Genomic DNA, 44,776 nt, shown 5'->3' on the forward strand with positions numbered 1-44,776 from the left:
GTTCGTCAAAACTCAAATGCGAAAAGGTACGGCTCAAACCATGGCTCCCGAAAAGCAGGCAGCTTAGCGCCTTTGTTGCAGTTCGAGATAGAATGTACCCCGGCTACACACAAAAAGTTCATAAGGTGTATTATGGAACGACCAGGCGGTTTCGCAGGTGTTGCTTTCTGTACCCAAACCGCCGCTTACGTTGTTGTGGATTTCCTCGATAAACGGCGGTTTGCCATGTTGCTTTTCTGGGGCTGCACTGTGACATTTGCCCGCGTCCTGGAGCGCGGGTCAATATGCCAGTCAGCTTCAATTCGTCATCGTTGCCACCTACGCTACGCGGCATGGCTAGCGTCGATCAGTACGGAATTCCTCGGTTCTGGGCGACCATCTGGATCGACGTGCTGAAATCGATGATGGAGCCGTCAACCAAGCGCAAGCACCTAATAGCCTGGATCGGCTTTATGAAGCGTGCGATCGTCAGCGTGGCCTCGACTGCCTTGACCGCTTGATCGCCGAGGCTGACGCGGATGTCCTTGAGAACGTCCTGCTGAGATTCCTCGCCCGACTGCGCAACGAGGCGGTCATAAATCGCCCGGTCCTAGCCTGGGCTTCCACCCAATCCTTCATTGAGTCTGGAAGAGATACGTTCATCGTGGCCATTGGTAACCTCCATTTGAAGGTACCATAATGGATTTTGGCAAATTTGGTCAAAGGCGCGAACGCCTGGAAGGGTTAATAACCAACACCTTTTGATACAAAGTACTATCCGTTAGAAATTGCCCAGTCGCGGATATTAGTGAGCTGATGAAAACACACCAATCATCCTATCGGCTCCACAAAGGCCCGGACAGTCGCTCTCGCTGGTGCGAACTTAATCTGCCCCATTCCGCGGTATTGGCTTATCGTGCAATCCCCCCGTCCACCGGTCCGAAACGTCATATGGAGCAATCCTTTGGATTGCGGCATCGGTACCTATGCATAACTCGGCCCTCGCTCAACTTCGCTGAGGTGGCTTGTGTTGCTGTAGTGTCGCACCTAGAGGTGGTACCGCTACCGCGAACCAAGACGAGAGATGGCAGACCCTTGAAAATATCTCAATTGAGATACGTAATCGCGCGAGCCGTGACATCAGGAGAAGCGATAATGGCCGCGCAGACATCTATGCTGCACATTCGAGTAGACGACAAACTTAAGGCTGACGCAACGGAAACCCTCGCCAATATCGGCTTGTCCGTGTCGGACGCCGTGCGGATCTTCTTAACCCGCGTCGCTAAGGAGGGGGGGCTACCTGCCGGATTGACGACCGATGCCGAAGCCCATGACGAATGGTTCCGTGCCAAGGTCCGTGAGGCTCTGGCCGACCCACGACCGGGCGTGCCGCATCGTAAGGTCATGGATGAGGCACAGGCGCTGATCGACAGGAAACGTCGTGCCTGAGCTTGAATGGCTGGAAACCGCTCGAGCCGACCTACTGGCAATCGTCGACTACATCTCTGATGACAATCCCGAAGCCGCACAAACGCTGAAGGACGATATTGAGGCAAAAACAGCAAAGCTTCGAGAACATCCCCGACTTTACCGGCCCGGCCTATCGAAGGTACGCGAGAGGTGATCGTGCGCGCAAACTACATTGTTATTTATATGGAAGATCCGTTTGCAGTACGCATCCTACGTGTCCTGCATGCCGCCCAACAATGGCCTCCACAGAAGTGAGGATCACCAACATCCCCCTGCCGACCATCGGCCGCAGCACCTGGGGAAGATTCAAACGGCACTATTGGGGAGTTGCTCCGGTACTGACACCGTATTGGGGTAGTCTCGCCGCGCTCGACGTGAGAACATCCGTCGCCTCATACTGCCGAGCATACCTGATGTGTTGGAGACAACAAGGATTCAACGTCAAACGGAGGAGCACTGCCTGCCAAGCTGAAGCCAGCTTTAGTATCGCGTTTTACAGCATACATGAGCTGATCAGCGTGGCGCATCAACTCGTGCAGCGAAGCGCTGTCACCAGGAACGGCGACCACCGCGCCCATGCTGCATGTGACGCTGTGGCCAGTGCTCTCCAACGCTGCCGTGAATCCCACATGCAGCCGCTCGGCCACTTCCGGGGCGCACTCAGTCTTGGACAGCTTTATCAACATGGCGAACTCGTCACCGCCCATCCGTCCGAAACAGTCCTCCAAGCCGATCAGTGACTTCCCCTCTTCTGCAAAGCATTGCAGGAGCCGATCCCCTGCTTGATGTCCGAACCGATCATTAACAGCCTTGAAGCCATCAAGATCGAAATAGGCAAGTAGCAAAGGCTGATTGCGCGTTTTTGCCGGCGCAAGCATCGCCTCAGCTTGGCGCTGGAACTCCTGCCGATTCAAAATTCCTGTCATCCAATCCCGCCGCGCGAGGAGGCGCTCTCGGTCGAAGCTTTGCCGGAAGCGCGACACGATACCAGCCGCACATCCAAATTTGATAAGTTGCACTACCAGCCCGATCATCGCACTTCCGTCCAGATGACCGGAAACCCCAAGCAAGATTACAGCCGACAATGTAATTTCCGCGACCGCGACGCTCATCCCAGTTTTGAAATCGAAACGCCAGCACGCGATACAAATTGGCAGCATATAGAGCGGGCCGCCATTGTGGATGCTGCTGGCTTGGAAAAGCCAATCCAAGCCTGCAATACAGATTGAGCTAAAGACCACCAGTCGCCAAGCAGCGACTGGCGTCAGGGAATCGAGCCACTGTTCCGGGGAAAACGATGTGGGTTTGAAAACGCCACTTCGCTGGCTTCGATAGTCTTCCCGCAATGTTGTCATCCCTCCGTACACCGTTGCTCCGCCTGTGCGCCGATGAAAAACCGGACTAGCTGCATCAGAGGATCTAAAGATGCGCGAGGCCAATACCGAGCGTCGGAAACCGGAGGTTAGTCTGACACAGACGCCTTTGGCTCAACTTGAGCGCCCGTCACACAATGCTTATTCCTAACCTCGTGGGATTTCCATGCCCGCTCTGCGCCTCCACAAGCTACCGAAGGAAATAACTGAAAATCCTTAATATTTAGGGAGCGCAACCTCTCTGCGAGCGGGGCGGTCGCGTAATCGGCGAGAGCGGCCGCCCGTACGTCGAGCTGCAGGGCGATGAAGGAAACCAGTTCTTTGGGAAGCCCGGCGGAGCGCTGAAGAATCTGAGCGAGGGTCATGCCAGGGTGGCGAAACAGCGCAAGCTGAAGGGCAACGCCGAGCCGATTGCGGTCTTCTCGCCGCAGCCGGAGTTGGTCGATGTCGCGCGGCTCAAGAGTGTAGAGCCGGGCCAGGTCATCACGCTCGATCGGGATCCCCAGCAACTGTTCCCGCTCGGCTTCGCTTAGCAGTTCGCGCTTGCGCATTGGCGGCCCTCCGGGCGTCCATAAAAGGCTTCACAAGTTCATGGACGGACTGGAGACATATTCCGTGGACGGAATCGAAGCCGTTCAATGTACTCAAGCGTGGTTGTCCATAGAACGGCCGTTTCGGAGACAGACAAGATGGGGGCAGTTCTCGGTTATGCGCGCGTCTCGACCGGCGATCAGGACGTCGCCGGCCAGACCATGCGGCTGGAGCAGGCCGGCGCCATCAAGATCTTTACCGACGTCAAATCCGGAAAGAGCATAGACCGGCCAGACTTCGGCGAACTGCTAGCCTAGCCCGCGCCGGCGACATCTTCGCCGTCGTCCGGCTCGACCGCCTCGGCCGATCGCTGGTAGAATTGCTTGAAACGGTGAGGATGCTTCGCGAGCAAAAAATCGAGCTTTCTAGCCTCGAGGAAAAAATCGACACCTCCGCCGCCGCCGGCGAACTTGTCTTTCACATATTCGGGGCCATTGCACACTTCGAGCGCCGACCGATCTCGGAGCGGACGAGGGATGGGATTGCGGCCGCCAGGGCGCAAGGCAAACGGCCCGACCGTTAACCTCTAGACGTAAAAATGGTTGAGGCAGCCATGAAGCTCGTTAGTGCTGGAACGTCACCAACCGAAGTCGCAAGGCAGCTCGGCCTCGGCCGCTCCACCATTTACCGTGAAATGCGCCGACTGGGCGTCAGTCGAGCCTATTAGCGCCGACTTCACCGACTTGAAAGAAGTTCAATATTGGAAATTCCCTGCGTGCCAAGTCCCCGCTGTCAGACCTCCTATGTTGTGAAGCGGGCGGAAAATTCCATTCTTCTTCATGTCCGTGTGAGCGCCCGCACCCCGCGCAGCAACTCGGCCCGCGCCCCCGCTTTTGCCAGCGCTTTCGACAATTGCCAAGGTGTTCACCAAGACCGAATTGCTTGCGCGTCGATGAGTTGTTCCAGGCGCTATGCAGGAGCCGCATGCTTCACACCGGGGCGCGCTTCACCATTTCGCGCAAAGCATCTTCATCTCTCACGCCGGCCTGAAAGAGTTCTATGAGAGTTCGCGCAAGCATGTCCGCTTCGTCGCTGTCGTTTGAGATGTGTCTAGCTTCCAATTCTCCATCGAGTAGTCGTTGAAGCACATCGAGGTCATCGGGTGAGAGTGGAAGGGAATGGAAGTCTCTCTTGGGGTACATAATGCTACCTCCCCTTGGTTGGGCGAATATTATGCGCTGCGTGACGGCAATGCGGCTTCGGACTCATGTTGTATGGCGGGGAAACCACGCCATGTCCTCTAGCAACCCGGCGCGGCGTGCCGCCTTTACGAAAGCGCGCCTTGCTTCGTCCGGTTGTCTCCAGCCGTCCAGCGCGTCGCGGCAGACCCGACAAGCTGCGCGATAGGTTCGCCCTCTCGCGCCTTCGGGCCACCGGTCGCGAAGGCACTCCAGCGCTTCCCAGGAATTGGCGACAACGCGCTCTTCGGCGGAGGCAAGGCGCAACCTCACCGGGACGGGAAATCGAATATCGCTCATCAGCTATTCCTCCTAGGGACCGGTCCGATTTACTGCCTCCGGCTTGCCAAACGGAGTCAAGCGCACGACTCTGCCAGCGGCGACGACTGCCTCGCTGTCCGGTGCGAGGAGGTTGGCGCGTCGCGCGAAGGCGACAAACGTCCCGCGAGCGGTCTCGACATCAATCTCGCCCGCAAGTGCTGCCCTGCAGGCATTGAGCGCGATTGCGTGCGTGGGGTTGCGCTTCGATGGCGGCCACTCATTCAGCCAGGCATAGGCCTCTCTGACGCCCTGGATTTCAGCTGGAAATCCGAGACCCATAAGGATTGTGACTGGATGTCGAAAGCAATCGCGTTCCATCGTTTTCCTCCATTCATGCGACAGCAAAGTTGCACCTACCGGATCACCAGCAAGAGTTTCGACCCACCGCGAAACAGATCGACCGCGATCGTTCCGCTGGCGTCCTTTAAGGCGGCCATAAAGTCCGCCACGGTCGTGACACGCCGGCGATTGACGGCAACGATCACGTCGCCCATGCGCAAACGCGATCGAGCCGCGGCCGCTTCCATCTGCAATAGTGGAGAGAGTTACCGCAATCTCGCCCGCGTCCGCGACGACGTGGTGATTGGTGAGGATGTAGCCCTTGCCGGCGTCAACGATGACACCAGAACCGGCGCTCAGCCGCTGCTGCTGCTCAGGCAGGTTGAAATAGCGGCGGAAAAAGGGATCATTGTAGAGAGGGTTGGTTTCGGCAGGAGCGCGAGACCGCACTGCGATGTTGACGACCGCCGGCGTGATCTCCTCCAGGACGTCGGGGAGCGATCGTTGCGCGCTTACCGAAATGGCGGGCTGCGGCTGCGCCGCCAGTAGCGGCGCAGGAACCAGGATGAGGACGAGTGCGGCGAATACGCCTACATATTTCGACGAACGCGTGGTCATTTCTGGCCCCGAACTTTTAGATCCTCCTTCGGAGCGGGCTGGCGCGCCTCGGAACCCAGCCCCATCACTTTTTTTGGCTCCTGCCAACCTGCTCCAGTTCGACGTCCGAACGCTGCACGTATTGAAGCGCAACGCATCGGTTCACAGATCGAACGACCCTCCGCGCCCCGTCGGGGCGCGGACTTGTCGCTTCCGTCAGAAGTCCATGCCTCCAGGCGGCATCGGCGGGACCGGTACATCCTTCTTCGGCTTCTCGGCAACCATTGCCTCGGTGGTAATCAGCAGGCCGGCGACCGAGGCAGCGTCCTGCAGCGCAGTTCGAACGACCTTGACCGGGTCGATCACACCCTGAGCGTAAAGGTCACCGAACTCGTTGGTCTGGGCGTTCCAGCCATAGCCAAATTCTGATTTCTCACGCAGCTTACCGACGATGATCGAGCCTTCGGCACCCGCGTTCTCGGCGATCTGGCGCACCGGCGCTTCGATTGCACGGCGGACAAGCTCGATGCCGTGCCTCTGATCGGGATTCTCGGTCTGAATGCTGTCGAGTGCTTTGACGGCCCTAAGCAACGCAACGCCCCCGCCGGGCAGTACGCCCTCCTCGACCGCCGCCCGCGTGGCATGCATCGCGTCGTCGACGCGGTCCTTGCGTTCCTTCACCTCAACCTCGGTCGAGCCGCCAACGCGGATCACGGCAACGCCGCCAGCAAGCTTGGCCAGCCGTTCCTGCAGCTTCTCGCGATCGTAGTCCGAGGTGGTTTCCTCGATCTGCGCCTTGATCTGGGCGACGCGGCCCTGAATCTCCGTCTTCGAGCCTGCGCCGTCGACGATCGTCGTGTTTTCCTTCTCGACGACGACCTTCTTGGCACGCCCAAGCATTGTGAGTGTGACGTTTTCGAGCTTGATGCCGAGATCCTCGGAGATCGCCGTCCCGCCAGTCAGGATGGCGATGTCCTCGAGCATGGCCTTGCGGCGATCGCCGAAGCCCGGCGCCTTGACAGCAGCGATCTTCAGACCGCCGCGCAGCTTGTTGACGACGAGGGTCGCCAGCGCCTCGCCCTCTACATCCTCGGCGATAATCAGCAACGGCTTTCCGGATTGAACGACCGCTTCGAGCACCGGAAGCAGCGCCTGTAGGTTCGAGAGCTTCTTTTCGTGGATGAGCACGTAGGGCTCCTCCAGTTCGACGCGCATCTTATCGGGATTTGTGATGAAATACGGCGAGAGATAACCGCGGTCGAACTGCATGCCTTCAACGACCTCGAGCTCCGTTACGGCGGTCTTGGCTTCCTCGACGGTAATCACACCTTCATTGCCGACCTTTTCCATCGCCTCTGCCAGGAAACGGCCAATCTCCGCGTCGCCATTGGCCGAGATCGTGCCGACCTGGGCGATCTCGTCATTCCTGGTGACTTTGCGGGCGTTCCCGCGCAGTTCCGCGACCACGGCTTCGACTGCCTTGTCGATGCCACGCTTGAGGTCCATCGGGTTCATACCGGAGGTGACGGCTTTCGCTCCCTCCTTGACGATCGCCTGGGCGAGAACCGTTGCAGTGGTGGTGCCGTCGCCGGCGATGTCACTGGTTTTCGAGGCCACTTCGCGCACCATCTGGGCGCCCATGTTCTCGAACTTGTCTTCAAGCTCAATCTCTTTGGCGACGGTTACACCGTCCTTGGTGATGCGGGGCGCACCGTACGACTTGTCGATAACGACGTTGCGTCCCTTGGGGCCCAACGTGACCTTGACGGCATTGGCGAGAATATCGACGCCACGCAGCATTTTCTCGCGGGCTTCAGTGTGGAATCTCACTTCCTTGGCAGCCATTTTTCTACTCCTTCAATCGGTCTGGCTCGCTCAGGCGACCTTCTTCGCCGATGCTTCGCTCTCGATCACGCCCATGATGTCGGATTCCTTCATGATCAGCAGATCCTCACCATTGAGCTTGATCTCTGTGCCGGACCATTTGCCGAACAGGATGCGGTCACCCACTTTGACATCGAGTTCGACCAGCTTGCCGCTATCATCGCGTGCGCCCGGACCAACGGCGATGACCTCACCTTCCTGCGGCTTTTCCTTCGCCGTGTCGGGGATGATGATGCCGCCGGCCGTCTTTTCCTCGGCTTCAATGCGGCGGACCAGGATTCGGTCATGCAAAGGACGGAACGTCATGTCGCTCTCCTCATAGACAATCAGGTTTTTAGAGGTGCCTCCGCGCCGCATCCGAAGAATCCGACGCGGGACGTGCGATCCTTTCGGCATCGCGCACCATTCGATCTGGTTTCTGGTTTTTCGAGTTTCAAGAGGGTGGTTAGAATTTTTTAGCACTCGACCATATCGAGTGCTAACGCTATGAAATCATATAGTTATTGCGCGCCGATCCCGCTCCAATAGTCTTGAACCCCTCTTGACGCCGTAAAATGGAATCCCCATTTCATGGTCATCGACGCCCATATGGGGTCGCCATGGTCAGGGAGCGCCGAGCTTCTTGGCGCTTCCTCGTACCTATGTTGCTCTACGGAGGATGTAGCTATGAGAACAAACCTCGACTTTACCCCCTTCTACAGGTCAAGCATCGGCTTCGACCGCATGTTCGACTTGCTCGAAAACGCCAGCCTCAACGCTGACAAATGGCCGCCTTACAACATTGTCAAACTCGGCGAAGATGCGTACCGCATCGTCATCGCGGTGGCAGGTTTTGCCGAGGACGAGCTGACGATCACCCACGAGGCAAACATGCTCGTGGTCAACGGCGCGAAATCAGAGGATGAGGAGGTACAGTATCTTCATCAAGGCCTCGCCGTGAGGCCGTTTGCGCGCAGATTTGAACTCGCCGATCATGTCATCGTCGAGGGCGCAAAGCTCGAAAACGGGCTACTCGTCGTCAATCTCAAAAAGGAAATCCCCGAGGAGATGAAGCCGCGTCGAATCGCCATCCAGGCCGAGCCGACGAAGCCCGATTCGAAACAGATCGAAGGCGACAAGGCGGCTTGATAGGCAAGCGCTGCTTGATTCCTCTCCTGTTGTCGAACAGTTGAAGGAAAACGGCGGCGCCAAGAAAAAGAAACCGAAGAAAGGATGAAGCTATGAGTGTACGTGATCTGATCCCTTGGAGCCGTGGCAGCAGCCAGGTTCCGAGCGTATATCGCGGTGATGACATGGATCCATTCCTGTCGCTGCACCGCAATGTCAACCGTTTGTTCGACGAAGTCTTCCGCGGTTTCGGCTCGCCATCGTTGTTCGGTGATACGCCCTTCAACGGCACGTGGCCGCACGTGGAGATCGAGGAGAATGACAACGAGATCCGCATCACAGCGGAGGTTCCGGGAATTGATCCAGACGCCGTCGAGGTGCTGCTGGAAGACGGTGTGCTTACGCTTCGGGGCGAAAACAAAAAGGAGGCCGAGGACAAGGATCGCCGCTTCAGCGAGCGCTACTACGGGCGCTTCGAACGGCGGCTGTCTCTTGGTCGTCAGGTCGATGAGGATAAGGTTGCCGCTACGTTCAAGAACGGCCTGCTCACAGTGACGCTTCCGAAGACCGAAAAGGCGCGAGCCAACGTCAAGCGGATCGCGATCGATCGCACCAAATAATATCGCTCATGCCAGCCGGGTGGAGAGGTGCCCGGCTGGCTACTAGCGACGACGTCGATGACGGAACCACAGGCAATTAGGTCCGCGCTGAGCGGAAGTTCGCGGACCACGTCGGCAACCGGCCGCTGGCGGTTGGCATCAACCCGCCATGACCGAATATTGGTCAGACGGGAGTACACATTTTTCGCCCGTCACGCTCGACGACCTACCTGCCGGTTTTCGAACGCAATGCTCTGCACTATCGGGCGCATCCACCCGCGCAGCGAGGGAAGGCCCCGCTGAAGCGGCGGGCCCCACTGGGCCTCAGACATGCGTAAAGGCAGCCGAACGAACTCTGGCGCAAAGGCACCCAAATGCCCACGTATGGCGCCTGGCGGGCGGCCCTAACGGATCCTTAAGCGCGACGGCGAATGGGCGCGGCGCGGCGCGAATGCTCGGAAGGCTGGGGCACGAAGAGTGCCCAGCCATAGCCGTTCTACGCAAGCGAGCGTGGACCGCCAGCACTGCTCTTCGTCCCGAGCGGTCCATCCGCAGCCGTCGACATGCCCGCATCGTGACATGCGTCAATGAACGCATCGCGGGCGATGGCGACTGGCGTCACTCGGTTCAGAGCACGGCGGCACGTTTGAACAGCCCGATTGTATTTTCTGCCTCGATAGATATTCCAATCCCCTTCGAGGAAATCGAGCGCGTCGTTGACAGAAGCGAAGATCTGGGCCACCCCGTCCTTCATGCGGACACTGACGGGCGTCATCCATACCAATTCCGGATTGAGCATGATGTCCTCCTTTCGCGTTCACACCGGATGAAAAAGAAGTGAAAGAAATATCGGCGCCGAAGTCGCGAATTTCAAGACTTCCGAAATGCCGCAGCGCGGTGCATCCTTACGCCTTCGCCATGCACGATCACGAAGTGACCACCCTCTAGCGGGAACGCAAGGCGGCGGGCATTTTCGGGCGTCGCAAAGCCAGTCAGAATGTAGGTCAGCGCCGCGCTGAATAGGGTAAACGACACGCCTGTCGGCAAGTAGCGGGTCCAGACCCGCGAGCCTCGCGGGATACGGCACGGTCGACGTACATGTCGAGCGAGGGAAACCAATGCCGCAGTCGAGACCACTCCAACCAGGACGAGGCGCGTCCAAATTCCCGCAATGTCCCATCGGCCGACGAGCAGGATAAGCAGGAAAAAGACTGCGGTGTCGAGTGCAACCAGCAGCCATCCGGGGAAGCTTGGCTCGTCGAGCCGCCACAGTTTCCATGCGAAGGCGTCGGAACGATGATGCAGACCGCTGTCATAAACCCGATAATTGCCAGCGAGGCGTTCATCGCTCCCGTACTCCAGCTCGCGCTGATCAGCCTCACATGGCGCCGACGCTGCGGCACCAGTCCTCAAGCACCGCTTCAATCTCAGTCGTGGCATCACGGTCCCGCTCACGCTTGAATGCCCACCAGATAAGGGCTCCCTGCCACATGCTGGCCATTTGCCAGCCCATCTGCTCGGCATGCGCGGCGTCATCGGTCAGCCGGCGACCCAAGGCTCCAGCGAGATATGTACCCCAAGCGGCTCCTCGTGCGCGGAGCGTTGGATTTCGGATATCCTCTCGCAACAAAAGCAGCCCGTCCGTCACGCTATACCCTAGTTGATCCTCTGGCATGAGCCGCATCAGGATCTCGACCGCGCCGGCCGGGCTGATCGGAGCGTTCGCGTCGGCTTCGGCGGTAACCGCATTGAGGCGGTCCCAGGCGTGTAAAAGGATGGCCTCGACCATCGCCTCGCGCGTGCCGAAACGCTGTACGAGCGTCGCGCCGGACAATCCGACCGCCTGCGATGCCCGAGCAAAAGTCAGACTGTCGGGCGCAGCGGATTTCAGAAGGGCCAATAGCCGGTCGAGGACCGCTTCATCGGAAATGGTCTTGTTTCTACCCATATCGCTATTTATAAACGAGCATTCATTTATTATCAAGAAGGAGCCGCGCATGGCCAGGATTTTAGGGTATATCGCAACCAGCCTGGATGGGTTTATCGCCACCAAGGCGGACAACCTTGACTGGCTGTTCAAATATGATGGCCTTGAGCTTGGCGAGCACGACTACCGCCACTTCATCAAGCGCATCAGGACCGTCGTCATGGGTCGAGGCACCTATGACTTTCTCGAAAATGACGGCTCTCCCTGGGCCTATGCCGAACAGCGCGTTCTGGTCGTCACTTCCAGGCCGATCGCAACGCCGAAGGGAGATTTGGAAACCCGGAGCGACGTCGATGGACTGATCGCGGAATTGCGAGGCCTAAGCGACGGCGATGTCTGGGTTCTTGGTGGCGGGGAACTCCAGATGACTTTCCTTGAACGCGGCGCGATCGACGAGATCGAGATATACCTCATGCCCGAGATTATCGGTGGTGGCCGGCCGCTCTTTCCCGCGACAGGCTTCGAGGCAAGCCCGACCCTGATCGACGCTCGGCCGATGGACAGGGGCTGTGTCCGGCTGCACTACCGTTTTTGATGGCAGCGGCCACATATCTCGGCACCTCCCATATCTAAAAGCGACCGTGCCTATTCCGCGTCCGCGTTCGATTCCTCGCAAGATAAGGAGAGAATGATGAAGCAATCAGCCTTTGTGGGCAGTTGTCAGGCGGCCCTGAAGCGGTCAAATGCCGTAAGGTGCTTGGTCGGTGGATCAGCTTCATCCCAGCGGTAGATTTCCGAACGCAGATAGCGAAGTTCGTCGTCGACGCCCTCTTCTGCAATCTCGGTCCACCAGCATTTCGGGCGGCCGTCGCTTCCATCAGACCAGCGATAACCGCGCGCCTTCAGGTGGTCTTTCATATCGAACGGACTGCTTTCGGCGTAGATGCGGACACGAGACCGCTGGCTGGCTTGATAGAGTTCGGCAAAGGGTGTTTGCCCGCGACCAGCACCATCGCTCGAAAGAACTTCGAGCAGTGCAAAACAATCATCGACTGCCCGATGCCCCTCGTGAAAATACCCTGCCTGCCCAATCAAATATCCAAGCTTGGTCCCTTCGAAGCCGCGCGAGATCCAATCGATTTCCGAGACCGAGCAGGCCCAGGCTTTGCCTGCGAATATGGGCGAAAACGCCTCGCAGAACGGGCGATCGAAGCCGGCATTGTGGGCGATGATGAGGTCGGCGCCGTTGAGAATTGAGCGCAATTGATTAAGATCGATGATCTGGCCAGCCACCATTTCGTCGGTAATGCCTGTCAGCCGCGTGATCTCGCCCGGAATTGGAATGCTTGGCTGCTGCAGGCCGCCATAGACGCCGGTGACATCGCCAATATTGCCTAGTTCATCAAATGTGAATGCAACTGCGCCGATTTCGATGATCTCATCCTTGCGATGGTTGAGGCCAGTTGTTTCGGTATCGATAACAACGCCCTTCAACGGAAACCCGGGCCGCGCTGCCGTTGCGACGGTACGCGGTTCGAGCCTTTTGAGGATCCGGTATCGGCCGGTCGCCTGGAGGTGCCGGACCATGTCGTCGTCACTCAAGGCAGCCAACGGTTGGCGCTTTGCGGCCAATGAAGCAGGTGCCTTCGCGGTAGGTGTCTCACTTGAAACAAACAAATCGAACTGCGTCACGTGTTTCCCGGGCTCATCTCAGAACGAACTCTCCAGACTGCATCGTCCGGCAAATCGGTATAAGCCATCGTCTCGAACAAATCAGGAGGAAAGATGGAAACTGTGGAAATCAGCAACCGTAGCGACCTCGCCCTTGGGGCGATCGAGCGGGTGCAGGAAATCGTAACGTCCGGCGAAGACTTTCCATCGCTGTGACGACTCGTTTTCGGATCATGCAAGGCGGAGATGGTGCGTTCCCGGATCATTCTCCTTGCATTCACTAGGGCCTGCTCTCGACACTTTTTCTCGCTGCGCCAACCGATCGAGCGCCTTCACCTCCCGATACCGATCAAGTTCGATTGATCCAAACCACTCGTCAGAACTCTCAGGCTCGCTTGATTGCAGCCGACTATGCCGCCCCGACCCGCCCCCGCTGCAGCGTCGCACCAGGACACCAAGGTTGCCGATATCAACTGCGACAAGCCTGCACGGTCAATGACGCAGGCGCGATGGCGGAAGAGAGTGGGAGTCGAACCCACCAAAGACCGTCGCTCGGCCCCTCCCGGATTTGAAGTCCGGACGTCCCACCGGGGACGCATCTCCTCCAGAAGCAAGATCTTCACCGCTATTCGCCAGGTTCCCGAAGAGATCCAGACGGTCGCTATTGACGCGGCGCAGATCGCCACGACGCGACGTCACGCGTTGCCGATCGAAAAAATCGAGGATCTGGATCGCAACCTTGCGGCCGTTTCCGACACGGTCGCGAAACTGCATGGCCGTGAACCAACCCTTGTCAGCTGCTGCGCTGATTTCGGCGATAATTACGACCATTTCCCCGACTGTTTCGCGCCGAAAGAAATGATCCTGTGCAATCTCGTGCACTTTCCCCATGCGGCTGGCGAGCTTCAGCAGCCGGCGTACTTGGTGCTCAGGAATTGCCAATAACACGCCAATATCGCGCACGCGCGGCGGACGAAACCGCTCGGCGCCGCTAAGTAGCGGCGCGATCTCATTCCAAAGGCGCTCGTCAGCCGCGGACATTGTCACCTGATGGCCGGCGAGCCTGACCCAGGCTCCGTCCAGAATAACGTCTCCTTCGCGCGCAAGATCCTTGAGGGCCGCAAGAAAAGCCCGTACCGGCAAACGCAGGTCGAGCTTTGTCCGGAGCAATTCGATTCCAATCCCTGGCAGGTCGGGATTGTCCGCATGAAAGCTCTGGAGTCGGTCCAGAAGGCTGCCGCGATATGTCTTCCAGCGTTCCGACGACATCGCCAGCGTCGTGCCATCCACAGACCATGCCTTCACGCCCGGCAGTCCAGCCAAGGCACTGGCTTGCGCTATCGCGAGCGCCTTGTCCCGAGCGAAGGCGGCTACGTCGACATAGAATGGGTGCACCGCAAGCAACGCCTTGAACGCAGCTTCCGGCTCAGCCAATGAATTTGCGTTAAGCCGCGCAATCCGCTCTGGCGCGCGGCGCTTGCGGGCCGGGGCGCGCAAATCCAGAAATTGGCCGCCGCCGATCGTGCGCCGGGCCGAAGTATCACGAACGACGTAGCGATCGCCAGCGGCTGCCGCAATCGGCCGGTCGAGCACAAGCTGCACCAGACTGCGTGTTCCCGGTAACAGGAACTCCTCCGTCAGCAGGACGATACGGGCACCGACCTGCGTCGATGCGTGATGAAGCCGCACCGGAAACCAATGGCCAATCGGCTTCGGCTCGGAACCAAGTACGCGCAAGGTTGCATCAATCCTGTCCGTCGGTGCGTGCAAGCTTGCATCGCACACGATATCGCCGCGACCAATCGCTGCTTTGGTGATTCCCTGGCCAACGAGGTTGAGAGCGCAGCGATCCCCCGCGCGCCCATTCTCGCTCGGCCTGTTCTGCGTATGGATCGAGCGAATTCGGGCGCTGAGACCAGGGGGACTTATGGTGACATGCTCGTCGAGCGATACGGTGCCTGAAAGTACAGTTCCGGTCACGATCGTGCCGGCGCCGTGGATCGTGAAGGAACGGTCCACGGCCAGACGAAAACGTCCTGTCGCCTGCCGTAGCGTGAATCTTCGAGCAGCCTCGACGATCTGATTGCGTAATGTCGCGATACCCCGGCCGGAAACGGTTGAGACCGCGATCATTTGCGTAGCGCAAAGTGCGGAGCCGGCGAGCGCCTCCCGTACCATGGCTTCTACCTCGACAAGCCTATCTTCCTGAACAAGATCGGTCTTGGTTAGAGCCACGATGCCATGCTCGACACCCAGAAGATCGACGATGGCTAGATGCTCGCGTGTCTGCGGCATGACCCCATCATCGGCAGCTACAACGAGCAGAACGAAATCGATACCACTGGCACCGGCAAGCATTGTGTGCATGAACTTCTCGTGTCCCGGCACATCGACAAAGCCAAGTGTCTCCACACCCTCCACGGGCATGTAGGCAAAGCCAAGATCAATCGAGACTCCGCGATCCTTTTCCTCCTTCAGCCGGTCCGTATCTATGCCGGTCAGCGCCTGAACGAGGGAGGTCTTTCCATGATCGATGTGTCCGGCAGTGCCGATTATCACGTTCTGTCCCCTTTACCGACAGCGCGGGCATGGGCGGCCGGGCTTGGCGGCAAGCGGCTACGAAGATTCATCAGAACCTCCCCCGAGCGCAAGATCAAGACCCGTGAAATTGGCCATGAACCCTTCCTCGTCTTCGAGACAGCGCAAATCCAGCACCAGAGAACCGCGTTCGACACGACCGATGACCGGCATCGGGAGCCGCCTGAGCGCCGCTGCCAAATCGCTCAGCAAACGGCCGCGACCATCAACCGGCGTCAGGGCGAGTCCGATGCTCGGGACTGCGGAGAGTGGCAGGGCGCCGGAACCGATCTGGCTTTCGCAGCTGACGACAGAAACATGGAAGAAAGCGTTTAATGCGTGCTCCACGACCGGTAACAGCCGCCTCGCCTGCGCACCAATGTCAACCTGGGAACGGGTGAGCCACCGCAGCGTGGGAAGGCGCTTGGTCAGACGGTCCGGATCACGGTAGAGCTTTAGCGTGGCCTCAAGTGCAGCTAGTCTCATCTTGTCGACCCTAAGGGCCCGCTTCATCGGATTTTTGTTAATCGTTTCGATGAAGGTTCGGCGCCCGACTATGAACCCGGCTTGCGGTCCACCGAGGAGCTTGTCGCCAGAAAAAGTGACGACGTCTGCTCCCTCGGCGATCGCCTCGCGGACGGTCGGTTCGTGCGCGAGACCGAAGCGGGTCAGATCCACCAGGGTACCGGAGCCGAGGTCGTTGACGAGTGGCACGCCCTTGTCGTGGGCGATCGCCGACAACTCGCGTGCGCCCACCTCTTTCGTAAAGCCTTCGATCCGGTAGTTGGACGTATGGACCTTCAGTATCACGCCACTATCGGGGCCAATCGCGCCGCCGTAGTCCCTTGCATGGGTGCGGTTCGTGGTGCCGACTTCGACGAGACGGACGCCGGAGCGCTCCATGATGTCTGGCATTCGGAACGCCCCGCCGATCTCGATCAATTCGCCCCGCGAGACAATCACTTCGCGGCCAGACGCAAGGCTGTTTAACACCAGCAGGACGGCTGCCGCGTTGTTGTTGACGACTGTCGCGTCCTCCGCCCCCGTCAATTCGCAGATCAGCGCGCGCAGATGGTCGTCCCGTTCGCCGCGTATGCCGCCCTCGAGGTCGAACTCAAGCGCGACGGCCTCGCGCATCGCGACTGTCGCCGCATCGATTGCGGCATCCGCAAGCACCGCCCTGCCGAGATTGGTATGCAACACCGTCCCCGTTAGATTGAACAGCGGCCGCATCGTCGAGCGGTCAACGGCATCCAGTTTGGAAAGCGCCGCCGACGCGACTTCGTCGCGGGAGGGAATGTCCTGGCCCTGCCGCACCTTGTCCCGGATGTCGGAAAGGATGGCGCGGACCGCATTTGCGACCGCGGACCGACCGAAACATTCGATCGCCGCAGCGGCGGGTGCTGTTTTCAGGACCTGGTCAACCGATGGGATATTCCGCAATCTGGCGCTTGCGTCCAACTTTTCCTCCTCAAAAGCCGGCCAGGAGTGGCGCGAATCCGCCTCGATGATACCGGCGTTCGCGCATCAACAGATCAAGGCCCAGGCTTGCAACGTCGTCGGCGACCGGATCGGTCTGCGCGGCCTTGTCCTGATAGAAGATCTTCGACCAGCCACCACATTCGTCGCAGGTTTCCGCTCTGACGGTCCCGCCCTGCCCTTCTATTTCCTGGTAGCCGATCCCCTTGGTGGAGCCGCAGAGCACGCATTTGACCCGGACATAATGCCAAAGCGTGCCGCAAAGCGAGCATGCGCAAAACCGCGCGCCATGCGCGCCAGGCCACCCAACCACCATGGACGATACCGGCTTCGAGCCGCAGGCGGGGCAGAGGCCATCGGCCACGGGGGCCAGCATCTGCGGATCGAGAACCGACGCGAGCCGGGCAAAATGGATCTGGAGTGCCGCCCACACAAACACATGTTCGGCGATCTCGTCTGCCGGCAGGGCACTGGTGAAGACAGTTCTTCCCATGGCGACGCGTTTTGCGAGATCGGTTCGTGTTACCCGCGCAAGCGCTGCGGTTGCCTGGGGCGGCTTTTCAATCGCGGCAGCGGCCGCAAAGAAACGATCGAATATGCCAGCGATCGTTTCATCCTCACCTACCCGGTCTCGATCCAGGGGCGGCATCTCGAACTCGCGTGCGCGCTTCATGGAGGCAAGATCGAAGGCTTCTGGATCCGGCAGATCTATTTGGACGTCGTGTTGCGCTTGAGAAAGTCCAGCGAGGAAATTTAGATAGGGCCCGAGATCGCTGGCCTCGGCCAATTGACGAAAGCGAACGGATCTCGCGGAAAAAAGCGAAACGAGGTCGGGAACACGCGCAAAAGGCGGCGATGACACATCTCCGATGGCGGTTGGATCCGGCGCGACCTCGCTCTTGCGTCCCATAACACTCCCTCACGAACCCAACGGGCCACGTGATGCAAATCCGAACCCGTCATTCGGCGGGCGTCCCCTTCGACTTCCTTGCCGACGATCTCTTGACTAGTTCGCGCAGCCATTTGCGATGATGCCGCCACGCCCAACCGCCCGTCACCGAACCGCGTGTCATTGCCCGTATAGTACCGCGTACCCAGAAGGCTGAATAGACATGAATGATCCAGACACAGATGATCACGACGGCCGCGATCGAGTGCGTCAAGACGGCCCATCGCTTCTGCTCGATCGTGGTATAGGCAAAGAAATACTGATCCCACATCACTAGGCCGGTGGCGATCAGTATGATGATGAGGACGGACATTGACCAGAAGACGCATTTCTGTCCGGCATTGTACTTGCCGACCTCGGGCGCCCGATCCTCTTGACCGGTCAAGACGTCGCGGCCGTGTGCGAGCCAGGCGCTATCGTCCCGTTTCCAGAGATTGAGCCTCCAGAAACGCAGGAACAGGCCGAGGAAGCTGAAGAAGAGAACGACGCCGATCCATGGATGCATGATGCGCGTCCAGAGACCGCCGCCAAAGAGAAGGCTCAGAAAGAAGAGGCTCGGATGGAACAGAGCCAGGCCAGAGAGCGCCAGGAGCACAAGGCTTGTCGCCGTGATCCAGTGATTGATTCTCGCGCCTCCGGAATAGCGGTCGACAATGACGGGCCTGCCGGGATGAACGTTGTCGCCCTTTGCGACATCATGGTTCGTATCCGACGTCATGAGGAATCACCCCCCGTCAGTCTTTCGGCCGCAGCTTCGTCCTCTTCGGAAACCCGATTGGGCCCGTTGACTATATAGTGCAGAAGACCGGCGACGGCCGCCACCCCCATGACCGCCAAGCCGGCATATTTCGTGACGCCCTTCCAGGTCTCGACGATCGGACTGATCCTTGGATTGTTGGGCAGGCCAGCATAGATCTCCGGCTTGTCGGCATGGTGCAGCACATACATGACATGCGTGCCGCCGACGCCCGGCGGATCGTAGAGCCCAGCGTTCTCAAATCCGCGGGATTTCAGATCGGTGATCCTGCCTTCCGCATGCTGTTTCATCTCCTCCTTGGTGCCGAAGACAATTGCCTGCGTCGGACAGGCCTTGGCACAAGCAGGCCCCTGGCCGACGGCGAGGCGGTCGGAACAGAGCGTGCATTTATAAGCCGTGTGGTCGACCCTCGATATGCGCGGGATATTGAACGGGCATCCCCTGATGCAATAGCCGCAGCCGATACAATTCTCGTGGACGAAATCCACAATGCCGTTCGAATATTGCACGATCGCGCCGGGAGCTGGACAGGCCTTGAGACAGCCGGGATCGGCGCAATGCATGCAGCCGTCCTTGCGGATGAGCCACTCCAAATTGCTCGTCTCCGGGTTTTCCCACTCGGTGAAGCGCATCAGCGTGAACATGTCCGGCGTCAGGTCGTGAGGGTTATCATGCACACCTCTATTGATCTCTATCTCCGGATGCGTGTCATTCCACTCGATGCAGGCCGATTGACAGGCCTTACAGCCGATGCATTTCGAGACATCGATCAGCTTCGCCACCTCTGTCTGACGCTCCGCGGGAGGCGTTACATTCGACGCCGACCGCCGTATCAGGTCCTGCTCGCCGAACTTCGGTTTTACAGGAGTAGTCACGGGATTTGGAACAGGAGGAAACATATCGTGGTCTCCTATGCCACCGGCCCTGCGATGGGCTCAATGTTGACCAGAAATGCCTTGAATTCCGGCGTCTGTACGTTCGCGTCACCGACAAAGGGCGTCAGCGAATTCGGACCGAAACCCTTTCTGGCCGCTCCGGTGAAGCCCCAATGCAACGGTATGCCCACGACATGAACAGGCTTGCCGTTGCAGATCAGCGGTTTGATCCGCTTGGTGACGACCGCCTTCGCCCTGATCGATCCGCGCTTGGACCAGACACGCACCCAGCCGCCCCGAGTAATCCCCTTTTCCGCTGCCAGTTCTTCGGAGATCTCGACGAAAAACTCAGGCTGCAGCACGGCGTTCACCCACACATGTTTCGTCCAATAATGGAAATGCTCGGTCAAGCGATAGGATGTCGCTGCATACGGGAATTCCGCCGAGGCGGGCTCGGCGAACTGCGCGAAATCATCATCGAATACCCGTGCAACCGGGTTACCACGAACCGCCGGGGCTATCAGATTGACAAGCGGCGATTCGAACGGCTCGTAATGGGCAGGAAACGGTCCATCACGCATCATTGTTCGGGCGAAAAGGCGAGAGACGCCTTCGGCATTCATGATGAACGGCCCGACCTCGCCTGGCTTCGCCGTCGGCGCTATGTCCGGCACGTCGTAGCCGGACCACTTGGCGCCATCCCATTCGATCAGCTTGCGGCTCGGATCCCACGCCTTTCCGTTCGGATCCGCCGAAGCCCGGTTATAGAGGATGCGGCGGTTGAGTGGCCAAGAGAACGTCCAATTGGGATAGACGCCGGTGTCGTCCGGATCCGACGTGTCACGGCGGGCCATGTTATTTCCGTTCTCATTGAAGCAACCGGAATAGATCCAGCACGCCGAAGAGGTCGAACCATCGTCTCGCAGGGCCGAGAAATTTGGCACCAGCTTGCCGGCTTCGGCCACCACCTTGCTCGGATCGGCGGTGTCGTGGACCGTTGTGATCGCCCGGCCATTGATCTCCTTGGCAAGCTCCTCCGCCGTCGGCTCACCCGGATCGGCATAGTTCCAATCCAGATTAACAATCGGATCCGGGAAGGTTCCGCCTTCCTTGCGATAGAGTTCCCTTAGCCGCGTAAAGATCTGCGCCATGATCCAGTTGTCGGTTTTTGCCTCACCGGGCGGAGTGCCGCCCGGCCAATGCCACTGCAGCCAGCGGCCGGAGTTGGTGAGCGAGCCCTCATCTTCGGCAAAGCAGGTCGAGGGCAACTGTATGACCTCAGTCTGGATCTGCGACGAATCGACATCGTTGAATTCGCCGTGGTTTTCCCAGAACCGCGAGGTCTCCGTGTCCAAGGGATCCATCGTGACAAGGAACTTGAGCTTTGAAAGAGAAACAGTCAGCTTCTGCCTGTTCGGAACGGCCATAAGTGGATTGAAACCCTGACAGATGTACCCGGTCATCTGGCCTTGGTTCATCACGTCGAAAGCGCGCAGAACATCGTAGTCGGGTACGTCCAGCTTGGGCAGCCAGTCATAGGCGAAATCGTTTTCCGGCGTCGCCGCCGGGCCCCACATCGCTTTCTGGAAACTGACGAAGAACTTTCGGTAGTTCTGCCAATAGCTCGTCTGATTGGGCCGCAGCGGCTTGTATCCGCGCGTCGACATATAGGTTTCGAAATCCACCTCCTTTTCCATGGGCAGCGTCATGTAGCCGGGAAGCAGGTTCGACATCAGCCCGATATCGGTGAGACCCTGGATGTTGGAATGACCGCGCAACGCGTTCATGCCGCCGCCGCGCACACCGATATTGCCGAGGATCAACTGCAACATTGCCATGGCGCGGATGTTCTGCGAACCCTTCGAATGCTGGGTCCAGCCGAGCGCATACATGGATGTCATCGTCTTGGTCGGCGACGAACATTCCGAGATCATCTGCGCCACCTTCAGGAACTTATCCTTCGGTGTGCCGCAGATGCGCTCGACCAGTTCCGGCGTAAAGACGGAGACATGCGCCTTCAGCAGGTTCCAAACGCAACGCGGATTGGCGAGCGTGTCGTCGACTTCGGCATAACCGTCTGCACCGATGACATAGTCCCAGGTCGACCTGTCGTAATCGCGCTTTGCCTCGTCATAGCCGGTAAACAGCCCGTCCTTGTATTCGAATCCGTCCTTGACGATGTAGCTGGCATTGGTGAACGCCTTGACATACTCCCACTGCACTTTGTTGTTCTGCATGCAGTAGCTGATCACGCCGAGCAGGAAGGCGATATCCGTGCCTTGGCGGATCGGTGCATAGTAATCCGCAACCGAGGCCGAGCGCGTGAAACGCGGATCGACGACAATCAGCCGTGCGCCGCGATTGGCCTTGGCTTCGGTGACCCATTTGAAGCCGCAGGGATGCGCTTCAGCGGCATTTCCACCCATGATGACAACGAGATCTGTATTCCTGATATCCGTCCAGGAATTGGTCATTGCGCCGCGGCCGAAAGTTGGAGCCAAACTGGCCACCGTTGGGCCGTGTCAGACACGCGCCTGATTATCGAACACCAGCATGCCCGTGCTGCGCACGACCTTGTAGGTTTCCCATGCAGTTTCGTTGGTCGTCGCGGAAGCGGCAAGGACACCGGTCGTAATCCAGCGGTTCACGGTCACGCCGTCACTATTCTTCTGGACGAAATGGGCGTCACGGTCGTCCTTCATCAGACGGGCGATGCGATCGAGCGCATCCTCCCAGGAAATCCGCTCGAATTTTTCCGATCCCGGCTTGCGGAGCATCGGATATTTGAGCCGCGTCTCGGCCTTTACGAAATTCAAGAGGGCGGCGCCCTTCGGACAGAGAGTACCGCGGTTTGTCGGATGGTCGGTGTCACCTTCGATATGGACGATCTCGGCCTTCTCGCCCTTCTTCAGATCACCCTTCGAATACATGATGATGCCGCATGCGACAGAGCAGTAAGGGCAGGTGTTTCGCGTTTCGGCTGTATTCACGAGCTTGAAAGGCCGGATCGCTGCAGCATATGCCGCTTCGGTTTCACCGAAGCCAAAAGCTCCCAGGGCCGTTCCCGCTAAACCCGCACCGGCAGCCCCTAGAAATTGGCGCCGCGAGAGTTCCATGTTCATAGCATGACACCTCCCTACAACCCGGCCATGCCCACCGGGCGTGCCGGGATATTCAGCCCGTAGCCAACAGACAATCGTCAGTTGGTATATAAGTAAATGTGAACCCACTCCATTTCGTTGTCAAACCGAACAGGAGCGCAAAGTCATGAATGCAACGGCAGACTTTAAAGGACGAGAGACGTCCCGCAGGTAGCAAAGCCCGCCAATTGCAAATTGACGTTCGCCTCTCGCCCGATGATAATAGTCACATGGGCTTGCTTGCCGCTCCCGAGTTTCGGGGCTTGGTGCAGAGGGCTACCGTATCATGCTGCCGGAGACGGCGGAGCGTTCTGGATTGTGTCCATTTAAATTCTCGCAAGCTTATAATTTCCTGCGGAACCGATTTCTCGAGCCGCCGCGATCGACGGCGGGAGCGCTGCGCATTTCCGAAGAACCTGCCCCCATGCTCAGCCGGCGATTTCGCCCGGTCGTCTTGCGGCGAATTAGGAGGTCACTATGGATAATCCCACCGCGACATCGCCCGTCCGTCTGACGGCACTTGCCCATGGTGGCGGCTGCGGCTGCAAGCTGGCGCCGTCAGTCCTGCGCCAATTGCTGGTCGACCAGCCTCTGCCCGGGCCATTTTCCCGGCTGCTGGTCGGAACGGAGACTGGCGACGATGCTGCTGTCTTTCAGCTCGATGGGGAAACCTGCGTGATCGCCACCACCGATTTCTTCATGCCTATGGTCGACGATGCCTTCGATCTCGGTCGGATCGCTGCGACAAACGCCATTTCGGACATCTATGCAATGGGTGGTAAGCCGATCATGGCCCTTGCCATTCTCGGCATGCCGATCGACAAGATGCCAATCGAAATGGTGCGGGAGATATTGAAAGGGGGCGGTGATATCTGCGCAAAGGCCGGCATTCCCGTTGCCGGGGGCCACTCGATCGATTCGCCGGAGCCGATCTACGGGCTGGCCGTGATCGGGACCTGCCCGGTTTCCGACCTACGGCGCAACAATGGCGCAAGAGCCGGCGATACGCTGATCCTGACAAAGGCGCTGGGCGTGGGAATCTATTCGGCCGCCGTCAAAAAAGACGCCTTGCCGGCGGGAGCCTACGCAGAACTCATCGCTTCGACCACTCTTCTAAACAGCATTGGTCCCGAACTCGCCAAGGATGCGGCTGTCCATGCCATGACAGACGTCACCGGTTTCGGAATTCTCGGCCATGCGCTCGAAGTGGCCCAGGGATCAGGAATGCGAATATCGCTGAGATGCCGCGATATTGCTCTTTTTGCCCATAGTGTCGAACTCGCGCAGCAGGGTTTTGTGACCGGCGCATCACATCGAAACTGGGCGAGCTACGGCATGAATGTTACTCTGCCCGGCGACCTTCCTCTGTGGTGGCGTCACATCCTTACCGACCCACAGACGTCGGGGGGCCTTCTCGTTTCATGTAGCCCGGCTCGGGCAATGGAATTGCTAGGAAGGATCAGCGCGGCGGGCTATCCGGCCGCCCGAATTGTCGGAGATGTCGAGCAAGGCAGTCCTGGATTGCGCGTCCTGGCCTGATTAAGGGGCCGGGGCGGCTCGTCATTTGGAGCGTCGGCAGTTTGATGCAGAAGAATTTGCTCGCCGACCCTGTCGTAAGCTTGATCTGACCTTCGCCGGGCTCGAAGCGGGATGCGGTCGGACGTTGGCACCATGGGCCTTGGCAATCGACTTCGCCGTTCTGGAAGACGTAGCGTCGTCCCGCTGATGTTCAGGATTCCACCCGATCTCTTGATCGGACCCTCAATCGGCGGCGGATGGGTTTCGCAAAGTTTGAGTTGACCGTTTTCGATGACGAGGCGACACTTGGACCCTGCAGCAAGTCAGGAGGAAAAACGATGGACGAGCCAGACCGCTGGCGCCATATGGCAAGCGCACCGAAAGACGGCAGTCGGATCCTCGTCACGATCCGCCCGTCTGAACAAGGGGCGGCAGAAGTTGACCTCGCCTATTGGTCGAAGGGCGATCAGTCCGGTGCAGAAGGCTGGCGCGCCTCTGATTCCTCGCCCGGCCGTATCGTAGAATATGCCGAGCCGGAATTGAAGTGCTGGATGCCGATGCCCTCGGCCAATCTCAGTCGCACTTCGATGCCCTCACCCTGGGAAGGTGACGACGCTCAGCAGCTCGACGGGTCAGGGATTTAAGAACTCGCGGCGCAATGTTGCGAAAGTTCAGTAAAGAGTTGCGTGAGCAGAAATCAAACACAGAGCCCCACCGCATGGGCAGCGTCCTTGCCTTAAAATCGGTGGCAAGGGCCCGCGACGGGAAGGGTCGAGTGTTTGGCCGTCATACCCTGCAATACAATTCCGATCAGTATCAACCGCTAAGCCGACACTTTCCAGCAATCACTCTGGAAAATCATCTCCATCGGCCTTCGTGAATAGGCGTACAGACCATGATCAACGTTGGTTGGGACAAGCGACAGCCGACAAGTCTCATCAACTGTCAACGCTGGCGAGCGCGATCGCATCCGCAACTTCCTCAAGTCGTTTAGAGAGATTGGCCGTCGCAACGCGTAAATGGCTGCTGGGCAGGATCGAAAATTTCGCACCGGGATGCACCGCAATGCCTCGCGCCGCGAGCGTTACCATTGCGAAGGGTTCTGAAGATACCGGTACCCAGGCACACAACCCCTCCCCGTGCCACGCTTCCACGCCGCGCTCACCCAGAGCTTCGATCAGAGCAGCCCTTCGTTCACGATAGGTCTGCCTGGCATGATCGAGGCACGCCGCCGTTGCCGGATCGCGCAGCAACCAGGCAGCCGCCGCTTGAAGAATTCGGCTCGTCCAACCGGCACTGAAGCTACGATAGGACTGGATCTGCTCGACGATCGCCCGCGAACTCGACAGCACCGCCAACCGGAGATCCGGCCCATGTGTCTTCGAGTAAGACAGAATATGGATGACGCGGTCGGGAAAGAGATGCCCCATCGAGTGGCGTGGCGCCGTCGAGATATCGCCAATGCCATCGTCTTCCACGATCAAGGTGTCCTTGTCCCGAAGGGTGTCGGCTATGCTCGACATGCGCGCCGGGCTTAGCCTCTGGCCGGTGACGGAATGTATGCGCGGCTGGAAGATAAATGCGACCGGACGATATCGCAGCGCCTCTTCCAGCGAGGACGGCAGTGGTCCCTCCTCATCGCATTTCACCGGAATGATGCGCGCACCGCGATCTTCCAGAATATCCAGAAGGCGCATGCCGGTCGGATCCTCGATCGCAACCGCCGCACCCGGCATGACCAGGGCATTGATCAGGGTGTAGACGGCATTGTAGCCGCCGTTGGTCGCAAGGAACGCCTCCGGCTCGTAAGGCCAAGTCTTCCTGACCTGCTCCTCTAGCTCCGGCAGGATGCGGCTGCGTTCGTAACTGTTGAGATTGTCTGCCGATGCTCCATAGGCCATCGCCGCTTCCAGCTTCGGCAGCAGTTTCACATCGGGAACCGCCGCCGTCAGGTTCAAAGCGTCGCTGCCATAATCACCGACGCTTGCAAGCCGCGCCGGCCTGGCGACAAAACGATCGCCGCTGACCCATGTGCCGTTCCTGCCGCGCCCACTGATGATCTTTTGTCGTCTGAGCTCGCTCCATGCTTCCGATAAGGTCGCCGGGCTCACTTTGAGCGCAAAGGCAAGGTCGCGGATCGGCGGCAGCTTGGTGCCGACCGGCAGCGCGCCGGCGCGGATCAGCGCGCTCGTTTCAAGCGCGATACCGCGGATCGTCCTATCGCTCAGTTTTTCGGCAAACCATTGCGCGTCCCGATCTTCGCTCATTCTTCGCACCATTTTTAATGTTCAATAACGTAATAACATTTGATCGAGAAATTTTGAACATTTACTCAATGGAAAAATAAGTCTTTCCGCGAGTGAATTTCATGCCCATTACTCTTCGCCTTGCCCTCCGTGACTGGGACTACATGACACCATTGGTCCTGGGAGACGTCTCTTCCCCGAAGCTCGAGATCAAGGTGGACCGGGTCGGCACACTGATCTCCCATGTTGGCAAGAGCGACGCTTACGATGCAGCGGAAACCTCCTTCAGCCGTTATACGCAGCTACGCATTGACGGCGATGACAGCGTGGTCGGCATACCGAACTTCATCATGCGCGGTTTCCGCCATCGCTGCGTCATCACCACAAAAGAGAGCCCCATCACGACCTTTGCTCAGCTCGCCGGCAAGCGTATCGGCGTCACAGGTTGGCGTGACTCCGGCAACACCTGGACGCGTGCGGCGCTCCGTCGGGAGGGCGTGGGTGTCGAGGATGCCATGTGGTATGCCGGTCGCCTGACCGAAGCGCATCCGATCGTTGACCGTCTCGACGGATTCGGCCGTCCCGGCCTTATCGAGGCGGCACCAGGCGAACGGCCGATGGTGGATCTGCTCAAAGAGGGTCAGCTCGACGCGATCTTTACGCCTTTCATGCCGGACGGTTATTTTGCCGGCGGTTCTGGCTTGCGCCAGGTCCTGTCAGATTTCCGCGCTGCCGAACATCGCTACTTTGCGGACGTGGGTTATGTACCGGGCATGCACCTGATCGGATTTAAAAAAGAATTCGTCGCCGAGCATCCGTGGGTCATCGCCGAACTGAGCAGCCTGATCGATCAATCGCAGCGCATCTGGCTCAGCAAGCGGCGAAAATATGCCGACACCACGCCCTTCATGCTCGACGAGCTACTGAAATCGGCATCCGAGCTGCCCGAAGGCTTTGATGCGAGCGGCTTTGTCGCCAATCGCAAGATGATTGCCGATTTCGCCAGCGAACTGCATGTGCAGGGCATCCTCCCGCGGCTTGTCAAACCGGAGGAACTCTTTCCGTTTGATACCGACGGCAGCCGGACGAGCCCGGCCTGATCAGCTACTAAAATTCAAAGGCGCAAATCAAAAAGGGGAATGAATATGTCGCTGAAGAAAATGACTTACGTTGTTGTGGCAGCCCTGATGATGTCGGGCACCGCCTTCGCGCAGGATGCGAGCCTGCCGAAACTCTCGGTCAACGCCGGTCTGCAGGCCAAGCTACCGGAAGCCATCCGCACCGCCGGCAAGATGATTTCCGTCAACAACGGCTCGTTTCCTCCCTATGAAATTGTCACCGGCACCAAGTTGACCGGAGCCAGCGCCGACCTGACCGACGCAATCGGCCAGGTGCTGGGTGTAAAGATCGAGCACGAAAGCGTCAGTGGCCTGCCGGCTATCCTCGCAGGCATTAATTCCGGCCGCTATCAGTTTGCCTTCGGTCCGATCGGAGATTTCAAGAGTCGCGAGGAGGCCAATGACTTCGTAGACTGGGTGCAGGAATATGTCGTCTTCGCCGTTCAGAAGGGTAATCCGAAGAGCATCACCTCGCTCGACACAGCTTGCGGCCAGCGCATTGCCGTGATGGCCGGCGGCTCGGCTGAAAAGGTGATTCAAGTTCAGGCCGAGAAATGCAAGACAGACGGCAAGGCCGCGATCGAGGTTCAGTCCTTCACCGACCAGCCGAGCTCGATCCTCGCCGTTCGCTCGAAGCGGTCCGACGCCTTCTTCTCTTCGCAAGCACCGCTCACCTATTTCGTGTCGCAGGCAAACGGCCAGCTCGAGCTCACCGGCGTCGGCCAGAAGAACGGCTTCGAAGATCTCTATCAGGGCGCCGTGGTGCCGAAAGGCTCACCGCTCGGTCCCATTCTGAAGGATGTCGTCAAGGTTCTGATGGACAATGGCACCTATGCCGCCATCATGAAAAAATGGGGCCTTGAGAGCAACATGATCAAGGAACCGGGTATCAATCTTGGCGGGACGTTGCCAAAATGAACAGGAATGCCGGAAACATCGCATCGCCAGATGGCGAGGCGCCAGAACGGGATGTGGCGAATGCCCACACTCCATTCCCGAAGGGCCGCATGGCGGCCTGGGTCATAACACTATTGATCGCGGCCTATTGCGCCTGGTCGGTCGCGCGCAACGAAAACTTTGGCTGGCATGTCGTCGCTCAATATTTCTTCGATCCAGTTGTCATCAGCGGCCTCTATGTCTCCCTCGGTTTGACCGTTGTTGCCATGGCCTTCGGCATCGCGCTCGGCCTGTTGCTGGCGATCGCCCGGCTGTCAAAGGATACGCTCGCAAGCTCTCTTGCCTCGCTCTACATTTGGTTCTTCCGCGGCACGCCGCTGCTGGTGCAACTGATCTTCTGGTACAATCTCTCGACGCTTTTCCCGACGCTTTCGATCGGCATCCCCTTCGGCCCGACATTCCTCAGCTGGGACACGAACTCGGTCATCAGCCCGATGACGGCGGCCATCGCTGGCCTGGCGCTCAATGAGGCGGCCTACATGGCGGAAATCATTCGCGGCGGCTTGCTCTCGGTAGACAGGGGCCAGTTCGAGACAGCAGAAGCCTTCGGCATGACGCGGATCCGTGCGCTGCGCCGCATCATCATTCCTCAAGCCATGCGCTCGATTGTTCCACCGACAGGCAACCAGCTCATCAGCATGATCAAGGCTACCTCGCTCGTCAGCGTCATCGCCATGGCCGATCTGCTCTACTCCGTGCAGTCGATCTACAACCGCACCTTCGAAGTCATCCCGATGCTGCTTGTCGCGGTCGTCTGGTACCTGCTGATCACCTCGGTGCTGAATATCGGCCAGAGTTACATCGAGCGCCACTATAGTCGGGCCGACCGCCGATCCGGCGCAACGAAGGCTGCAAAGGATAGCATGCCCGCGCTCGTGCCGGCACAGGAGGCGGGCCAGTGAACATAATCGTCAACATGCCGCCGCTGGTACAGGCGCGTAACGTCCACAAATCCTTCGAAAATCTCGAAGTATTGAAAGGCATCGACCTCGATGTGGCACCGGGCGAAGTGGTTGTCATCCTCGGCCCTTCCGGCTCCGGAAAATCGACCTTCCTGCGCTGCATCAATCATCTGGAATCGATCAACCGCGGATCGATCGAGGTGGATGGGGAGCAGATCGGCTACCGGTTAAACAAGGGGCGACTTGTCAAACTGTCCAACCATGCGATCGCACTGCAGCGCCGCAAGATCGGAATGGTATTCCAGCAGTTCAACCTCTACCCACATATGACTGCGCTGCAGAACGTCATCGAAGCACCGATCGGCATTCATGGCGAAAGCCGGAAGCAGGCGACGGAGAATGCGCTGGCGTTGCTCGACCGCGTCGGGCTTTCAGCCAAGGCTCACAACTACCCCCGGCAGCTCTCCGGCGGCCAACAGCAGCGCGTGGCGATTGCCAGAGCGCTGGCGATCAAGCCGAAACTCATGCTCTTCGACGAACCGACCTCTGCGCTCGATCCGGAGCTCGTCGGCGAGGTGCTTGCCACTATGCGCGACCTTGCCAAGCAGGGCCTGACGATGATCGTTGTCACCCACGAGATCGGCTTTGCCCGCGAGGCGGCCGACCGCGTTGTCTTCATGGACGGTGGCAAGATCGTTGAGCAAGGAAAGCCCGAGGATGTGATCGGCAATCCGCAGCATCCCCGCACCAGAAGCTTCCTGTCGCGCTTCATCTAGCGCGTCAGCATCATCATCTGCGGCCCCGTACACTCTATAGAACCTTTGGAATTGCCATGACCCTCGATAACGATTTCGCCCACCTATCGGACTTCGAACCGATGAGGGCCGAACTGTCAAGCATCCGCCAGCATCTCCATGCCAATCCCGAGCTTTCTTTTGAAGAGGCGGAAACTGCGCTATTCGTGGCCGAGAAGCTGGAGGCCTGGGGCTATGATGTGACGCGCAATGTCGGCGGCCATGGCGTTGTCGCCCGTCTGACGGTTGGAGCCGGCAAGAAGAGCATCGCGATCCGCGCCGACATGGACGCCCTGCCGATAAGCGAACAGACCGGCCGCCCCTACGCGAGCAGAGTTCCCGGCAAGATGCATGCCTGCGGTCATGACGGGCATACCACCATGTTGTTGGGTGCGGCCGAGTATCTGGCACGCACGCGCCGCTTCAATGGGACTGTCAATCTCATTTTCCAGCCTGCCGAGGAGGCAGGCGCGATGAGCGGCGCGCAGGCGATGGTCAAGGACGGCCTGTTCGAGCGTTTCCCCTTTGATGTCATTTTCGGCCTGCACAATCATCCCGGCGCGCCGGAAGGCACGTGGCTATTGCGCTCCGGCCCACTGATGGCGGCAGCCGATACGGTAGAGATCACGATCACCGGCAAAGGGGGCCACGCGTCGCGCCCGCATCTGACCATCGATCCCGTCGTCGTCGCCTGCAATCTTGTTGTCATGCTGCAATCCGTCGTCTCCCGCAGCATCGATCCGACCCAGACGGCGGTCGTGACCGTCGGCTCCATCCATTCCGGTGAGGCGGCCAACGTCATTCCCGAAAGCGCGAGGATGCTGCTGAGCGTCCGATCCTTCGATGCGAGGGTGCGCGAGCAGCTCGAGGCTCGCATCCGCAAGCTGGCCGTCTCGGTGGCCGAAGGCTATGGCGCAAGCGTCGAAATCGACTATGCCCATGGCCATCCGGTCGTCGTCAACTCGGAGAAAGAAACGGAATTCGCGCGCATGGTTGCCGAAGAACTCGTCGGCGCTGACAAGGTCACCACCTGCGGCCTGATCCCTGGCAGCGAGGACTTTTCCCATTACCTGGAGCACAGGCCCGGCAGTTTCCTGCGGCTCGGCAACGGCATCGATTCCGCGATCCTGCACAGCGCCAAATATGACTTCGCCGACGAAAGCCTCACTGTCGGCGCCGCCATGTGGGCGCGATTAACCGAGCGCTATCTCGACGCAGATTAGCACGTTTCGCGCGCCTTGATGGCGCTTGCAGCAACAGTTTCTTTGTCCCTCCAAGGAGGAGGCAAGGAAGCTGAGTGACTGAAAGGTGTTCCTCCGCGAATTCTGAAATTCCGCATATGTCATAGGCAGCATCGACTTGTTGACGCTTGCAAGCCAATCACCGCGAGATGATGTTGCAGATCAGAATCTTGACGCAAATCAATTCGCGTCCTCATAGGTCGGATATACTTTTTATTGTTTTGGCGCTTAGTGCGCAGAGCTCGAATGGGGGTATATTATGATCAGATCATCTCAAATTGCGCCCATTGTTATTACGTTCTTCCTTAACCTAGCGATTCCGGTCTACGCCAGCGGCCTGACCGTCGTTAAGGCGGAGCTGTGGAACAAACCAGATGGTTCGCAGGGCGTCACATTAAGCACCGATCACGTCAAACCGGGCAAAGTTCAGTTCCAAGTAAAGAATGTGTCGACCGACGAAGATCACGAACTTCTGCTCGTCAAGACAGACCTTGCCCCAGCGGATTTTCCGACTGACGCAAGCGGTGCTCGTGTCGATGAAGACAAGTTCAAGGGTCTTAAAGAACTCGGTGATGTGCATCCGGGCAAGTCGCGCAATACCACCTTGACCCTCAGTCCCGGCAAATACGTGCTGTTCTGTAACGAACAGGGGCACTTTAATGCGGGAATGTACATTGCGTTGACGGTCGAACCTTAGGCTCAATGCGACAATCTCAAAGCGGAATTCGCCGCTCTGGGGTCATGTCCTGCCGCTGCTTCTGCCGTCTGCCGTCATCCGGCTGGCTCTCGACCTTTCAGCCATCATCCTGGCGGCCGCCGGGCTCGGTTTCCTCAGTCTCGGCGTTCGACCACCAACCGCCGAATGAGATTCTATGGTCTCAGAAGGCACGCAGGTGATCTCCGATCAATGGTGGGCGCCTGCCGCGCCGGGTTTTGCCATCCTGATTGCGTCCTTTGGCTTCAACGTCCTCTCGGACGGATTGCGCGATATTCTAGATGCGCGCCATGGCTGAACCGTTGCTTTGCAGTCGAGGATTTGTCGATCTCCTTCCCGTCAGAGGATGGCATGGCTCGCGTCGTCGACAGCCGCCTTACCTAGCTGTTCGTTCGGATTGCGTTCATGTGTAGTTGATATAGTGACGCGAAATGAATGAACGATACTTGCAGAAAGGCCGAGGCTCCCACTCAAATGGCCTTTCATTCGTCAGGCGGGTTCTGACGAAGGAGATTATGATGGACTATGATGAGAATTCGAAAGTTGAGCGGCGGCGGTATGTGCGAAAGGCCGTTCTGATGATCTTTGCTTGCGCCGCTCTCGCAGCCGTTGGAGCATGGCTTGTCCAGCCGGGCGCAGCCTCGGCCAAGCAGCGTCTAGCTTCTCCAGATTCAAACGCATCGACCGTCTCTCCCTAGGGGTCTCCCAAGGCTAGCGGCTATTCAAGGTAACCGCTGCTTCCTCAATACCAACCCATCAATTTGCGTTGTTGTTCGAAGAAGCTAGAGAGGCACTCGGTTCGATTGCCCATGTGTCAGGCAGATTTGCGCATATGATCCAAATCAACGCTACTACGGTGGCAAGACCTATCCAGGTCTCCCATGATTGCTGACGAAACGGCAATGGCCAACGCGATCGAGAGATTTTTGAATCGTATGGCATCCGTCACCCCCTATTCAACGCAAAGGCCATCCGCATCGAGGCAGTTGCCTTTGTCGACGCCACGATAGTGTCCTCCGCCCTTGCCCACGCGACTCCATCAGAGTACGTCCGCCGAATTTGAATTGTCTAGTACCCATATCGACAATATCTAGTAACAACATTAGAGGCGACCGGCGGGCATTTCAATTTAAGCGGACTGGGTAGTAAATATTTCTGCGAACGCGCGTCATGGCGAAGGCTGGGCTGCGCGGCCGCCCTAAAGCCATGCTCTCGAAGGCGCTCGGCCGTATTTTCTCATCATTTGAGTAATTCTAGGAAAAGCGCGAAGCGGTTTTGCGTCCGGAAATGCGTAAAAGCAAAGAGAATAGCGGCAAGGCTGTTCTGTGAAAGGCTGAACCGCTCTATTGTCGGCGACGTGGCGCTCCCTGATCTGATCGGCGATGCGAACGGAGGGCCTGCCTTAGGCGCGACACCCGATACCCTCCCTTTTAAAACACTAGCTCAGCCTGGCACCATCCGACTTTCGGAAAATATGGACCTTGTCCGGACTTGCAGTCAAGGTCAATCGCTCTGTGCCGCCTGCCTGCAAGCGCTCACGCAATGCCACGGCAACCGGTCGATCGTTCACTTTTCCATAGACATGCGTCTCGGCGCCTGTTGGCTCGATCGCGTCGACGTCAAAGGGAAGACCGGTGTCGCTCCCTGCCTCGGCAAGCTGCCAATGCTCCGGGCGAATGCCGACCACAACCGGCTGGCCTTCTGTAACATTGATCGCCTCGGAAACGCGAACCTGCGATGCGCCAATTCGGGCAACGGACCGTCCACCTTCCCGTTCTATTGTCCCATCCAGCAAGTTCATCGACGGGGAACCGATGAAGGTCGCCACGAAGAGATTGGCGGGTCGATCGTATAGGTCAAGCGGAGAACCGACCTGTTCGATCCGGCCCTTGTTGAGGATGACTATGCGGTCCGACATCGTCATGGCTTCCATCTGATCATGCGTCACGTAAATTGAGGTCGTGGCAAGCCTGCGCTGCAATGCCCGGATCTCGACGCGCATCTGCACACGCAGCTTGGCATCAAGGTTCGACAGCGGCTCGTCGAACAGGAAGACCTTCGGCCGGCGCACAATGGCCCGGCCCATGGCGACGCGCTGACGCTGGCCGCCCGAGAGCGCCTTCGGCAGGCGGTCGAGATAAGGCGTGAGGTTTAGCATCTCGGCGACGTCACTCACCGCTTTGCGTATCTCAGCCTTGTCGACTTTGCGCAGACGCAAGCTAAAGCCCATGTTCTCGGCCACGGACAGATGAGGGTAAAGCGCGTAGTTCTGAAAGACCATGGCCATGTCGCGGTCTTTCGGCTCGACGTCATTGATGACCGAGCCGTTGAGCGCGATGGTACCGTCCGTAATGTCCTCCAGACCAGCTATCATCCGCAAGAGGGTTGACTTACCGCAACCGGACTCGCCGATCAGCGAAACAAATTCACCGTCTTCGATCCTCAAGTCGAGGCCGTGAATGACTTCGACGTTGCCGTATTTCTTCTTCAGGCCGGATATCGCCAGGTTTGCCATTGCATATTCCAGTTTTGCGAAAAGGGAGGACCGCCGTTGGCGGTCCTGAGGTGCTAGGACAGCACGACCACCTTGGTCAGGTGGCGGGGTGTCGTCGTATCGATCTTCTTGGATTGAGCAATCCTCTCCCCGAAAATCTGCAGGGACGGCAGGATTTCCGGGATACGCGCCAACTGCTTGCCAACCAGCGGTATCGAAATGTCGCCGGGGCCGCCGAGGCCGATCACCTTGCCGCCCTTGACCTGGATTTCGCGGGCAAGCTTCGCCTCTTCTTCGAGCCAATCTTCGCTATAGAGCAGAACCACCAGCGAGCCTTCGTCGACCAAGCTGATCGGACCGTGCCGATATTCCATCGGATGAAAGGTCTGCGCATAGCTGATGCTCATCTCCTGCAACTTCAAAGCACCCTCTGAGGCAATGCCGTATAGAGCGCCCGCACCGAGATAGACAAAGTGTCGGCGGCCGGCGATGACTGAGGCGTCGACATCGTCGAGGACCGATAGAGGGGTCTCAGCCGCCTTGGCGATGGCGTTGTCCAGCGCGACGCCTGCCAGTCGCAGACCGGCAATCAGCATCAGACTGGCTGAGCATGTCATCACGACACCCTCCTGCGGATGCGTTGGCAGATAGACGGTCTCGTTAGCGGCGCGGGCGATAGAACTATCCTTCTCACAGGTGATCGCGATCGTCGTGAGCCCGGCAGCCCGGCTAGCCTCGACAGCCTGAACCGTTTCCGTGGATTCGCCGCTGCGCGACAGGGCAACGACAATAATGCCCTTGCGGTCGGCGATATAGCTTGATGGGCGGCGCGCCCACTCGCCACCCGGTACGGCAAGGGCATTGCGACCGTTGACATTGAAGGCCGAGGCGATCGTCTGGGCGAGATAATAGGATGTGCCACAACCGACGACGACAACACGCTGCGCGTCAATCGCCGGTATGCCGGCTTCGAGCGCCCCTTGCCACAAAGGGAATTGTTCCTTGATGACGCGTTCGGTTACATTCATTGCGGTATTCCTTGCTGTGTGAGTGGAGGATTACTTGGTCGCGCCCGCCATGAGGCCGCTGACCAGAAAGCGGTTGAGAAACAGGACCACGAGGACCGGTGGTATGATCGCGACGATGCCTGCCGCGTTGATGAGGCCGTAGTCTACGTAATTGCGGCTCACGAATTCTGGGATCAGCACCGTCAGCGGCTTGGTTGCCAGCGTCGGCGAAAACACCAGAGGCACCAGGAACTGGCCCCATGCATTGAGGAAGGTAATGATGGCCGCGGCGATCAGGCCGGGAGCGGCGAGCGGCATGACGATACGAACGAGCGTGTAGACCTTGCCGGCACCGTCGAGCCAGGCCGCCTCCTCGAGCGATAAAGGCATGGCCTGATACACGCTGCGCATCAGCCACAATGCCAAGGGCAGAAAGGCGGAAACATAGATCAGGGTGACACCGAGATAGGTGTCGACCAGCTTGATCGCGATCATGATCCGATAGAGCGGGATCATCACCGTGTAGGCAGGGATCGCGAGAGTGGCAACGACCACGACGAAGATCGCATCGCGGCCCGGAAATCGAAGGCGCACAAATGCATATGCGCTGAAGGCCGCAATCACGACCGTGAGGATCGTCGCTCCCACCGATGTAATCACGCTGTTGATCAGGGCTTGCGAAAATTGCGGCCAGACGGATTGCACCTCATTGCCCTGCGAAACGCTGGAGCTGCCCACAAGCTTTGCATAATGCTCGAAGGTCAGGTGGGCAGGCCAGACTTGCGGCTTGGCCGAAACGAGATCGGTCGGCGGCGTCAAGCTGGTGACGATGGACCAGTAGATCGGACCCAGCGACCAGATGAGAAGAAGGACGACAGCGAGCGTCAGACCGATTTTTCCGCCAATGCGCTTCGTGTTGCGGGACAGCATCAGTCGAACCTCGTTTCGCGGTAGACTTTCAGGACATAGACAAGCGAGATCAGGAGCGAGGCGAGCATGGCAAGCAGCGACAACGCCATGCCCAGCGAGAACTTCATGTTCTGGAACGCGAACATGTAGGTCTGGATGATCACGGTACGCGTATCGAGGCTTGCGCCACTCAATATCCACGCTTCGTCGAATAGGTTGAAGGCGAAAACGGTCGACTGGCTGAGCGCGATTGCGAGGCCGCTGGCGATCAGCGGCATCGTGATGAGCCGAAAACATTTGAAGGCGCCGGCGCCGTCGAGCTTGGCGGCCTGGTAGAGGTCCTCCGGGATGCTCTGGAGGGCGGCAAGCAGGATCACCGCCGTCAGCGGCATCATGCGCCAGACATGGACGATCGTCACGAGGAAGAGCGCCACGTATCGATTGTTGAAGAACACCACCGGAGCGGAGATCAGTCCAACCGATTGCAAGATGCCGTTCAGCAGGCCATAGCTCGGATTGTAGATCCATAGCCAGACGACGGCATTGACGACGGGCGGTAGACACCATGGCAAAACGACTGCAGCCAGAAGCCATCGGCGCCCATAGCTGATCCTGTTCAGCAAAAGTGCAGTGCCAAGCCCTCCAAGCGTTTCCAGAATAACGGCCATTACCACGTAGTAGAATGTGTTGATCCAGGACTGACGCACCGCCGGATCCCGAAACAGGTCGACATAATTGCCAAGACCGACAAAAGGGGTGCCCGGATGCATCGGGTTGATCCGATAGACGCTGTCGATCATCGTCGACAACAGCGGCACGACCACCAAACCTCCCATGATGACGATCACGGGAATGACGAAGGCCAGCCCCAGTTCGACCTCGCCGCGACGGCGGCGAGATCCTTGTTGTGACGACGACGCGATCATAACCTTAGCTCCGCCGGCTCAGTCCTGGGACGCCGACTGGGCTGCCGCGGCGATCTGCTGGATTGCCTGGTCGACGGTCAACTGGCCCTTGGCAGCCTGATTGATGGCGGCCGCGACAGCGGAGGAGAATTCCGGATACCAGCCAGGCGTGCCCTGCGCAAAGACAGGCTCGACGGTTGCAGCCTGCTTGAGCAGGACGTCGCCGTCCTTGAGCGCGCCCTGCTCGTTCAGCGCCTTCAGGACACTGAGACGCGGCGGCATGTTGCCGAGCGCCTTGTAGCCGGCAATTTCCGTTTCGGGCTCCAACATGAAGTTGATGAAGGCGGCGGCAGCCTTGGCGTTTCCGGCGGCTGCCGGGATGCCGATCGCTTCGGGCAGACCGATCGTGCGCGTGGAGCCCGTCGTCGACGGCATCAGCGCTGCGGCGACGTCATTGGAGATCTGCGACTTCGACGGGTCCGCATAGACCGACAGGTTGCCAGCCCATCCGGCAACGTCGAAGCTGATTTTTCCGCTCTTGAAGAGCTCCTGAACTTCGACGTCCTTGAGGCCCGTCATCGACGGATCGATCAGGCCGTCTTTCACTGCCTGGATCTCAAAGCTGAGCGCCTTGTAGCCGGCCGAGTTGGGATCCACGAAAAGCGGTTTGAAATCCTTGTCGAAGAGATCGCCTCCGAATGCCTTAGTAAGAAGATACCATGCCGTCGACGTGCCTTCGGTCGCCGATAGCGGCAGACCGATCGGATAATCGGCGATCTTGGCGTCCTTGATGGCCTTGGCGTCTTTCAGCAGTTCATCCGGCGTCGTCGGCGCGGTATTGATGCCGGCCTTGGAAAGCTGCGCCTTGTTGTAGATCAGGACGCGAAAGTCGTTGCTGTAAGGGACCGCCAGCAATTTGCCGTCATAGGTAAAAATCTTCGCGGTCGGCGCATCTGCCACCGCGCTGGCGTCGACTGCTCCGTCGAGCGGCTGGTACCACTTGGAAGCGCCGAACTGACCGACCCAGGACCAGTCGACCTCCGTCGCGTCGCCCGGTGCCGCGTTGGCGACAGTCGAGGTCACGATCTTGGTATGGATGTCATCCCAGCCGAGCGTCTGCGCGTTGAGGACGATGCCGGTCTTGGCCGTGAAGCCGTCCGTCATCTCCTTCGGGAGCGTGCCCCACGGCGGAAGAAGGACCGTAAGGTGCTGGCCGGCAAGAGGCTTGGCGTCTTCGGCCATCGCGCCCACGGGAACGGCGAACTGCAAAAGCGCGGCACTCGCCATCAGTACGGTTAGATATCTCTTCATTTGTATTCCCCTTTCATTGCATTGTTGATTGAAGAACCTGTTGCAGTGATCTCTTGAGCTGGCTGATGAAGGCCGCATCGGTCCTCCAGCCGGCAAGCTGCGCCGCGCGCAAAACCGCGCCGCCGACGGGCGGCAAAACCGGCTCGCACGCGTCACTTCCGACCCGACGTCTGACGCCATCTAGAATGACCGGATTGGCAAAAACGCCACCGGCGTAGCTCCATGGCTGTCGCCCGCCGTCGGGTGTCGAGACCAGGCGCTCCGCCGCAAGCACATGAGCAGCAAGATGATCGCAAGCGCGCTCCAGCAGACCTTGTGCAGTCAAGCACCCGGACGCGGCGAGCGCGGCTGTGATTTTTGCGACACCGGCGATCGCCGCGCGCTGATTGTTGAGGCAATAGACCCAATCGATCAGGCGGTCGGAGGTGATCGAAAGTCCATCCAGGATCCCCTGTGCAAACTCGCCGGCGTTGGTTAGCCGACCGTCCAGTGCCTGGCTTGCGATCGACAGGCTCTCGCGGCCGATCCAGCAGGCACTGCCTTCGTCTCCGAAAGCATCGCCATAGCCGCCGATCCGGTAATGACGGTCGCCCAGCCCGTTGCGGCTTGCCCAGGCCATGGAGCCGGTGCCGGCAAGGACCAGGACGCCGCCCCCTGTCGCGAAGGCGCCGTCGAACGCAATGCGCACGTCGTTTTCGACGATGACCTTCGTCGTTGGAAGCAGCGCTGCCGCTGCTTGCTTCTGTCGGCGCGTGAAATCTTCAATCTCGTCATGGAAGGACAGGCCGAAGGCGGCTGCGACCGGCGCCTCACGCCCCTGCGTCGCCTCCCCACTTGACGGGCCAGCCGAGCCGGCCATTCGTCACTTGCTGTCGGGTCGAGACTGGCGCCGGAACTGACGGCGAGCACCGCACCCGTCTCTTGCGCAAGCGCGATCAGCGTCTTGGTGCCACCGCTATCCAGGCCAAGGACGTAGCTCATCGGCGTTCGCTTTCGCGATAGGACGCTTCGATGACTGTGGACCCGAGATTGTTCATGCGCGCTCGCCATTCGACCGGCAGCTTGTGATCGGTAAACAGCTTCAACTCACTATTGATCGGGGCGACGCGATAGGTCAGCCGGTGTCCGAACTTGGAGGAGTCGACAAGCAATGCCTTCTTCGCCGATCGCGCCAGCATCAGTTCGTTGATCCGCGCTTCGTGTTCGTCGAGGCTATAGAGGCATGCATCGTCGGCAATTGCGCCGGCGCCGAGAAAAAGCTGATCGAACCAGAGCCTTCCCAACGCGCTTTCAGCGATTGGCCCCACCATGGACGCGTTTTCAGGACGCAGCTGACCGCCGATCAGCGTGATGCGGAGATCGCTGACATCCATCAACACCTGTGCGACGGTGACGCAATTGGTGAAGATTGACAGCGGAATTGGATCGAGCCTAAGGCGCCGAGCAAGTTGCAGCACAGTCGTGCCGGCATCGAGAAAGACGGTGCTCTTCGGCACCAACTCCTCGAACGCGGCGTCCGCGATCGCGCGCTTGGCGGCTAAATTCTTCTGCTCGCGCAATTCGAAGGCGACTTCGGTTCCTGCCGTGTCGGCAATGCGTGCGCCGCCGTGGGTACGCACGATCACCCCTTCTGCCTCAAGCGCAAGAAGATCGCGCCTGACCGTCGGCAAAGACGCCCCGACAGCATCGGCAATCGCCTGGATATGGCTAAATCCGTGACTGTAAAGATGCTGCCTGATCGCAGACAGCCGATCATCCTTCATGAGCGCCCTCCTTCCCGGTTGATCGCTACCTTCTTTCCGATAACGATCAATGTCAATCTAAAAAGTGATTGAATGTGATCGTAATATCGCATATGGGTGATTTATATCGATCTTATCTACTGTGATCCGCTCGGAGGACAATGAATGGCTCAACAGAACCCGCTCCAGGACATCGCGCATTGGAATGCGCGCGAAGCCGGCTTCAGGGGCATTCCCTCGATCTGCTCCGCCCACCCGCTCGTCATCCAGGCGGCGATGCTGCGCGCATTGAAGACGGACGCACCGCTGCTGATCGAGGCGACATGCAATCAGGTCAATCAGGATGGCGGCTACACCGGTATGCGGCCATGCGACTTTCGCCGCTTCGTTGAGGAGATGGCCGCTCGCACAGGCTTCCCGACGGATCGTATCATCCTCGGCGGCGACCATCTTGGTCCCAACCCCTGGCGGTCACTTGACGCTGACGAAGCCATGGAAAAGGCCGAGCAGATGGTCAGGGCCTACGCCGCGGCTGGATTTACCAAACTGCACCTGGATACAAGCATGGGGTGTCAGGGCGAGCCGATTGCCCTGTCAGACCAGCTCACTGCTACCCGCGCCGCTCGGCTCGCCGCCGCCGCCGAAGACGCCGTCAGGGGCACGGACGCTTGTCGGCCCGTTTACGTGATCGGAACCGAGGTGCCGATCCCAGGCGGTGCGATGGAAGAACTCTCAATTCTCGAGGTGACAAAACCGGACGCTGCAATCCGCACCGTCGAAATCCATGCCGGCGCTTTCGAGGCGGCCAGCGCCGGCGAAGCCTTCAACCGGGTCATAGGTCTTGTCGTTCAGCCGGGCGTCGAGTTCGGCAATCACAATGTCATCGATTATGTCCCAGAAAACGCGGAGGGGCTCAGCGCAAGCCGTGGCCGGATACCCGGGATCGTCTTCGAAGCACACTCGACGGATTACCAGTCGCGCCAAGCCTTGCGCCGCCTGGTCGCCGATGGCTACGCGATCCTCAAGGTCGGGCCGGGTCTTACCTTTGCTTTGCGCGAAGCGCTCTATGGGCTCGACCAGATCGCGACGTTCCTTTATCCGCAGGCACGCAAGCAGGCGTTGCAAACTGTCGCTGAAGACCTGATGCTGAAGCAGCCGAAGGATTGGGAAAAATATTATGAAGGGAGTGCCGCTGACCAGCATCTTCAGCGCCACTTTTCCTACAGTGATCGGATCCGCTACTACTGGCCACACGACCAGCTGACAGCGGCGGTCGATGAGCTCTTAGATTTGCTTGGCGATGCCGTCATTCCGGAGACCTTGATCAGCCAGCATCTTGCCAGGATTTATCCTCGCATCCGCTCAGGCTCAGTGGCGCCGAAGGCGCAGGCGATCGTGATCGCAGCGATTGATCTCGTTCTCGAGGATTATTTCGAAGCGTGCCGCAGTTAACCGAAGCGGAACGGCCGCCCGGCAAGCAGAGCGAGCGAACGGGTGACCTTCGTAGTTATCAATCGGCGCAACCGGCAGACATCCAGGACGCATGATCAGTGAGGCTAGGACGAGGTGCAACTGGTCGCTCTGGCTTGCTCGGATCCGCCCGAGGGCTGCACCCGGTGCACGTTGACGCTTCTGGCCAACGCGCTGCTGGAAGTGGTCGAACATGAAAGTATCTCATGCGAAACCATCCGCCGCAGACTGGACGACAACGACCTGAAGCCGTGGCAGAGGAAAATGTGGTGCATCGCCAAGATAGATGGCGAATATATCGCCAGGATGGAGGATCTTCTCGACCTCTACGCTGAGCCACACGATCCTAAGCGCCCTGTTGTCTGCTTCGACGAAAGTCCGATCCGGCTTATCGGCGAAATGCGCGTGCCTATCGTCCAGAAACCGGGGAAGCGATACCGTTACGATTCTGAATACAAGCGCAATGGCACGGCCAAGCTCTTCGTTATGGTCGATGCCAATAGGTCGTAACGAGGACTTTGCGGTCTGCATGTGCGACCTCGTCGATATTCATTATCCCGGTGCCGACCGGGTCCGTGTACCTATCGACCCACACGGCCTCTGCTATTTATCAGACGTTCCCAGCCGTCGAGGCACGTCGGATTTTGCGACGTCTTGAATTCCACTACACGCCCCGCCACGCGCGTTGGCTCAATATGGCCGAAATCGAGATCGGCGTTATGCGCCGACAATGTCTTGACCGCCGCAACCGCAACCTGCTCGAAAGTGAGGTTCAGGCATGGGAGCGTCGTCGAACCGATAGCGGTGCCCAAATCCGATGGATGTTCTCAATCGATCAAGCGTGCAAAAAATGGCCAAGTCTTATCCGACACCGGCGAGTCAGAATCTCGGTGACGGGACACTAGAAGGATGAGACGCTTTGGCACGTCCATCTCTCAGGGCTTTCGTTATCGATGAACGGCGCCCACTCGGTAAAGTATTCAAGTTCGCTCATGATTGCGTCGTTGCCTTCGGGAACGAACTGAAGATCGACACCGGTATCGCAAATTGCCTGTCTCCAAATGCTAGGACTTGATCCCCGGTGTAGATCACCAAGCCTAAGAAGTCCCATTTGGCAGCAGGGCCGCTCTTGAAGACATCGAAGTTATCGAAGTCGGCACGGGTGACGGTCGAGGAGGCTTTCATTTCGAATCCCACGACGAGGTTACCGCTTTCCGCCACGACATCGACTTCCCGTCCTCTCCGGTCTCGCCAGTGGTAGAGACGCCATTCATCGCGCTGCAAGGAGATACATTTCAGCAACTCAGTAAATACGTAGGTTTTGAAAAGTGCACCTAAAGGGGTCTGATCTTTCCCGAGCGCGAAATCGCCTGCCGCCAATCCACGCAAGGCAGCAGTGATTCCCGTATCGATCAGGTGGCACTTTGCTTGCTTGATATCACGGCCCGCCTCGCCGGACGTCCAGGCCGGTAATCTGATGACAAGCGACAGACGTTCCAGGATATCTACATATTCTCCTACGACCTGCCTTGTCAGGCCGACCTTGTCGCCGAGATCGGTCATGTTCGGTTCGTTTCCGGTTCTGACGGCAAGTTGATTTATCAACCGGCGCATCGAATCCGGGAGTCTTATTTTCATGACGTCCGCGACATCCCGGTCTACGATGGTGTCGATGTACTCTCTGTATCTGCGTTGACGAGAGCGTTCCGATAAATGCCGGATTTCGGGATATCCGCCGCGAATGATGCGGTCGATGACCTCGATCTTCGATATGCTCCTGCAGGGAGGCAACGCATTCAGTTCACCACTCTCCTTTGCCCAGTCCAGTATCAAGCATGGACCGGCATCGTCGATCTCCGCCGAGCTTAGGGGCAGCATCTTGAGCGTCTGAACTCTGCCTGCAAGAGAATTGAGCACATCTGCGGAAACGAAAACATTCGAGGAGCCAGTCAGGAGGAATTGGCCCATTCTGCGATCCGCGTCGACAACGCGCTTTATTGTGAGTGCAATCTTCTTTGAGCGCTGGACTTCATCAATGATGATAGGCTCGCCGTTCGCGGACATGATTAAGATTTGCATCTGGCCTTGCGGGTCGGCTTCAATCGCAGCAAGAACATTTTCATCGTCGAACGACACGAAATGGCCGTTTCCCAGCATACCACGCACAAGGGTCGTCTTGCCGATTTGCCGTGGGCCGATCAGGTTGACAATCCGCGCGCTTTCAAGTGCAAGATCCAACTCCGACTTTATGTGTCGCTCATATAATATGTCGACCATGGCAATTTCCTGAACAGGACAAAAATGCAATATTAATCAGAATGATAGCCTCTTTGTTGTTTGGACGGAGTGTTAATCGCAGGTTTAACAGAATGTCAATTTAAATTTGGCAAAACGTTAATTAGGTGTTTGGCGAAATGTTAAATAGTACTATGATAAAACGTTAATTTATAAGTCGACAGAATGCAAACTTCCGTTCCAGGACTGCTATGTGTCACCAGCATCGTGGCGCGGGCATCATCGCCCGATTTAAAAGCCTGCAAGTTCACGCTGAACTGCGATTTTCGGGTACCTCTTCAGAGCGATGTTGTTGGCGTCATTGAACCGCGCCGGGTTTGCCGGAGGCTCCAACTCGTGAGAAAGTGGAGCCGATATGAGCAAGACGACCAACAAATTTTCACCTGAAGTTCGTGACCG

At 58.5% G+C, this 44,776-nt stretch carries 43 protein-coding genes, 1 tRNA gene and 4 pseudogenes; 20 read left to right on the forward strand and 28 right to left on the reverse strand.

Going from position 1 to position 44,776, the window contains the following annotated elements; all coding sequences use genetic code 11:
* Positions 1-332 precede the first annotated feature (332 nt).
* On the forward strand, positions 333-500 hold the full coding sequence (locus PY650_RS29045; RefSeq protein ID WP_285883249.1) for a hypothetical protein: 168 nt from the start codon (positions 333-335) through the stop codon (positions 498-500).
* Between the two features lie 64 nt (positions 501-564).
* Here the strand turns inward: PY650_RS29045 and PY650_RS37495 are convergent.
* Positions 565-651: pseudogene (locus PY650_RS37495) on the reverse strand (ribbon-helix-helix domain-containing protein); the annotation flags it as partial.
* Positions 652-1,134: 483 nt separating this feature from the next.
* On the opposite strand from PY650_RS37495, the gene relB reads away from it, so the two are divergent.
* From relB to PY650_RS37505, 3 genes are read left to right on the forward strand one after another with little or no spacing between them, the layout of a single operon-like run.
* Entirely contained in the window at positions 1,135-1,428 is a 294-nt protein-coding gene (relB, locus tag PY650_RS29055; RefSeq protein WP_285883205.1) for a type II toxin-antitoxin system RelB family antitoxin, read from the forward strand.
* Complete coding sequence (locus PY650_RS37500) at positions 1,421-1,603, forward strand: type II toxin-antitoxin system RelE/ParE family toxin (protein ID WP_285883206.1); 183 nt, start codon at positions 1,421-1,423, stop codon at positions 1,601-1,603. Before relB ends, PY650_RS37500 begins: the two co-directional genes overlap by 8 nt.
* A gap of 2 nt (positions 1,604-1,605) precedes the next feature.
* Positions 1,606-1,704 carry a hypothetical protein gene (locus PY650_RS37505; RefSeq protein ID WP_285883207.1) on the forward strand — a complete coding sequence of 33 codons (99 nt, stop codon included), beginning with the start codon at positions 1,606-1,608 and terminating at the stop codon, positions 1,702-1,704.
* A gap of 137 nt (positions 1,705-1,841) precedes the next feature.
* Here PY650_RS37505 and PY650_RS29070 read toward each other — a convergent pair whose 3' ends face one another.
* Together PY650_RS29070 and PY650_RS29075 are read right to left on the reverse strand one after the other, a co-directional pair.
* Entirely contained in the window at positions 1,842-2,795 is a 954-nt protein-coding gene (locus PY650_RS29070; RefSeq protein WP_285883208.1) for a GGDEF domain-containing protein, read from the reverse strand.
* Positions 2,796-2,911: 116 nt separating this feature from the next.
* A complete protein-coding gene (locus PY650_RS29075) occupies positions 2,912-3,373 on the reverse strand; it encodes a DUF4158 domain-containing protein (protein ID WP_285883209.1) in 462 nt (153 codons plus the stop codon).
* Positions 3,374-3,574: 201 nt separating this feature from the next.
* Here PY650_RS29075 and PY650_RS37510 point away from each other — a divergent pair.
* Positions 3,575-3,936: pseudogene (locus tag PY650_RS37510) on the forward strand (recombinase family protein).
* A gap of 30 nt (positions 3,937-3,966) precedes the next feature.
* Positions 3,967-4,080, forward strand: a complete 114-nt coding sequence (locus tag PY650_RS37515; protein ID WP_285883212.1) for a helix-turn-helix domain-containing protein — start codon at positions 3,967-3,969, stop codon at positions 4,078-4,080.
* A gap of 262 nt (positions 4,081-4,342) precedes the next feature.
* Here the strand turns inward: PY650_RS37515 and PY650_RS29095 are convergent, their stop codons facing one another.
* The 5 genes from PY650_RS29095 to groES form a co-directional block, all read right to left on the reverse strand.
* Positions 4,343-4,555, reverse strand: coding sequence for a hypothetical protein (locus PY650_RS29095; RefSeq protein ID WP_285883213.1), 213 nt, complete (start codon positions 4,553-4,555; stop codon positions 4,343-4,345).
* A 63-nt stretch (positions 4,556-4,618) separates the two neighbouring features.
* The gene (locus PY650_RS29100) at positions 4,619-4,891 is read right to left on the reverse strand and encodes a DUF982 domain-containing protein (RefSeq protein WP_285883214.1); all 273 of its coding nucleotides are present in this window, start codon (positions 4,889-4,891) and stop codon (positions 4,619-4,621) included.
* 12 nt (positions 4,892-4,903) lie between these two features.
* On the reverse strand, positions 4,904-5,230 hold the full coding sequence (locus PY650_RS29105; protein ID WP_285883247.1) for a DUF982 domain-containing protein: 327 nt from the start codon (positions 5,228-5,230) through the stop codon (positions 4,904-4,906).
* A 774-nt stretch (positions 5,231-6,004) separates the two neighbouring features.
* Positions 6,005-7,633 carry a chaperonin GroEL gene (gene groL / locus PY650_RS29110; protein ID WP_285883215.1) on the reverse strand — a complete coding sequence of 543 codons (1,629 nt, stop codon included), beginning with the start codon at positions 7,631-7,633 and terminating at the stop codon, positions 6,005-6,007.
* Between the two features lie 30 nt (positions 7,634-7,663).
* On the reverse strand, positions 7,664-7,978 hold the full coding sequence (gene groES / locus PY650_RS29115) for a co-chaperone GroES (RefSeq protein WP_285883216.1): 315 nt from the start codon (positions 7,976-7,978) through the stop codon (positions 7,664-7,666).
* 360 nt (positions 7,979-8,338) lie between these two features.
* On the opposite strand from groES, the gene PY650_RS29120 reads away from it, so the two are divergent.
* Together PY650_RS29120 and PY650_RS29125 are read left to right on the forward strand one after the other, a co-directional pair.
* Positions 8,339-8,800: an Hsp20 family protein gene (locus PY650_RS29120; RefSeq protein WP_285883217.1), complete on the forward strand. Its 462-nt coding sequence runs from the start codon at positions 8,339-8,341 to the stop codon at positions 8,798-8,800.
* 92 nt (positions 8,801-8,892) lie between these two features.
* The gene (locus PY650_RS29125; RefSeq protein ID WP_285883218.1) at positions 8,893-9,399 is read left to right on the forward strand and encodes an Hsp20/alpha crystallin family protein; all 507 of its coding nucleotides are present in this window, start codon (positions 8,893-8,895) and stop codon (positions 9,397-9,399) included.
* A gap of 475 nt (positions 9,400-9,874) precedes the next feature.
* On the opposite strand, the gene PY650_RS29130 is transcribed toward PY650_RS29125, so the two are convergent.
* The 3 genes from PY650_RS29130 to PY650_RS29140 form a co-directional block, all read right to left on the reverse strand.
* Complete coding sequence (locus PY650_RS29130) at positions 9,875-10,177, reverse strand: DUF982 domain-containing protein (protein ID WP_285883219.1); 303 nt, start codon at positions 10,175-10,177, stop codon at positions 9,875-9,877.
* A gap of 71 nt (positions 10,178-10,248) precedes the next feature.
* Positions 10,249-10,791: a hypothetical protein gene (locus tag PY650_RS29135; protein ID WP_285883220.1), complete on the reverse strand. Its 543-nt coding sequence runs from the start codon at positions 10,789-10,791 to the stop codon at positions 10,249-10,251.
* On the reverse strand, positions 10,757-11,326 hold the full coding sequence (locus PY650_RS29140) for a TetR/AcrR family transcriptional regulator (protein WP_285883221.1): 570 nt from the start codon (positions 11,324-11,326) through the stop codon (positions 10,757-10,759). Before PY650_RS29140 ends, PY650_RS29135 begins: the two co-directional genes overlap by 35 nt.
* A gap of 49 nt (positions 11,327-11,375) precedes the next feature.
* Between PY650_RS29140 and PY650_RS29145 the strand changes: the two genes are divergently transcribed.
* On the forward strand, positions 11,376-11,900 hold the full coding sequence (locus tag PY650_RS29145) for a dihydrofolate reductase family protein (RefSeq protein ID WP_285883222.1): 525 nt from the start codon (positions 11,376-11,378) through the stop codon (positions 11,898-11,900).
* Positions 11,901-12,025: 125 nt separating this feature from the next.
* Here the strand turns inward: PY650_RS29145 and PY650_RS29150 are convergent, their stop codons facing one another.
* The 8 genes and pseudogenes from PY650_RS29150 to fdnG all read right to left on the reverse strand — a co-directional run bounded on the left by PY650_RS29150 (position 12,026) and on the right by fdnG (position 22,735).
* The gene (locus tag PY650_RS29150) at positions 12,026-12,997 is read right to left on the reverse strand and encodes a 3'-5' exonuclease (protein ID WP_432761596.1); all 972 of its coding nucleotides are present in this window, start codon (positions 12,995-12,997) and stop codon (positions 12,026-12,028) included.
* Between the two features lie 489 nt (positions 12,998-13,486).
* Positions 13,487-13,582, reverse strand: a tRNA-Sec gene (locus tag PY650_RS29155).
* Between the two features lie 123 nt (positions 13,583-13,705).
* Positions 13,706-15,535 (reverse strand): annotated as a pseudogene (selB, locus tag PY650_RS29160) (selenocysteine-specific translation elongation factor); the annotation flags it as partial.
* 57 nt (positions 15,536-15,592) lie between these two features.
* Positions 15,593-17,014, reverse strand: coding sequence for an L-seryl-tRNA(Sec) selenium transferase (selA, locus tag PY650_RS29165; protein ID WP_285883225.1), 1,422 nt, complete (start codon positions 17,012-17,014; stop codon positions 15,593-15,595).
* Between the two features lie 10 nt (positions 17,015-17,024).
* Positions 17,025-17,942 carry a formate dehydrogenase accessory protein FdhE gene (gene fdhE, locus PY650_RS29170; RefSeq protein ID WP_285883226.1) on the reverse strand — a complete coding sequence of 306 codons (918 nt, stop codon included), beginning with the start codon at positions 17,940-17,942 and terminating at the stop codon, positions 17,025-17,027.
* A 49-nt stretch (positions 17,943-17,991) separates the two neighbouring features.
* Entirely contained in the window at positions 17,992-18,699 is a 708-nt protein-coding gene (locus PY650_RS29175; protein WP_285883227.1) for a formate dehydrogenase subunit gamma, read from the reverse strand.
* Positions 18,696-19,637, reverse strand: coding sequence for a formate dehydrogenase subunit beta (gene fdxH, locus PY650_RS29180; protein ID WP_285883228.1), 942 nt, complete (start codon positions 19,635-19,637; stop codon positions 18,696-18,698). Before fdxH ends, PY650_RS29175 begins: the two co-directional genes overlap by 4 nt.
* 11 nt (positions 19,638-19,648) lie before the next feature.
* The gene (gene fdnG, locus PY650_RS29185; RefSeq protein ID WP_285883229.1) at positions 19,649-22,735 is read right to left on the reverse strand and encodes a formate dehydrogenase-N subunit alpha; all 3,087 of its coding nucleotides are present in this window, start codon (positions 22,733-22,735) and stop codon (positions 19,649-19,651) included.
* A 495-nt stretch (positions 22,736-23,230) separates the two neighbouring features.
* Here fdnG and selD point away from each other — a divergent pair, with 495 nt between their 5' ends.
* Together selD and PY650_RS29195 are read left to right on the forward strand one after the other, a co-directional pair.
* Positions 23,231-24,292 carry a selenide, water dikinase SelD gene (gene selD / locus PY650_RS29190; protein WP_285883230.1) on the forward strand — a complete coding sequence of 354 codons (1,062 nt, stop codon included), beginning with the start codon at positions 23,231-23,233 and terminating at the stop codon, positions 24,290-24,292.
* 317 nt (positions 24,293-24,609) lie between these two features.
* Entirely contained in the window at positions 24,610-24,915 is a 306-nt protein-coding gene (locus tag PY650_RS29195) for a hypothetical protein (protein WP_285883231.1), read from the forward strand.
* A gap of 294 nt (positions 24,916-25,209) precedes the next feature.
* On the opposite strand, the gene PY650_RS29200 is transcribed toward PY650_RS29195, so the two are convergent.
* Positions 25,210-26,538: an aminotransferase-like domain-containing protein gene (locus PY650_RS29200; RefSeq protein WP_285883232.1), complete on the reverse strand. Its 1,329-nt coding sequence runs from the start codon at positions 26,536-26,538 to the stop codon at positions 25,210-25,212.
* Between the two features lie 101 nt (positions 26,539-26,639).
* On the opposite strand from PY650_RS29200, the gene PY650_RS29205 reads away from it, so the two are divergent.
* From PY650_RS29205 to PY650_RS37210, 7 genes are all read left to right on the forward strand, one after another.
* A complete protein-coding gene (locus tag PY650_RS29205) occupies positions 26,640-27,617 on the forward strand; it encodes a substrate-binding domain-containing protein (RefSeq protein ID WP_285883233.1) in 978 nt (325 codons plus the stop codon).
* Between the two features lie 45 nt (positions 27,618-27,662).
* Positions 27,663-28,553 (forward strand): ABC transporter substrate-binding protein, encoded by an 891-nt coding sequence (locus tag PY650_RS29210; RefSeq protein WP_285883234.1) that lies wholly within the window; start codon positions 27,663-27,665, stop codon positions 28,551-28,553.
* On the forward strand, positions 28,550-29,494 hold the full coding sequence (locus PY650_RS29215; protein WP_285883235.1) for an amino acid ABC transporter permease: 945 nt from the start codon (positions 28,550-28,552) through the stop codon (positions 29,492-29,494). Before PY650_RS29210 ends, PY650_RS29215 begins: the two co-directional genes overlap by 4 nt.
* 14 nt (positions 29,495-29,508) lie before the next feature.
* Positions 29,509-30,270, forward strand: a complete 762-nt coding sequence (locus PY650_RS29220) for an amino acid ABC transporter ATP-binding protein (RefSeq protein WP_285883248.1) — start codon at positions 29,509-29,511, stop codon at positions 30,268-30,270.
* A 56-nt stretch (positions 30,271-30,326) separates the two neighbouring features.
* Entirely contained in the window at positions 30,327-31,511 is a 1,185-nt protein-coding gene (locus PY650_RS29225; RefSeq protein WP_285883236.1) for a M20 aminoacylase family protein, read from the forward strand.
* A 277-nt stretch (positions 31,512-31,788) separates the two neighbouring features.
* Entirely contained in the window at positions 31,789-32,226 is a 438-nt protein-coding gene (locus tag PY650_RS29230; RefSeq protein ID WP_285883237.1) for a plastocyanin/azurin family copper-binding protein, read from the forward strand.
* Between the two features lie 175 nt (positions 32,227-32,401).
* Complete coding sequence (locus PY650_RS37210; RefSeq protein WP_349644523.1) at positions 32,402-32,542, forward strand: hypothetical protein; 141 nt, start codon at positions 32,402-32,404, stop codon at positions 32,540-32,542.
* Positions 32,543-33,682: 1,140 nt separating this feature from the next.
* Here PY650_RS37210 and PY650_RS29240 read toward each other — a convergent pair.
* From PY650_RS29240 to PY650_RS29270, 7 genes are all read right to left on the reverse strand, one after another.
* On the reverse strand, positions 33,683-34,759 hold the full coding sequence (locus PY650_RS29240; RefSeq protein ID WP_285883238.1) for an ABC transporter ATP-binding protein: 1,077 nt from the start codon (positions 34,757-34,759) through the stop codon (positions 33,683-33,685).
* Positions 34,760-34,812: 53 nt separating this feature from the next.
* Positions 34,813-35,766, reverse strand: a complete 954-nt coding sequence (locus PY650_RS29245) for an SIS domain-containing protein (RefSeq protein WP_285883239.1) — start codon at positions 35,764-35,766, stop codon at positions 34,813-34,815.
* A gap of 30 nt (positions 35,767-35,796) precedes the next feature.
* Positions 35,797-36,639, reverse strand: a complete 843-nt coding sequence (locus tag PY650_RS29250) for a carbohydrate ABC transporter permease (RefSeq protein WP_432761597.1) — start codon at positions 36,637-36,639, stop codon at positions 35,797-35,799.
* 35 nt (positions 36,640-36,674) lie between these two features.
* Positions 36,675-37,580: a carbohydrate ABC transporter permease gene (locus PY650_RS29255; RefSeq protein ID WP_285883241.1), complete on the reverse strand. Its 906-nt coding sequence runs from the start codon at positions 37,578-37,580 to the stop codon at positions 36,675-36,677.
* An 18-nt stretch (positions 37,581-37,598) separates the two neighbouring features.
* Positions 37,599-38,870, reverse strand: a complete 1,272-nt coding sequence (locus PY650_RS29260; protein WP_285883242.1) for an ABC transporter substrate-binding protein — start codon at positions 38,868-38,870, stop codon at positions 37,599-37,601.
* A gap of 13 nt (positions 38,871-38,883) precedes the next feature.
* Complete coding sequence (locus PY650_RS29265; RefSeq protein ID WP_285883243.1) at positions 38,884-39,729, reverse strand: N-acetylglucosamine kinase; 846 nt, start codon at positions 39,727-39,729, stop codon at positions 38,884-38,886.
* 118 nt (positions 39,730-39,847) lie between these two features.
* Positions 39,848-40,633 (reverse strand): DeoR/GlpR family DNA-binding transcription regulator, encoded by a 786-nt coding sequence (locus tag PY650_RS29270; protein ID WP_285883244.1) that lies wholly within the window; start codon positions 40,631-40,633, stop codon positions 39,848-39,850.
* Between the two features lie 144 nt (positions 40,634-40,777).
* On the opposite strand from PY650_RS29270, the gene PY650_RS29275 reads away from it, so the two are divergent.
* Both PY650_RS29275 and PY650_RS29280 read left to right on the forward strand, forming a co-directional pair.
* Positions 40,778-42,064, forward strand: coding sequence for a D-tagatose-bisphosphate aldolase, class II, non-catalytic subunit (locus PY650_RS29275; RefSeq protein ID WP_285883245.1), 1,287 nt, complete (start codon positions 40,778-40,780; stop codon positions 42,062-42,064).
* Positions 42,065-42,172: 108 nt separating this feature from the next.
* Positions 42,173-42,995 (forward strand): annotated as a pseudogene (locus PY650_RS29280) (IS630 family transposase); the annotation flags it as partial.
* Positions 42,996-43,072: 77 nt separating this feature from the next.
* Here the strand turns inward: PY650_RS29280 and PY650_RS29285 are convergent.
* A complete protein-coding gene (locus tag PY650_RS29285; RefSeq protein WP_285883246.1) occupies positions 43,073-44,359 on the reverse strand; it encodes an ATP-binding protein in 1,287 nt (428 codons plus the stop codon).
* Positions 44,360-44,776: the final 417 nt, after the last annotated feature.

Source organism: Martinezella calliandrae (assembly GCF_030272695.1).
GTDB classification, from domain to species: Bacteria; Pseudomonadota; Alphaproteobacteria; order Rhizobiales; family Rhizobiaceae; genus Rhizobium; species Rhizobium calliandrae.

Excerpts from the sequence above, each read along its gene's own strand:
- PY650_RS29045 (WP_285883249.1), top strand. The coding sequence starts at position 333 with ATGGCTAGCGTCGATCAGTACGGAATTCCTCGGTTCTGGGCGACCATC.
- relB (WP_285883205.1), top strand. The coding sequence starts at position 1,135 with ATGGCCGCGCAGACATCTATGCTGCACATTCGAGTAGACGACAAACTT.
- PY650_RS29075 (WP_285883209.1), bottom strand. The coding sequence starts at position 3,373 with ATGCGCAAGCGCGAACTGCTAAGCGAAGCCGAGCGGGAACAGTTGCTG.
- PY650_RS37515 (WP_285883212.1), top strand. The coding sequence starts at position 3,967 with ATGAAGCTCGTTAGTGCTGGAACGTCACCAACCGAAGTCGCAAGGCAG.
- PY650_RS29095 (WP_285883213.1), bottom strand. The coding sequence starts at position 4,555 with ATGTACCCCAAGAGAGACTTCCATTCCCTTCCACTCTCACCCGATGAC.
- PY650_RS29100 (WP_285883214.1), bottom strand. The coding sequence starts at position 4,891 with ATGAGCGATATTCGATTTCCCGTCCCGGTGAGGTTGCGCCTTGCCTCC.
- PY650_RS29105 (WP_285883247.1), bottom strand. The coding sequence starts at position 5,230 with ATGGAACGCGATTGCTTTCGACATCCAGTCACAATCCTTATGGGTCTC.
- groL (WP_285883215.1), bottom strand. The coding sequence starts at position 7,633 with ATGGCTGCCAAGGAAGTGAGATTCCACACTGAAGCCCGCGAGAAAATG.
- groES (WP_285883216.1), bottom strand. The coding sequence starts at position 7,978 with ATGACGTTCCGTCCTTTGCATGACCGAATCCTGGTCCGCCGCATTGAA.
- PY650_RS29120 (WP_285883217.1), top strand. The coding sequence starts at position 8,339 with ATGAGAACAAACCTCGACTTTACCCCCTTCTACAGGTCAAGCATCGGC.
- PY650_RS29125 (WP_285883218.1), top strand. The coding sequence starts at position 8,893 with ATGAGTGTACGTGATCTGATCCCTTGGAGCCGTGGCAGCAGCCAGGTT.
- PY650_RS29130 (WP_285883219.1), bottom strand. The coding sequence starts at position 10,177 with ATGCTCAATCCGGAATTGGTATGGATGACGCCCGTCAGTGTCCGCATG.
- PY650_RS29140 (WP_285883221.1), bottom strand. The coding sequence starts at position 11,326 with ATGGGTAGAAACAAGACCATTTCCGATGAAGCGGTCCTCGACCGGCTA.
- PY650_RS29145 (WP_285883222.1), top strand. The coding sequence starts at position 11,376 with ATGGCCAGGATTTTAGGGTATATCGCAACCAGCCTGGATGGGTTTATC.
- fdhE (WP_285883226.1), bottom strand. The coding sequence starts at position 17,942 with ATGGGACGCAAGAGCGAGGTCGCGCCGGATCCAACCGCCATCGGAGAT.
- PY650_RS29175 (WP_285883227.1), bottom strand. The coding sequence starts at position 18,699 with ATGACGTCGGATACGAACCATGATGTCGCAAAGGGCGACAACGTTCAT.
- fdxH (WP_285883228.1), bottom strand. The coding sequence starts at position 19,637 with ATGTTTCCTCCTGTTCCAAATCCCGTGACTACTCCTGTAAAACCGAAG.
- selD (WP_285883230.1), top strand. The coding sequence starts at position 23,231 with ATGGATAATCCCACCGCGACATCGCCCGTCCGTCTGACGGCACTTGCC.
- PY650_RS29195 (WP_285883231.1), top strand. The coding sequence starts at position 24,610 with ATGGACGAGCCAGACCGCTGGCGCCATATGGCAAGCGCACCGAAAGAC.
- PY650_RS29200 (WP_285883232.1), bottom strand. The coding sequence starts at position 26,538 with ATGAGCGAAGATCGGGACGCGCAATGGTTTGCCGAAAAACTGAGCGAT.
- PY650_RS29205 (WP_285883233.1), top strand. The coding sequence starts at position 26,640 with ATGCCCATTACTCTTCGCCTTGCCCTCCGTGACTGGGACTACATGACA.
- PY650_RS29210 (WP_285883234.1), top strand. The coding sequence starts at position 27,663 with ATGTCGCTGAAGAAAATGACTTACGTTGTTGTGGCAGCCCTGATGATG.
- PY650_RS29215 (WP_285883235.1), top strand. The coding sequence starts at position 28,550 with ATGAACAGGAATGCCGGAAACATCGCATCGCCAGATGGCGAGGCGCCA.
- PY650_RS29220 (WP_285883248.1), top strand. The coding sequence starts at position 29,509 with ATGCCGCCGCTGGTACAGGCGCGTAACGTCCACAAATCCTTCGAAAAT.
- PY650_RS29225 (WP_285883236.1), top strand. The coding sequence starts at position 30,327 with ATGACCCTCGATAACGATTTCGCCCACCTATCGGACTTCGAACCGATG.
- PY650_RS29230 (WP_285883237.1), top strand. The coding sequence starts at position 31,789 with ATGATCAGATCATCTCAAATTGCGCCCATTGTTATTACGTTCTTCCTT.
- PY650_RS37210 (WP_349644523.1), top strand. The coding sequence starts at position 32,402 with ATGGTCTCAGAAGGCACGCAGGTGATCTCCGATCAATGGTGGGCGCCT.
- PY650_RS29240 (WP_285883238.1), bottom strand. The coding sequence starts at position 34,759 with ATGGCAAACCTGGCGATATCCGGCCTGAAGAAGAAATACGGCAACGTC.
- PY650_RS29245 (WP_285883239.1), bottom strand. The coding sequence starts at position 35,766 with ATGAATGTAACCGAACGCGTCATCAAGGAACAATTCCCTTTGTGGCAA.
- PY650_RS29255 (WP_285883241.1), bottom strand. The coding sequence starts at position 37,580 with ATGATCGCGTCGTCGTCACAACAAGGATCTCGCCGCCGTCGCGGCGAG.
- PY650_RS29260 (WP_285883242.1), bottom strand. The coding sequence starts at position 38,870 with ATGAAGAGATATCTAACCGTACTGATGGCGAGTGCCGCGCTTTTGCAG.
- PY650_RS29265 (WP_285883243.1), bottom strand. The coding sequence starts at position 39,729 with ATGGCCGGCTCGGCTGGCCCGTCAAGTGGGGAGGCGACGCAGGGGCGT.
- PY650_RS29270 (WP_285883244.1), bottom strand. The coding sequence starts at position 40,633 with ATGAAGGATGATCGGCTGTCTGCGATCAGGCAGCATCTTTACAGTCAC.
- PY650_RS29275 (WP_285883245.1), top strand. The coding sequence starts at position 40,778 with ATGGCTCAACAGAACCCGCTCCAGGACATCGCGCATTGGAATGCGCGC.
- PY650_RS29285 (WP_285883246.1), bottom strand. The coding sequence starts at position 44,359 with ATGGTCGACATATTATATGAGCGACACATAAAGTCGGAGTTGGATCTT.